Raw genomic sequence first — 56,153 nt, 5'->3', positions numbered from 1 at the left:
CAGGCGGGCCGCCCCTCCAGGCGCACCTCCTCCAGGTCCACCCCCTTGAACGCCTCGGCCGCCCACCTGGCCGGCCCGCCCGCCCACTGGGCGAACTGCGCGGGCGTGGCGGGGCCGTACGCGTGCAGATAGCTTCTGACCAGCCCGGCGAGCCCGTCGGTCACCGGCGGCGCGAGCGGCGCGGCCGTGTAGGTGACCTTGCGGCCGCGCCCGGCCCCGAAGACGAACGCGCCCCGGTGCGCGGCCGACGCCAGGGCCTGCCGCCAGCGCGGCCAGAAGCCCTGGAACGCGGGCATGACCAGGTCGCCCGCCCACGGCCCGGTGGCCGCCACGACCGCCTCACTCAGCTCGTCCATCGTCAGCTCGGCCCCTGCGAGCACCTCCCGCACGGCCGCCACCACCTGCTCGATCTGCTCGGCCGTCAGCCCCCTGTCCGGGGGCATGGCGGTGGGCGAGACGGGCACCGACGACATGGCGCTCACCCACATCGGCAGGTCGCGGGCGCACAACACGTGCACCGTGCCGCGCGGCCCGTGCGTCTTGACCAGGGTGCGCTCCTTCCACAGCGCCTCGCGCACATGGGCCCGCGTGATCCCGTCGAGCCGCAGCCCGATGGAGGCCTCGGCGGCCGACATCACCTGGGCGTGCACCCCGACCATGGCCGCCGCCATCTCCTCGGGGCCGCCGCCCTTCGGTTCGCCGGCCAGCCCCGCGCGTTCCAGCCGCCGCGCGCTGACCTGCGGCCATGACAGTTCGATCACCGAAATACCCTTCTTTCGCCCGTTCAGAGGCCCACCATAGGTGGTAATGCGGAAGATCAGGTGCCGCAATATCCGGGCAGAACCGGCGACACGCGCCGAGACCGTGAAAGCGGATGTAAAGCGAACTTTCATCTGCCCCGTCTAATCTCACCTTTCAAGATCCGCCTCGGTGCGGACCGGCCGGTGGCGGCCCGGCTCCCACTCGGTTGTTCCTGCGATGACAAGGAATTCGGTTGATACAGCTGCGGGCGCTGGAGCCCGACTTCTGGCGTGCGCCCAGTGCGCACAACACCCAGCCGTGGACGCTCACCTACACCGGCGGCGAGGCCGCCGTCGGCTGGGACCCGGCCAGGGCGCTGCCCATCAGCGACCCCACGGGCCGCGACCTGCGGCTCAGCATGGGGGCGTTCGTGGAGTGTTGCCTGATCGTGTGCGCCGACGCGGGCCTCGACGTCGGTTTCCGCCCCGACCCCGGGCCGCTGCGGGTGGGGTTCCTGCATCCGGCCGGGCACCGGTACGAGACCCCGTTCACGACGGCGGACATCCGGGCCCGGCGCGCCACCCACAGCGAGTTCCGCGCGGGGCGGCTGCCGGACGAGGTGGCCGGCGCGCTGGAGGGGACGCGCCGGCTGCCCTGCCGGGATCTGGCGGACCTGCTGCACACCGCCGACCTGCACGAGTTCGGGAACCGGGAGGTGTCCCGCCAGCTGCGTGCGTGGCTGCGGCTGACCCGGCGCCAGCGCCGCCGCTTCGTCGGCGGGCTCGGCGACCGGACGCTGACGCTGACCAAGCTGGAGGCCATCGGGCTGCGGGCCTCGCTCGCCCTCTTCCCCGCTCTGCGGCGGCTGGGGCTGCCACGGGTGCTGGCCGGAGCCTCGCGCGGGCTGCTGGACGACGACGGTGACGCGCTCGTGCTGGTCGGCCCGGCGGAGGAGGAGGTGGAGCAGGGACGGCTGGCGATGCGGCACGCCCTGACGCTGTCGGGCCTCGGGTACACGACGCATCCGCTGAGCCAGGTCATCGAGTGCGAGGCGACCCGGCGGAAGCTGGCGGACCGGCTCGATGTGGCGGATCCCCGTACGCTGCTGTACGTGGTCCGGGTGGGCCGCAGGGGCGCGCCGGCCCCCGCCAAGCTTGATCACCCTTAGTCAACATACGACCACATGGCGTGTAAAATGGAGTCGGCCGGCTGCCCAAGTCCCCCCGATCCTCCTCCGCGACCGGCCCGGCCCCGCCGTGGTCAGGAGGTGCGCATGGACGTCGTCCTGCTGCTCCTGTCGTTTATCGTGGCCCTCTTCACCGCCATCACCGTCGGCGACCTGAGACGCGCGCGGCGCGACCGCGACTCCGGCGAGGTGCTCCCGGCCCGCGACGGCCCGCCTCCGACCCATTACGAGCTGGCCTATCTGGCGGGCGGTCCCGACCGGGTGGCGGACCTGGCCCTGGCCCTGCTGGCCGGGGCCGGGGCGATCCGGCTCGCGCGCGACGGCCAGGCGCACAGGGTCGTCTCGCCGCCGACGGCCGCCCGCCATCCCATCGAGAGGGCGGTGCTGGCGTTCGTCGAGGCGCGGCGCGGGGCGCACCTGTTCGAGATCAGGCGGGAGGTACGGCGCAGCCCCGCGCTCGCCGAGCTAGCGGCCTCGCTGACCCGGCTCGGGCTGCTGGCCGCGCAGATCCCCCGCGCCGACGCCGACCTGCTCGCCTGGCTGCGCTGGTTGCGTACGGCGGCCCTGGCCGGGGTGGCGCTCGAAGTGCCGGCGATGCTCGTGCAGCGCACGGTCTGGCTGCCGCTGCTGGGAATGGTCATCCTGGTGGGCACGCGGATCGTGGCCCAGAGCGAGTTGCGGGAGTGGGGCGAGCCCGGCGCGACGCGCGTGGGCACCTGGCGGGCGCGGCAGGAGCTCGAACGGGCGCGCGGCCGGCATCCGCACCGGGCCACGTCCGCGACCATGGCCGTGCCCATCGCGCTGTACGGGCTCGGCGAGCTACCCACACCGGCCGATCCCCCGGAACCGGACGCGGGCCGGAGCGGCGAATCAGGCAGCGGCGGTCCCTGAGGACCTGTCAGGCAGCGGTGGTGGCGGCCTCTGAGGGGACCTGCGGTGGCTCCGCCGGCTCGTCCGGCATGGTGACCGGGACGGGCTCGGCTCGTGCGGACCAGCGGCCGTCGTCGCTGCGGACGAGGCGTACCGGGTGGTCGAAGCACGTGCTGACCAGGTCGCTGGTCAGCACCTCCGCGACCGGCCCCGAGGCCAGGCAGGCTCCGTCGCGCAGCAACATGGCGTGCGTGGTGGTGGCGGGGAGTTCCTCAAGGTGGTGGGTGACCAGCACGGTGGCCAGCGACGAGTGCCGGGCGCGCAGCGCGTCGATGCTGGCCAGCAACTGCTCACGGGCCGCCAGGTCGAGCCCGGTGGCCGGCTCGTCGAGCAGCAGGAGCCGGGGTTGCGGCATGAGGGCGCGGGCGATCAGGGCGCGGCCGCGTTCTCCCTGGGACAGGGTGGGCCAGGTCGCCTGCGCCCGGTGGCTCATGCCGAGCATGGCGATCAACCGGTCGGCGCGCTCGGCCTCCTGCCCGGTGGGCGTCCAGCGGGGCACGACCGCGGCGGTGTTGGTCAGGCCGGTCAGCACCACGTCACGCACGCGCAGCGGCCCGTCGGGGGTGTGGCGCGGGTTGATGTGCCCCAGGTAGGAGCGCAGCTCGCGTACGTCGACGCGGCCCAGCGTGCGGCCGAGCACCTCGACCACGCCACGGCTGGGATGCGTGACGGCGCCCAGCAGGCCGAGCAGGGTGCTCTTGCCCGCGCCGTTGGCCCCTAGCAGCGCCCAGTGCTCGCCGGGCCGTACGGTCAGGGAGATCTCCCGCAGCAGGTGGCGGCCGTCGCGGATGAGCTCCACGCGGTCGGCCCGCAGCACGTGCCCGGTGTCGGCGGGACGCGAGACGACGGTCATCGGGCCGCCTCCGCACCGCTCGCCGCGCCCTCCTCCAGTCGCGGCACCGGCTGCTCGTGCCACCGCCGGGACGATTCCGCCACCACGTGCTCTCCCCTCGTCAGATCATTGGGGTAAACTTATCAGCTCCTCAGACATCTGATGTTTCGGGTTCACGACCTCGGCTCGCAGGGGTCCGGGTCGGCGACGGGTTCAGGCGCCGCAGGCCGTGCGGACCTCCGCGACAAGTTCGGTCGCCGCGTCGATGGTGCGGCCGATCTCCTCAGGCGTGTCCCCGACCGCCGCCAGCAGCGCTCCGGCCCGCTCCCCGAAGTTCTTCGGAGCCGACGGCAGGCGTCCGGCCGAGGCGATCATGCCCTTCTCGTTGATCAGCCAGGCCCCGTCGGCCGCGTGCAGGGCGTGGCAGGCCACGCCGATCGCCCGGAACAACGCCCCGGCCGCGTACGCGGGATCGCGCCCGGCGGCGCCGTACCGGGCCGTGCTCAGGGCGAAGTCGCACTCCCACAACCTCGCGATCAGGGACTCGCGCAGCGCCGGCGGATAGTGCGCGGCCTCCTCGCGCAGGAGCGTCGCCTCGCCGGTCGGGTCGGCCAGCACCTGGCACAGGGCCGCCTCGCCGGCGTAGGCGTGCGACCAGAAGCCCAGCGGGTGCCCGACCTGGAAGCCGATCTCGTACTGGCCGGCCCGGCAGTCGCGCCAGATCCCGTGCACGCGGTCGAGGTCGCGGTAGATCCAGTCCACCCGCCACCCGTCCAGCGTGAGCCAGCCGCCCCCGTCCACCCACGGGCCCCATTCGCCGGGCTCGGTGACGTCGGTGTCCTGGCCGGTCATCTCCCGCGCGAGCACGCGCAGTTCCGCGACGGCGAGGCGGCCCCGGCAGTAGAGGCCGAGGTCGATGTCGGAGTCGGGCCGGTGGGTGCCGCGAGCGCGGCTGCCGCCCAGGACGACGGCCACCACGCCGGGCACCGCGACCAGCCGCTCGGCGATGCCGTGAAGGTCGGGCTGGAGATCGGGATTCTGCACGTGGCGAGCCTAGTACCGGCGGCGGCCGTCTTGACAACCGTTTTTTTCGGGGAGACCGTCCTGTCATGTACGAAGTGGCGGCGATCGAGGACGCGGCGGCAGCCGAGGCGTCGCTCGACCCGATGCGGTCGAAACTGCTGGCGGAGCTGGTGGAACCGGGCTCGGCGACGTCGCTGGCCGCCAAGGTGGGCCTGGCCAGGCAGAAGGTCAACTACCATCTGCGCACGCTGGAGCGGCACGGCCTGGTGGAGCTGGTCGAGGAGCGCAGGAAGGGCAACGTCACCGAGCGCGTGATGCAGGCCACGGCCGCTTCCTTCGTGATCTCCCCCACCGCGCTGGCCTCCGTGCAGCCCGACCCCGCCAGGTCGCCCGACCGGCTCTCGGCCCGCTGGCTGCTGGCGCTGGCGGCGCAGCTCGTACGGGATGCCGGCGCCCTGATCGCCGGGGCCGCGAAGGCACGGCAGGACGTGGCCACGTTCGCCATCGACGGCGAGGTCCGCTTCGCGTCGGCGGCCGACCGGTCGGCGTTCGAGGAGGAACTGGCACGGTGCGTGACCTCATTGATGAGCAAATATCACGACACGTCCGGCGGAGAGGACGGGCGTGACCACCGGCTGGTGCTGGCGGTTCATCCCACGATTCATCTCGCCTTGCGCGGCCAGAGGGGTGGGCCGGGCGGGGAAGGGCAGGACTGAGCGGGTGAAGGTCGTCGCGATCTCCGACACGCACGCGCCCAGGCGCTGGCGCACCTGCCCGCCGCTGGTCGCCGGGCACCTGCGCGGCGCGGACGCCATTCTGCACGCGGGCGACGTCTGCGTGCCCTCCGTGCTGGACGAGCTGGCCGCGTACGCGCCCGTCCACGCCGTCAAGGGCAACAACGACGGGCCCGACGTGGTGGCGCCGGAGACCCTGGAGCTGACCCTGGACGGGCTGCGCGTCGGCATGATCCACGACAGCGGCCCGGCCAAGGGCCGCCTGGCCCGCATGCGACGCCGTTTCCCGCACGCGGACCTGGTGGTCTTCGGTCATTCGCACATCCCGCTCGACGAGTCGGGCGACGGTCTGCGGATCTTCAACCCGGGCTCCCCCACCGACCGCCGCCGCCAGCCGCACGGCACGCTGGGGCTGCTCACCATCGAGCGCGGGGCGCTCACCCGGGCCGAGATCGTCGCCGTCACCTGAGGAGGCACCCACCCGGCGACGCCTCCTCCACGAGGCCGTCCTCCTGTCCACGAGGCCGTCCGCCTCCACGAGGCCGTCCTGCTTCACAAGGCAGTCCTACTCACGAGGTCGTCCTACTTCACGAGGTCGTCCTTCGACTTGTCCAGGTTGGTCTTCAGCTCCTCCATCACCTTGGCGTAGCCGAGGTAGCTGTAGCGCTCGGCCGCGTGCCACGGGTAGACCTGGCCGGCCTTGACGGCGGGCAGCTTGGCCCAGGTCGGCTTCTTGGCCATCTCCTCGGGCTTCATCGACTGGGCGCGGGCATCCGAGAGGATCACGTCGGCCTGGTACTTGTCGGCATTCTCCCAGCTCAGCACCTCCCAGAAGCCGCCTTCGCTCTCCGTCGGCCTCTCGGGGGAGACGATGTTCAGGCCGAGCTCGCCCCAGTACTGGATGTCGGCGTGGTCGGGCAGGTAGGCGACGTACAGGGACTCGGGCGTGCCCGTCACGATCATGACCTTGAGGTCGGGCTTCTCGGCGGCGAGGGTCTTCAGCGCCGCGCTGGCGGCGTCGAAGCGGTTCTTGGCCTCGACCACGGGCGCGGCCTTGGGGTCCGCGCCGAGCGCGGCGGCGAGCTGGCCGTACTTCTCGATGATCTCCAGCAGCGGCTTGCCGCTGAGCCGTACGCCGACGGACGGGACGATCTGCTCGACGGCCGCGGCCGACTGCTCGGGGACGTACCAGAGCGCGTCCTTCACGTACATGCCCGCCACCAGCAGGTCGGGCTGAAGCGTGGCGAGCTTCTCGACGTTGAACTCGCCGTACGCGTTCCCGATCGTCTCGACCGTGGAGATGTCGACCTCGCCCACCTCGGGGTCGGGCCCGCCGTCCTTGAGCTTGTGCGGGCCGAACACCCCGACCGGCCGCACGCCGAAGTCCCACAACGCGGCCGCCGCCGACGCCTGGGCCACGACGCGCTTGGGCCGCTGCGGCACGGAGATGTTCTTGCCGCGATCGTCGGTCCAGGTCCATTGTGCCTGCGAGGCGGAGGAGGCCGGGGCGGGCGGCGCGGCCGTACCGCCACAGGCACTGACACCGAGCAGAGCGGCGGCGCCGAGGGCGACAAGGGTGCGTCGCGGGACATTGGCCATGGGTTCTCCTCTTTAGGCGGGCTTTGCCCTTCTGGTCGGCATATTAGATTAGCCTTACCTAACCGAAAAGACCCCCTTAAGGGTCTTAAGGCCCGGCGGTAAGCCGGCGGGAACGAGGCCGTAAGCGCCCTCCAGCACAGTGATCTCAGATCACCGGAGCAGAGAAGGGCCGAAGAGATGAGCCAGCCGCACACCACCGCCGTCCTGGACGAGATCCGCCTCCCCGGGTTCACCGGGACCGTGCACCTGCCGGGCGAGGCGGGGTACGACGAGACGCGCCGTTCGCTGAACCCGGCCGTGGACTCCCGCCCGGCGCTCGTCGCCGAGGCGTACGGCCCCGGCGACGTACGCTCCGCGCTGCTGGCGGCGCGCGCCCACGGGGTACCGTTCGCGGTCCAGGCCACCGGGCACGGCACGCACACCGCGTGCGACGGCGGCATCCTGGTCAGGACCTCGCCGATGGCGTCGGTGCTGGTGGACCCGGCCCGCCGGGTCGCCAAGGTCGGCCCGGGGGCGCGCTGGGGCGAGGTCATCGCCGCCGCCGCGCCGTTCGGCCTGGCGCCGCTGTCGGGCTCCGCGCCGTCGGTCGGCGCCACCGGCTACACGCTGGGCGGCGGGCTGGGCTGGCTGGCCCGCAAGCACGGGTTCGCCGCCGACAGCGTGCTGCGCGCCGAGGTGTTGCTGGCCGACGGCCGCCACGTCACGGCGAGCCCGGAAAGCCACCCCGAGCTGTTCTGGGCGCTGCGCGGCGGCGGGGGCGGGTTCGGCGTGGTGACCTCGCTGGAGTTCCGGCTCCACCCGGTACGGGAGGTGTTCTCCGGGTTCGCCTACTTCCCGATCGAGGCGGCGGCGCGGACACTGACGGCCTACCGCGACTGGATCGAGGACGCCCCCGACGAGATCAGCACGGCGCTGGTGTTCAAGCGGATGGCCGACGACGAGCAGGTGCCGGCGCAGGTGCGCGGCAGGCACGTGGTGATGCTCAAGGTCCTGTACGCCGGGGCGGCCGGGCAGGCGCGGCGGCTGCTCGCGCCGCTGTACCGGGCGGCGGGTCCCGCGCTGCTGGACGAGACGCGGCCGACCACGTACGCGGCCTCCGCCATGGGCGGCACGCCGAACCGGCACATGGACATGTTCGACACCGTGCCCGACGCGGTGGTCTCCTCGCTGGTACGGGCGGCGGAGCGGGCGCAGACCGTGGAGATCCGCCACTGGGGCGGCGCGATGGGGCGGCCCGGGGCGGACGCCGGGCCCGTGAGCCACCGCTCCACCGCGCTGTCGGTGATCGTGGACACCGTGGTCCCCGGGCTGGCCGAGGAACTGCGGCCGTACGCCAACGGGGGGACGTTCCTGAACTTCCTGGCCGACCCGGCGCGGACGGCGGCGGCGTACACGGCGGCGAACTACGCGCGACTGCGGGACGTCAAGCGGGCCTACGACCCGGACGGCTTCTTCCGCATCGGCCACGTCGTCACCCCGTGACCCGCGCGCGCGACCGCGAAGGCCCCGAGCAGCTCGGCGGCCCACTCCCCGGCGGAACCGAGGGGTGGGCCGCCGGGCGGTTCAGTGCATGGCGGTTCAGTGCATGGCTACGGTGCCGGTGAGCTCGTTCGGCGGCTGGGGCAGGGTGGCGCTCTTGGTGACCTTGCCGGAGGCCAGGTCCACGGCGTGGAGTTGCTTGCCCTCCGGGTCGCTCACGTACACGGACTGGTCACGCACGAAGATGTTGGGCCGGGGACGCTGCCACTCCAGCGGCTCCTTCCACTCATCCAGCACCTTGACGGTCTTGGTGACCTTGGCGGTGGACGGGTCGATCACGTGGATGGCGCCGTCCGTGCCCAGGACGAGGGCCTCACCCTGGGGACCACGCGCCAGGGAGCGGAAGGTGTAGCTCGTCCCGATGTCCACCAGCTTCATGGAGCCGCTCGCCGTGTCGATGAGCGAGATCTGGGTCGGGCGCTCCAGCTCGGCGTCCGGATCCTTTTTGTAGTCGCCGAGGACGATCGGCGACAGGTCAGAGCCGGACTGGTTGCCGATCCGGCCATACTCGTCCGGACTGTCGATCTTGGTGATCTTCCCGTCCTTGTAGAGCAGCACGCCGTCCTCGCAGCCGACCACGACCGCCTCGTCCTGCGCGGTGGCCTCGCCGTGCACGCCGGGGCACTCCTCGTTGCGGACGATCTCCTTGAGGTCCTTGTCCAGGGCCATGATGCCGGTGCGCTTCTCCTCGGTGCCGAGGGTGGTGACGAGCTCGCCGTTCTGGAGCTTGATCGCGACTCCGTGGTGCGCCTCGGCCGACTTGTACGTCTCCCCCTTGGGCAGCCCGGCGGCCAGCTCGGCCGGGTCGAACATGGTCACCTCGCCGGTGCCGTCGGCGAACAGGACGGTGGTGCCGGCGTGCCTGACCACGTGGCCCGGCTTGACGCCCTTGAACTCGTCGGTCTTCAGCGTGCCGGAGGCGGCGTCGAGGACCCGGAAGCCGGTCGAGGTGGAAACCAGGACGTGCCGCTCGTCCCCCGCGGGGTTGACGCGGTTGTACCCGGGGAGCGGGATGTCCTTGACCACTTCCAGGCTCTGGCCGTCGAGGACGTACAGGCCGCCGTCGTAGGTCATGACGACGGGGTCCGCCGTCGTGGCCGCCGCCGTCGTCGCCGCCGGCGTGGTCGGCTGCGTGGTGGCGGGTACGGCGCTCGCGGCCTCCTGGCCGCCACCGCCGCACGCGGTGAGCAGGAGGGCCCCGGCGACCAGCGTCGCCGGAGCGGTGATCCGTGACCGGACGGTCATGTGGTGCACCTTTCTGAGGGTGGGGTGTCAGCGGCCGGTGAGGCCGCTGACCATGGCTGTGGTGTTGCTACGGACCATGTCGAGGTACGTGGCCGCGCCCGGCGACCTGCTGCTCAGCGACTCCGAGAACAGGGGGACGACCTTGACGTCCACCCCGGCCTCCGAGGCGAGTACTTGGGCCAGCCGGTCGGGCTGTGAGGAGTCGGCGAAGATCGCCTTGACCCCGGTGCGGTCGATGGCGTCCTTGAGCGACTTCAGGTCCGAGGCGCTCGGGGAGGCCAGCGTGGTGCCGCTGGGGATCACCGCGCCGACGACCTCGAACCCGTACCGCTGGGCGAAGTAGCCGAAGACGTGATGGTTGGTCACCAGGCGGCGGGATGCGGATGGGATGGTGGCGACCTGCTGCCCGACCCAGGCGTCCAGTTCCCCGACCTTGGCCCGGTAGGCGGCGGCCCCGGCCCGGACTGCGGCGGCGTCGATGCCCTCCGCGTGCGCGACGACCTGCTCGGCGATCAGGTCCACGGCCTTGGCCATGCGCCCGGGGTCGGTCCAGAAGTGCGGGTCTGGCTGTCCTGCCGTCTCGTCGCCGGTGGCGGCGAAGCGGATGGGGTTCACGCCCTCCCCCACGGCCAGCGCGGGCACGCCTGCCCGCTTGGCGGTCTCGACGTTGCGCAGTACGCCTTCCTCCAGGCCGAGCCCGTTGTAGACGATCAGGTCGGCCGTCTCGATGGCCGCCGCCTCCTTGGCGGAGACGCCGAAGGAGTGGGGGTCGGCGTCCGGCTTCATGAGCACGGTGACCTCGGCCGCGTCGCCGACGACGGCCTTGGTGACGTCGCCGAGGATGTTGGTGGTGACGACCACCCTGGGCGGCTCGTCGCCGCCGGTGCTCGCGCAACCGGCCGCCGCCACCACGAACGTGACCGCCGCGAGAAGGCGGATCAGCGCGCTCATCGGCCCGTCTCCATCAGGTACGCGGGGGTGAAGCCGGGCTTGAGTGTGCGGGCGCGCCGGAGGTCGTCGTTGTAGTCGATCTCGTGCACGGCCTGGCCCGCCGGGTCGTTGACGTAGGCGCGGCTGGTGTCAGCCTGGATGACGGGCGACGGAACGGCCTTCTGGCCGGAGCCGGGCTGCGGGTCGTCCTGGGTGGGTGAGGCGGTCGGGGGGTCGGTGAGGAGCTTGGTCGTGGCGGTTTCCTTGCCGGTGCGGGGGTCGTGGGCGTGCAGGACGCCGTCCTCGGTCAGGGACAGGACCGGCGTGTCCTCGCCCGTGGCGCACACCGCAACGACGGGCCCGGTCTTCAGCAGCCGCCACTTCCTGCCGGTGACGTCGAGCACCCAGATCCCGGTGTCCCCGGCCTTCGCGGCCAGCGTCGGGCTGCCGGGCCGCTGCACGAACTCCTTCGCCCGCTCCCCCGCCGCCGTCCCGTCCGGGTAACGGATCTTCACTCCCTCGAACTCGCCGTCCTTCCCGGTGACCAGCAGGGCACCGTCGGCACAGCCGAAGACGACACCACGCCGGGTCACCGCCGTTCCTTCCGCCTCCTCACAGGCCCCGGCCTCGCCGGCCGCCTCGCCGGTCCGCGCCTTGACCTGCACGGCGCCGGCGGTGGCCACGAGCAGCCGCTCCCCGTACGGCACGACGGCGTCGGCCCCGGTGAGGCGGCCCGTCTCGGCGAGTTCGCCCTTGTCCATGCGGGCGCGGTCGAACAGCGTGACCGTGCCGTCGCCCGACCACACGGCGGTAACCGCCGCGTCGCCCGTGACCTGGTACGGCGGCTTGCCGGCCACCGTGCCCAGGTCCCGGGTCGCGGCCTTGTAGTAGTGCACGTGGTCGCCGTGATCGACGGTCCAGCCGCCGCTGTCCACGACGCGCAACTCGCCCGTGCCCGTGGTCAGGTAGGCGTAGCGGCCGTCACCGGTGACGGCACGCACGTCGGCCGCGCCGGCGGCCGCCGTGGTCCGCTCGGTGAGCAGGTCGAGAATCCCCGCCTGCCCACCACCGGCCAGGACGAGGCGGTACTGCGGCTCCGACATCTCCTCCGCGCCTTCGACATAACCGTGAGGCACCTCCGTGGCGGAGGAGCCGGAACCGGCCGCAGGTCCGCCGCTGCTGGTGGAAGGGCTGGCACCGGCCGCCGTCCCACTGTTCCCGCCGGAGGCGCAGCCCGCGAGCAGGACGCCGGCGAGGACGAGCGCCGCCGTCCGAACCGTCGTCCGAGCCGCTGTCCGGGCCGCCGCCGTTCGGTACGCCGTCGTCAGGTGCGCCCTCATGCCGCCACCGCCGCTCCGGCCCTCGTGGGCCTGCGTCGCAGGTGGTCGGCCAGCGCCGAGAGGAAGAACAGGCCCACGGCCACGGCCGCGATCGTGGCGCCCGCCGCCGTGGCCGCGTGCCAGGAGACGATCAGCCCGATCACGGTCGAGGCGATGCCGAGCAGCGCCGCGCCCAGCATGATCGCCGGGATGCTGCGGGCCCACAGCGCGGCGGCCGCGGGCGGCCCGATGAGCAGGCCGAACACCAGCAGCGTGCCGACGATGTGGAACGAAGCCACGATCGCCAGCGTGACCAGGCCGAGCAGCAGCACGTGCGCCAGCCGGGGACGCAGGCCCAGCGTGTGGGCCTTGCGCGGGTCGAAGGCGAGCGCGACGAACAACCGGTGCCCGAGCAGCGCCACGGCGGCGGTGACCGCGAGCGCCAGGCCGAGCCCGGCCAGGTCCTGCGCGCCGACCGCCAGCACGTCGCCGAACAGGAACGCGGTCAGATCGACCGCGAAGGATTGGGAGTGCGAGACCACGATCACGCCCAGGGAGAGCATCCCGGCGAAGAGCAGGCCGATGCTCGTGTCCTGGGACAACCGGGCCGAGCGGCTGAGCAGGCTCACCCCGTACGCCATGCCGCCGGCGCTGAGCAGCGCGCCGATCAGGATGTTCACGCCGGCCGCGGAGGCGAGCGCCACGCCGAGGAGCATCCCGTGGGACATCGCGTCGCCGAGGAAGGCCATGCCGCGCAGCACCACCCACGTGCCGGCGAGCGCGCACAGCAGCGACACCAGGATGCCCGCCCATAGCGCTTGCCTGACGAAACTCACCTGAAAGGGGTCAAACAACCAATCCATGACGAGGACTCTATAATGAAAACCGTTGTCAGATTCAAATCGAGGTTTTCAGATGGAGGTTCCGTGGAGCGCGGCGACGCGGTCGTGATCAGTGACGTCACGGCGGGTTACGGTCGCAGGACGGTCTTGCGCGGGCTGTCGGCGCGGCTGCCCCTGTCGGGCGTGACCGCCGTGGTCGGCCCGAACGGGTCGGGCAAGTCCACGCTGCTGGGCGTGCTGGCCGGAACCGTACGGCCGCTGGGCGGCACGGTCGATCTCGGCGGCGCGGGACGTCCCGGCTATGTGGCGCAGCGCGACGCGGTCTCCAACGCGCTGCCGATCACCGTGCGTGAGACGGTGGCGATGGGCCGCTGGGCGCTGCGCGGGCCGTGGCGGCGGCTGACGGCGCACGACCGGGCGATCGTCGAGGAGTGCATGGCCGCGCTGGACGTCGCGCCGCTGGCCGCGCGGCGGCTGAGCACGCTGTCGGGCGGGCAGCGTCAGCGCGTCCTGCTCGCCCAGGGGCTCGCGCAGGAGCCGGGCCTGCTGCTGCTCGACGAGCCCACGACCGGGCTGGACCTGCGTGCCGAGCAGCACATCTCGGCCGTGCTCGACCTGCAGAAGACGCGTGGCGTGACGGTCGTGCACGCCACGCACGACCTGACCGCGGCCCGCCGCGCCGACCACTGCCTGCTCCTCGACGAGGGCCGGCTGATCGCGGAGGGCCCGCCCGCCTCCGTGCTGACGCCCCGGACGATGGACCAGGTGTTCACCAGACTGGAGCACGCCCGGCCATGACCCGGCGAACCATTCGCCCGGCCAGGGCACGGCGAGCCATGGTCCGGCCAGGGCATGGCGCGGTGGGGGTTATCGGCGGCGGCTCCGGGCCAGCAGCCACAGGAGCACGGGGGCGCCGAGCACGCCCGTCACCACGCCGACCGGCAGCTCCACGTCCGGGATCAGCAGCCGCGCGATGAGATCCGCCCCGAGCACGATGAACGCCCCGGTCAGCCCGGCGGCCAGCGGCGGCGGGGCGGGGGTGCGGGCCAGGCGCTGCGCGATCTGCGGCGCGGCCAGCGCCACGAACGCCACCGGCCCGGCCGCGGCGGTGCCGAAGGCCACCAGCGCCACGCCCGTCATCAGCAACGACAACCGGGCCACCTGCACGGGCGCGCCGAGCACGGTCGCCACGTCGTCCCCGAGTTGCAGCACCCGCGTCCAGGTGCCGAGCAGCAGCGTGAGCGGGATCAACACGGCCAGGGCGATGGCCAGCGGCGTCACGTGGTCCCAGGTGCGGCCGTTCAGGTTGCCGAACAACCAGCCCAGCGCCTGCTGGGCCTGGAAGTCCCCGCTGGTGACCATGAGGTACTCGGTGGCGCTGGTGCACATCCACGACAACCCGATGCCGACCAGCACGATCCGGCCGCCGCTGGTGCCGCGCCGCCAGGCCAGCAGGTACGTCACCAGCGCCGCCGTCACGGCCCCCGCGAAGCCCAGGAACTGCAGCCCGGCCCCGACCCCGAGGCTGATCCCCGCCACCACGGCCACCCCGGCGCCCTGGGTGACGCCGATCATGTCGGGGCTGGCCAGCGGGTTGCGGGTCATCGTCTGGAACAACGCGCCCGACAGGCCGAAGGCGACACCCGCCAGCAGCCCGGTCAGCGCCCTGGGCAGGCGCAGCTCGTGCACGACGAACGCGGTGCCCTGCTCGCCGGTGCCCAGCAGCGCGCCCACGACCTCGCCGAGGCCGAGCCGTACCTCGCCGAGCCCGATGCCCAGGCAGAACGCCAGGAACGCGGCCCCGGCGGTGGCCAGGCAGACCAGGATGACGCGGGGCCGCAGCACCCCGGAGACGGGCGGGGCGGCCAGCCGGAAGGGCAGGGCGCTGCTCGACCGGCCGAGCGGGCGCGGCCGGGTGATCGGTTCGTTCATGTGCGCTCAGAGCTCCGCGAGGCGTCGTCGGCGGGCCAGGAAGACGAAGAACGGGCCGCCGACGAAGGCCACCAGCAGCCCCGCCTGCACCTCGATCGGCGGCGCCACCATCCGCCCGAGCACGTCGGCCGCCAGCAGCAGGCACGGCCCGAGCAGCGCCGCGAGCGGCAGCAGCAGCCGGTGGTCGGCCTCGGATCGGCCGCCGGTCTTGGCCAGGGCGCGGGCCACGTAGGGGACCACGAGCCCGACGAAGACGACGGGCCCGATGGCGGCCACGGCGGAGCCGGTGAGCAACATCACGGCGACCGCGCCCTGCAGGCGTACCAGGCCGACCCTGCGGCCCAGGCCCTTGGCCACGTCGTCGCCGAGGGCGAGGCTGTTGAGCGCGGGACCGGAGGCGAGCGCGAGCGCGGCGCCGAGGAGGGCGAAGGGCAGCAGCTGCGGCAGCACCTGCCCGCCCGCGCCCGAGAGCGAGCCCGCCGACCAGAACCGGTACCTGCTCAGCGACTCGGGATCGACCAGCACGAACGCGCTGGTCACCGAGCTGAGCAGGAACGTGGTCGCGACGCCCGCGAGCGCCAGCTTGACCGGGGTCATGCCCTCGCGGCCGAGCCCGGCAAGTCCGTACACGACCACGCTGGCCACCAGCGCCCCCGCGAAGGCGAACCAGACGAATCCGGCGGGCGCCGCCACGCCGAACACGCCGATGGCCAGGACGACGGCGAACGCGGCCCCGGCGCTGACGCCCAGCACGCCGGGGTCGGCCAGCGGGTTGCGGGTCAGCGCCTGCATGAGGGCGCCGGACAGGCCGAGCGCCGCCCCGGCCAGGATGCCGATCAGCGTGCGCGGGACGCGTACGGACCAGACGATGTCGAGCACGTCCCGGTCGGTCACGGTGCCGGCCAGCGCGCCGATCACCTGGTCGGGCGGGATCGCGCGGGCGCCGAGCGAGAGTGACAGCAGGCAGGCGGCGATCAGCGCGACGGCGGCGACCGCGAGGGCCTTCACGACGTCTTGGTGCCGGGGTCGCCGTCCACCGCCGCCGCCAGGCGCGGGACGAGGGTGTCGAGCACGTACGGGACGCTGAGCACGGTGAGGAAGGCGACCGCGTCGCTCGGCGGCGTGCCCTCGGGCAGGTAGACCTCGCGGCCCTCCTTCACCACGTCGAGCGCCTTGTAGACGGTGTCGCCGTGCAGCGTGGCCTGGCCCTTGGCGGCGTCGGTGACGCTCCAGACGATCACGCCGGTGTCGACCAGGTCGAGCCGCTCCCTGCTGATGTTGGCGCCGAACTTGTCGCCGATGGCCTGGTCGAGGCCCTTGGGGAGCTCGAAGCCGAGCGCGCCGAGCAGGCGGTTGCGCGGGTCCTGGCTGCCGAAGATGAAGTAGCCCTCGTACAGGGTGGCCATCAGGCCGGTCTTGCCCTTGAACTCGGGGTGTTCCTTCTGCACCTGGGCGAAGCTGTCCTCGACCTGCTTGACGAGCTGGTCGGCCTCGGCGGGCTTGCCGACGGCGGCGCCGACCTTCTTGGTGACCTCCTGCCACGGGATGCCGTAGTCGATGTACTCCTTCGGCTGGGCCACGGTGGGCGCGATCTTCGCCAGGGTCTCGTACTGCTCCTTGGTCAGCCCCGAGTACAGGGCCAGGATCAGGTCGGGGTTGAGCGCGGCGATCTTCTCGAACTGGGGGCCGCTGCCGGTGTCCTTGAGCACCTGCGGGCGGGCGGCGCCGCCAAGTTTGCCTTCCGCCCAGGGGCCGATCGCGCCCGGGTACTCGCCGAACCACTCCGTGGTGCCGACCGGGACGATGCCGAGGGCGAGCAGCGAGTCCTGTTCGAGCAGGCCGACGGTGACGACGCGCTTGGGCGCGCCCTCGATGGTGGTGCTGCCGTATTTGTGCGGCAGCGTCACGGGGAAGGCGCCGTTCGCGGACGGCGCGGCGGCCGCGCCGGATTCGGTCGCCGGGGCGGGTGCGGTGGAGCCACAGCCCACGATGGTGAGAAGTACGAGCGCCACGAGGGCGAGCACGCGGGTCAAGGTACGGCTCCTCTTTCGGGAAAGGCACGCCAAATAAGGCGAGCCTAACCTTACAGTAGGAGCCGATCAACGCCCGTGGCACGGCTGAACCTGCCGGCAGCCGTGCCACTCGCTAGGACGTCACCCCGGCCGATGGCCGGGGCCGCGCCCTGTTAAGGGCGCGGGGTGGTGCGGTGCGGGACGTGTTCGGCGGTGCCGACGTGGTTGCGCTGCTTGCGCATGCCGGCGAAGCCGAGCAGGCCCAGCAGGCCCAGCAGGCCCCACAGGCCGGCGTTGCCGCCGCCTTCGTCGCTCCTGTTGTCGTTCGGTGCGGGTGTCACCTGGCTCTGCGCGACGGGCGCGACCGGTTGGTCGTTGGCCGTCGCCGCGGCGGCCGGCACCAGCGTCAAGAAGAACGCCAGGCCCAGCCCGGTGAGCGTCTTGCGCATCTTGGGTTCCCCCGATCCGGCGGTCTCGTTCAACCGCGGAGACCGCCTGTAACGCCTTCTCCTGACGGAAGGCTCTCAATAGCGGGGCGATCTCCATATCCCCTGCTAAACAGGCCCCTACCATCGTGATGGCGGCATCAAACGCCTTCTCTTCCCGGCGGAGTCCCGTGGGGGCCCGGCAGGCCGACGCGCACGCGGGTCTCGCAGATTCTGGCCAGTTCCGCCCGGGTGGCGGCGGCGTGCAGAACGAGGCCCGGCAGCCGTACCTCGGCCACCAGATGGCGGGTGGCGGTGATGCGCAGGAGGCTAGAGAGGAGGGAGTCGCTGCCGACGAACGCGGCACGGGTGGAGCTTTCCGCGCCCTCGCGGTAGCGCAGCGTGACCGGGCGGATCGGTGCGCCCGCGTCGATCGCCGCCTGGAACACCGCCGGGCGGAACCCGCCCATCCCCTGGCCGCACCACGTGGTGCTCTCCGGGAAGGCGACCACGGTGTCACCCGCCCTGAGCGCGTCGGCCACGGCCGCCACGGCGGACGGGAGCGCGGACAGGCGTTCCCGGTCGATGAACAGCGTCCCCGAGCCCGCCGCCAGGGTACGGACGACCGGCCAGGACGCGATCTCGCGCTTGGCCAGCGGGCGGGCCGGCAGGGCGGCGGCGATGACCAGGGGGTCCAGCCAGGAGACGTGGTTGGCCACCACCAGAGCGCCCGTCACCACCGCGCCACACGTCCCGATGACCTCCAGGCGCAGTCCCAGCGCGCGCAGGAACGCCCTGGCCCACCGGCCGGTGATCGCCGCCTGCCGAGGCGTGCCACCCGCGAAGGCACGGGCCAGCAGGGCCAGCGGCACCCCCGCGAGCGCCACGATCAGCGCGCCGAACAGCCGCAACCCGCGCCGGAGTTGACCGGCCGGGGTGATCGGCCCGCCCACGCAGGCGGCGGGCGTGCAGGGGCTGACCGGCCGCCAGGGGTTGTCCCGCGCGGCGGAAAGCGGCGGCAGGACCGTGCTCACAGGGGCTCGCCGAGGAAGAAGCGCAGGTAGCGGGGGTTGATGTTGTCCATGGACAACAACATGAAGAAGTCGGCCGTGCCAAAGTCGGGGTCGTGCGCCGGTGCCCCGCACACCCACGCGCCCAGGCGCAGGTAGCCGCGCAGCAGCGGGGGCGGCACGAACCGGTCGGGCAGCGCCTTCTTACGGGAGCGCCACGGGCTCAGCGGCATGACGCGGTGTTCCTCCGGCCCGAGCGGCACCTGCTCGACCACCGCGCGCGCCACCAGGCCGCCGTCGTCGAGCGGCACCGAGCAGCAGCCGGCCAGCCACTGGTGCCCCTCCGAAACCATGTAGCGGGCTATCCCCGCCCACAGCAGCGTGACCACCGTGCCGTCCCGGTGGTCGGGGTGCACGCAGGTGCGGCCGGCCTCCACCAGGCCCTTCCTGAGGGGCGCAAGATTGGTCAGGTCGAACTCGTGCTCGGAGTAGAGCTTGTCCACGCGGCCCGGAGGCAGCAGCCGGTAGGTGCCGACGACCTCGGCGCCGTCGCGTACGAGGAGGTGGTCGCAGTAGGTGTCGAACCGGTCGGCGTCGAGGCCGGAGACCGGGCTGTCGAGCCGCGCCCCCATCTCCTCGCCGAAGACCGCATACCGGAGCCGCTGGGCGTCCCGCAGGTCGGCGGGGCTGGTCGCCATGCCGACCGTGTATCGACGGGTGTCCAGGGAGCCGGTGTCGAGAGAGATCGTCATGGGCGGGGCGTCCTTCCCAGAAGGGGTCTCCCTGCCTATGTCGTCATGCCGACATGACCGACGAGTCTCGCGTCGGGGGCAGCCAGACGACGGCCTGGTGAAGCTCCCCTTTCGGGGAAAATCAGTTTCACTCCCGTCCCCCGCCTCACTACACTCACGACCCGACGCCGTTCGTACGTGACGAGGAAGGGAGCAGGTCGTGCGCCACAACACCGCCGCCGTCGTCTCCCCGTCGCGTTACGAGGTGATCCTGGTGTCTTCGTCGCCCCGGTGCCGGCTGCGCGGCCGTCACTGGATGCTGCCCTGACGAAGACCCTCTTTTCGGCTGGGGAATCGCGCCGTCCTGTCCAAGAACATCCCGAAAGGGCCATGGGCCGTGCGTGCTCAAGTTTTCAACCCCCTGACCGCTCTGACCGCCGTCCGTAATCTCGGCATCCTCGCCCACGTGGACGCCGGCAAGACCACCGTCACCGAGCGCATGTTGTACCTGACCGGCGCCACCCACAAGCGCGGCGAGGTGCACGACGGCACGACCGTCACCGACTTCGACTCCCAGGAGCGCGACCGCGGCATCACGATCTTCGCCGCCGCGGTGAGCTGCGTCTGGGACGGGCACCGGATCAACCTGATCGACACCCCCGGCCACGTGGACTTCTCCGATGAGGTGGAGCGCTCGCTGCGGGTGCTCGACGGCGCGATCGCGGTGTTCGACGGCGTCGCCGGGGTCGAGCCGCAGAGCGAGTCGGTGTGGCGGCGGGCCGACCGGCACGGGGTGCCGCGCGTCGCGTTCGTCAACAAGCTGGACCGGGCGGGCGCCGACCTCGACGCGGCGGTCGAGTCGATCCGCCGGCGGCTGCATCCCGCGCCGCTGGTCGTGCAGGTGCCGATCGGGCGCGAGGACGGCTTCGCCGGCGTGATCGACCTGCTCGGGCTGCGGGCGCTGGTGTGGGCCGACGGCGAGTACGCGGTCGGTCCCGTGCCGGACGACCTGCTGGCCGAGGCGCTGCGGCGGCGCCGGCTGCTGGAGGAGGCGGTGGCCGAACTGCATCCGGGCGCGCTGGAGGAGTTCTGCGCCGAACCGTCGATCTCCGAGGCGACGCTGGCCGCCGCGCTGCGCGACCTGACCGGCAGCGGTGCCGGGCTGGTGGTGCTGTGCGGCTCGGCCTACAAGAACCGGGGCATCGAGCCGCTGCTGGACGCCGTCGTACGGTATCTGCCCTCGCCGCTGGACGTGCCGGCGGTGCGGGGGCAGGACGGTGCCGAGCGGGCGGCCGATCCGGCGGCGCCGCTGGCCGCGCTGGCGTTCAAGGTGAGCGCGACGGCGACCGGGCGGCTGACGTACGTGCGGGTGTACTCGGGCACGATGCGGAAGGGGGACACGGTGCTGGACGCGGGCTCGGGCCGTACCGAGCGGATCAGCCGCATCCTGCGCGTGCAGGCCGACCGGCACGCCGAGACGGACCTGGCGGTGGCCGGCGACATCGTCGCGGTGGTCGGGCCGAAGGCGGCCCGCACCGGCACGACGTTGTGCGCGCCGGGCGCGCCGCTGCTGCTGGAGCCGCCGGGCGCGACCGAGCCGGTGGTGTCGGTGGCCGTCGAGCCGCGCAAGGGCACCGACGGCGACCGGCTGGCGGCGGCGCTGGCCCGGCTCACCGAGGAGGACCCCTCGCTGGCCGTGCGCACCGACGCCGAGACCGGGCAGACCGTGTTGTCCGGGATGGGTGAGCTGCACCTGGAGGTGGCGGCGGAGAAGTTGCGGCGCGAGCACCGGCTGGAGGTGGGCGTCGGACGGCCGCAGGTCTCCTTCAGGGAGAGCGTGTTGCGCGGGGTGTCGGGGCTGCTGTACCGGCACGTCAAGCAGGACGGCGGCGCGGGGCAGTACGCCCACGTGGTGATCGACGTCGAACCCCTTGAGGAGGGCTTCGTGTTCGCCTCGGCGGTGACCGGCGGGCGGGTGCCGCGCGAGTACGTGCGCGCGGTGGAGGCCGGCTGCCGGGACGCGCTGTCCGACGGCCCGCTCGGCGGCCATCCGGTGACCGGCCTGCGGGTGACGCTGACCGACGGCGCCACCCACGTGAAGGACTCCTCGGAGATGGCCTTCCGCACGGCGGGGCGGCTGGCGCTGCGTGAGGCGCTGCGCTCGTGCGCGATGGTGCTGCTGGAACCGGTCGTGGAGGTGACGGTGACCGTGCCGGACGACATGGCCGGCGGGGTGCTGGGCGACCTGTCGGCGCGGCGCGGGCGCATCTCGGACTCGCGGGCGCGGGCCGGCACGGTGGTGATCACCGCCGTCGTGCCGCTGGCCGAGGTGTTCGGGTACGCGACGCGGCTGCGCAGCCGTACCCAGGGCCGGGGCACGTTCACCACCCGGCCGGCCGGTTACGCGCCGGCCGGGTGAGGTGATCGTCAGGCGGTGGTGAAGGAGATCCACACGTCCGGGGGGACGTCGGGCCGGTGCGGCACGGGCCGGCGTTCCTCCGTCCACGCGTCACCGGCGATCTCCTTGGCGACCCGCCGCCAGAAGGACACGGCCTTGGCGTTGCCGTCCTGGAAGGCGACCTCCCAGGGGCCGGGGTGGCGGGCGATCACCTCACGGACGGCGCGCATGCCGATCCCGGAGCGGCGCGCGCCGCGTACCACGAAGAAGCTGTTCAGCACGCGCGCCGGGCCGGAGAGCGCACGCACGAACGCGAACCCGACCGGGCGGTCGCCGCTGGTGAACAGGTAGGCCGCCCAGTCGTCGTGCTCGAACGCCGAGGAGAGCCGATCATTGTGGTACGTGCCGTCAGGGTTGGGAAGTCCGGGCTGGAAGTCGGCCATGTCGTGCCGGAACATCAGCCAGAGGCGTTCGACGGTGGGACGGTCGGCGGCGCTCGCGGGCCGGACGGTCACATGAGAAGTGGTCATAAACAAACCTTCCGGCCGGGAGCGAATCCGGCCGGAAGGGAAAACCTAGCACCTTTCGATCATGGGGTGGTAACGGTCGCGCCTGTAACCGAGGCCGACCAGTACAGTGCCCTGCCCACCTGCGCGAACAGGCCCTTGGGATGGTTGCGGAACATCGGCTCGGTGCCGAACAGCACCACGGCCGCGCCCCGCTCGTCCCTGCCGCTGATCACCGCCGCCCGGCCCCTGGCCGCCTCGGGTCCGCCCGCGCCGTTCTCGTCGGCCCGCCAGTGGCCCGAGACCAGCGGCCCGTCGGCGGCGTAGGACTGCTCGACGGTGACCTCGGGGCCGAGGCCGGTGAACCAGAGCGGCGAGTACACGAACGAGTGGCCCGGCGCGCCACCGGTGGAGGTGGTGCGGACCACGCCGTTGGCGTCGCCGCGGCCGGCCACCGTGGTCGCCGTGAGCAGGCCGGCGGCGGTGTTGAAGGCGGCGCCCGTGGCCCCTCTGGTGATGACGCCGCCGGTGGCGAGGAACGCGTCGAGTGCCGTTCTGGCCGCCGGGTTCAGCGCGGCGAGGTTCAGGCCGCTGGAGACGTACAGGACGTCGGTGGCGCTCCAGTCGTGGCCGGCGTTCAGCACGGCGGTGGAGACGGGCGTGACGGAGAAGCCCAGCTCGCGCAGCGTGAACAACTCGTCGGCGGACGCGGCGGCGGCGACCCGGACCGGGGCGAGCGGAGTGCCGGTGGCCGTCGCGGCGCGGGTGAAGGCCACGCCGTGGCGGTCGGCGACCGTCCTGGCGTCGTGCCTCGCGGCGGCCGGGACGATCGCGGTGCCGTCACTCCCCCAGAGCACCGCGACGCCCTGGCCGAGCAGGTCGTTCAGCGCCCTGACCGCCTTGGCGTCGGTGACCTTGAGCGCGAGCGGGCCGGGGGTGCGCGGGACCGAGCCGGTCGGCGCGGCGGCCTTGACCGGGTCGGTGCGGGTGCGCAGTGCCTCGACCGGCTCGACCGTGGCGCCCCAGAGCAGGGCGTGGCTCCAGCCGGAGATGTCGTACATGGCGTTGACCCGGGGTGAGATGTCCTCCCCCGGTTCCAGCATGACGTTGGCCAGGCCGCGTTTGGGCTGGCGCATGTCCACGACGTACGAGCCCGCCGGGTACGTCGTGCCGCCCGAGCGGAACGCCGACCTGGCCCGCCCGACCCGCACGTCGTTCGCGATCAGGTGGTCCACCAGGCGCGCGGCGGCGGTGGAGCCCGCCGGGATGACGTACGCGCGGGGATAGGTGGTGGTGTAGACGTCCTCGGGGCCGAAGCCGGGCACGATGCCGAGCGGCACCTCCTTGGACGGCTCGCCCGCCGCGCCGCGCCGGAACACCTCGATCTGGTCGGCGATCAGCCGGTCGTGCCGCTCCCGTACGAAGCCGTAGGTCGCGCGGATCGCGGCGGCGGCCACGTCGGTGTTGATCGACGAGCGGCGGCGCAACTCCTCGACCGGCTGCTGGTTGTAGGCGGAGCCGTTGACCGGCAGCGGGATCTCCACGGTGTGCGCGGCGACCGTGCCGTGGAAGGGCGCGTACTGCGGGGTGAAGATCGGCGGCCAGTCGTCCCAGCCCTCCTCGGAGTCCCTGAACGGGATCTGCACCGGCTCCACGCCGTCCTGCCCCGGCGTGTAGCCGAGCCCGTTCACGGCGGCCTCCATGCGCAGGCCGTTGGCGTAGGTGTTGGTGATGAACAGGTCGTACTCGTAGTTCGCGCCGTGCGGCGGCGTGGTCGGCTCGATGAGCGTGCCGTTGACGTAGCCGTGCAGGTCGAGCATGGCGACCGGCTGGGTGTCGATCATCACCTGGCGCATCGCCCGCGCCTCGGGCTGGGCGGCGGTGATGAAGTCGCGGTTGAGGTCGAACCCGGCGCCGTTCTGGCGCACGCCGTTCACCCGGCCGTCGGGGTTGGCGGTCACGTTGAAGTACAGCCTCGTGCGCTTGAGCAGGCCGGCGACCGCCGGGTCCGCGCTGGTGGCGAGCTGCTCGATGGTGCGCAGGGCGGCGTCGGTGCCCTCCCACTCGTTGCCGTGGATGTTGGCGTTGTAGAAGATCGGCGTCTTGTACCTGGCGGCCAGCCCGCGGTCGCGGGCGGCCGCCGCCGGGTCGCTCTCGATGCGCTCGCGGATGCGGGCCTGCTCGCGCGCCTCGGCGGCGCTCTCCGGCGCGGTGACGGTGACGAGGTAGAGGTCACGGCCCTGGTACGAGCGGCCGACGATCTCCACGCTCACCCGGTCGCCGCGCCACTGCAGGTCGTTCAGCCTGGGCGCGATGCCGTGGTAGGGCACCAGCCCGAGCTTGATCGAGGCGTCCGCCGGGTTCTCCGGGGGCAGCGGGAGGCGGGTGCGCCTGGGGTAGCCGCGGTCGCGGGAGTGACCGTAGGGCTGCTCCCGGGCGGCGGCGAGCGCGGCGGCCTGCTCGGGCACGGCCGCCGCGACCTCGTTCCGTTCGGGACCGTTGCCGAAGTCACGCACGGCCGGCGCCGGCGGGTCGGCCAGGGCGAGCGGCGACGGGTCCGCCGGGGCGGCGGACGGTGGGTCCGCCAGGGCGGCGGACGGCGGGATGACAAGGAGTGCGGCCAGCGCCACCGTGGTCAGGCGGCGCATCAGCGCTCCCGGTAGTCGGCGGCGATGCCGATCAGCGAGATCAGGCCCGAGGCGAACTCCATCGCCTCGGCGTGACCCTCCTCGAACGGCGGCTGGAAGCCCACGCCCTCCCAGGTGCGCGTCGCGGGATTCCACAGGTCGGCGCCGACCTCGAAGTCCCAGCCGTAGACGTCGTAGTCGTACCAGAGCTCGTCGGCGGAGTTCCCGGCCGCCGAGTACAACACGTCCGTCACCGGCCCGGTCTGCTGCGGCCAGACGACCGTGCCCCGCTCGGCGGCGATGGCCTGCTCGATCGTGCGGGCCGAGCGCAGGAAGTACGCCTCCTCCTGCGGCGTGGGCCTGGGCAGCGTGACGCGGCCGTCGAGCTTGTACGCGCCGGGCGGCCACATGAAGTAACCGCCGTAGCTGTGCACGTTCATGGCGAACCGGATGTTGCGGTACTTCTGCGCCAGCCAGATCACGTTGCGGCTCTCGGGCTCGGAGTGCTCGCCGGGACCCGCGTACGTGCCGCTCTGGCAGTTGGCGGAGGCGCCGAAGTACCCGTCGCTCAGCGAGCCGACGGCGTAGTTGCGGTTGACGTCCACGCCCCACGTGTTACGCAGCGCCGGGTCGGCCTGCTGCGCCGGGCAGTGGTTGGTCATGTTCTTCCGCTGGGAGTTGAAGTCGTAGAAGCTGTAGTTCGCCCCGTCGGGGTTGACGGTCGGCACGATGAACACGTCCGTGCGCTCCAGCAGGCGGCGCGTGTCCTTGTCGCGCGAGTAGTTGCGCAGCAGCCGCTCGGCCGCCTCGATGGTGACCAGCGGCGTCACCCACTCCCTGGCGTGCTCCTGGGAGTAGGCCAGCACGCCGGTGCGCGAGCCGTCGCGGCGCGTGCCGATACGCAGGGCCAGCACCTGCGCGGGCGCGCGGGAGACGTCGGCGGGGGCGTTCAGGAAGTCGTCGAGCTGGGTGCGCGGCGCGGGCGCCATGACGCCCGCCCCCGGGTCGGTCCGGTACACCGAGGCCCTGACGGGCAGCCCTGCCGTGGCATTGACGGCCGCGACGACCTGGGCGGCGGTGCTGACCGGCGCGCCGGAGCCGTCGGTGGCCAGGCCGACGGTGATCAGCTTGCCGTCGAGGGCGACCCGCAGCGGGCTGTTCGGCGCGCCCGGATCGACCAGCTCGACGGCCAGGTCGTTGCCGCCCTCCGAGCCGTAGGCGGTGGAGGTGAACACGACGGCCGCGGCGGGCGGCGCGCCGATCAGCGCCTGGGCGTGGCGGCGGTAGCCGTTGGTCTTGTACGGCAGCGCGATGAGGTCGGTGAGCTTGGGGAAGCGCCGGTGCAGGGCCTTGATCCGCTCGTTGAGCTGCGCCGGCGTCATGTACTGCGTGACGAAGTCCTTCTGGTAGCCGGGCCCGGTGCGGTCGGGCCGCTCACCGTCGGGCCATTCCTTGACCCGCGCCTGCGCCGTGCCGCCGCCGGTCGAGGTGACGGTGATCGACTGTGGCCGGTCGGCCGCCGGGACGGGGGTGCTGAACTGGTGGCCCAGGTAGGCGCCCGCGTCCACGTACGCGATCATCTCCGCCTCCCCGCCCGTACCGCGCCTGCCCTGCCAGGTGACGGTGAGCGTGGCGGCCTGGGCGGCGCTGCTGGAGGCTTCGACGGACAGGAAGTACCCGTCGCGCGACTTGTACCAGACCGCGCGCTCCACGACGATCTGGTCCTGCGCCGTGGCGGTCTTCGCCCTGGCCCGGGGGGTTGACCCGGCGGCCTCGGTCACGCCGAGCGGGCGCAGGCCGGCGAGCTGGCTCGCGGTGAGCACCGCGTCGATCCGGACGCTGCCGTCCGGCTGGGGGCGTACCCGTTCCGTGAGGTCGGCGCCGGAGGCCACCAGTTTCTCCATGGCGGCGCGATCCGGCACGGACAGGGTGACCAGGGAGACCGGCTCGGGGTCGGCCGGACCGGCGACCGCGGGAACGGACGGCTGTATTGCGGTGAATGTCGTGGCGACGATCAGCAGAGCGACTGCGGACGCCCGTAAGCCATGCATGAGCCCCTCCAGGAAGATCCCGTATGGGGCTCATTGAAAGCCGACAATCAGCAACGGGCAAGACCCAGGAACGGCTCCCCGGCCGAATTCCGCAGGCCAGGAAATCGCCGGAAAACCCACTCTTGACAAAACACTCGGCCTCCCATAATCTCCAGCCAAAATTATATCGATTTAATCAGCGGAGCGCGTCACGATGAGACCCCCCAGCAGCATCCGCCGCGCGTTGGCCGCAGGGCTGACGGCCCTGCTCTGCATGCCGCTCACGGCGCTCCCGGCGCAGGCCGGCGGCCACGGCTCCGGCGTCCGGCTGGAGCACCTCGACCGCGGCCTGGTGGCCGCCTCGACCGGCGAAGGCGTCTTCCTGAGCTGGCGATTGCTCGGCGACGAGGTGACCGGCCACGGCACGAAGGGCATGACGGGCGCCGACTTCCGCGTCTACCGCGACGGCCGCCCCATCGCCACCGTCACCGACAGCACCAACTACAAGGACGCCGCGGGAACGGCGGAATCCGAGTATCGGGTGGCCCCTGTCATCAAGGGCCGCGAGGGCCGCCGCAGTGCAGCAGCCACGCCGTGGGTTAAATCGTTTTACGACCTGCCATTGCAAAAGCCGGCCGACGGCGTGACCCCGATGGGCGAGGCGTACACCTACTCCGCCAACGACCTGAGCGTGGGCGACGTGGACGGCGACGGCCAGTACGAGTACGTGGTCAAGTGGGATCCCTCCAACTCCAAGGACGTCTCGCAGCGCGGTTACACCGGCAACACCTACGTGGACACCTACGAGCTGGACGGCACCCTGCGCTGGCGGCTCGACCTGGGCGTGAACATCCGCTCCGGCGCCCACTACACGCAGTTCCTGGTCTACGACTTCGACGGCGACGGCCGCTCGGAGATGATGCTCAAGACCGCCCCGGGCACGAAGATCATCCGTTATGGCGCCCGAGGTCAGGTCGTCTCCGAGCGCTTTATCACGATGCCGCGCGAGGATCGCAGGGCCGGTTACGCCAATACCGACGACTATCGAAAGAGCGCCGCAGACTATTTCGACCATGTTGTTGAAATGTTCGCGAAATGGCACGAGCACCCGGAGGTCGTCGCCGGGCGCTGGCCGGCCACGCTGGAACAGGCTTTCGGCATCGAGAAGAAGTACGCCTACCCGCTCTCCCGCGCGGACGCCACCGAACTGGCCACGTACTTCATCGACGTCTACGCGCCCGCCCGCAGCGGCAACAACCGGCTGCGCGAGTTCAACGGCTTCATCCTGACCGGCCCCGAGTACCTGTCGGTCTTCGAGGGCGCCACCGGCCGGGAACTGGAGACCATCCATTACAAGCCGGGCCGCGGGGACGACGGCCTGCTGTGGGGCGACTACGCGATGGCCAGGGTCGAGCCGGGCAACCGGGTGGACCGCTTCCTGTCCTCGGTCGCCTACCTCGACGGCAGGCGCCCGTCGGCGATCTTCGCCCGCGGCTACTACACCCGCAGCACGCTGGTCGCCTACGACTGGAACGGCAGGCGGCTCAAGGAACGCTGGTACGTCGACAGCGGCCACGCCCCGATGTCCAACCCCTTCAACGACGGCCCGCACGGCGTGGACGGCAGCAACCCGGAGTACGCGACCCTCACGACCCAGGGCTTCCACTCGATGAGCGTGGCCGACGTGGACGCCGACGGCAGGCAGGAGGTCATCTACGGCTCCGCCACCATCGACGACGACGGCGACCTGCTGTACTCCTCCTTCGCCGAAGGCCCGCCGCAGAGCGCCTTCCCCGGCCGGAACATCCGTCTCGGCCACGGCGACGCCATGCACGTCGGCGACTTCGACCCCGACCGCGAGGGCCTGGAGATCTGGACGGTGCACGAGGGCGGCCGCTCGGCCCCGTACGGCTGGGCGCTGCGCGAGGCGGCCACCGGCGAGGTCATCCACGGCGGCTACAGCGGCGTCGACACCGGCCGCGGCATGGCCGGCGACATCGACCCGGCCGTGCGCGGCGTGGAGACGTGGTCGTCGATGCCGCCCGACCAGGCGGTGCAGGCCGGGTTGTGGTCGGCGCGCGGCGAGTACCTGGGCAGGAACGCGCCCGGCACGAACATGAGCATCCGCTGGGCGGCCGACATGACCACCCAGCTCGTCAACGGCACCGCCACGACCGTCCTGCAGACGCCGACCATCGACGACCACCGGCGCGGCACGCTGCTGACCGCCGAGGGCACGCTCACCAACAACTGGACCAAGGGCAACCCCGGCCTGGTCGCGGACGTCTTCGGCGACTGGCGCGAGGAACTGCTGACCCGCACCACGGACAGCACCGCGATCCGGATGTTCCTCAGCACCGAGGTGACCGACAGGAAGTTGTACACGCTGATGCACGACCCGCAGTACCGGGTCGAGGTGGCCAGGCAGCAGACGGCCTACAACCAGCCCGCCTACCCGAGCTTCTACTTCGGCTCGGACATGGACTGGTCGAAGGTGCCCGTACCGGACCTCAGATAGCCGGCCTTCGCCATCAGGGCCGCCGCGCAAATGAGCAGCAGCACGGGGGCGGCGGTCAGGCCGCCCGCGATGCTGCCGGCCCCCTGAACGCTCATCAGCACCCCGAAGAACGCGGCCTCCCTTTCCAGTCCCTTGTCCACCGGCGGCGGTGCTGCTGCCGGGCGCGAGTCCGGTTCCTGCCAGCGTCCGGTGTACGGGCCGATCAGCCGCTCGATGGCCCGGCACACGTTCGATGGCGGATGTTACGTGAGGGCGATGTCCACCGAGGGGCGGAGTTTGGCGGCCGTGGCCAGGGCCTGGTGGATCGGGTGGTCGGTGAAGGCGGTCACGTGTGCCTCGCCGGTGGGGTGCCGGGCCGCGGGGAAGGCGATCTGCTCGTAGGCGGCCTGGAAGCGGGGTCCCCAGCGGCGGGCGCCGAGGCGGGCCGTGCGGGAGCAGTTGTCCACCATGTACGCCACATCCCGGGCATGCATGTACGGCAGCAGCGAGTCCACCGCCTCGATGACCGACTCGTTGACGATCTCCGACCAGGGGTGACCGCGTTCGGCGAACTCGTCGACCTGGGCCATCATCGTGGCCGTGAACAGCCCCGCCGTGAACGGCTCGATGGCCGGCGCGCGTTCGCCGCGGCGGGCGCGCACGGCGTCCCCGGCCGCCCACATGGGTGAGCCGCTGATGGGGCTCATCGGCCGGTCGGCCAGGCGGCGCTCGGCGAGGATCACGCTGCGTAGTTCGGTGCCGTCGGCGACCTCGTCGTAGATCTCGGCGATCAGGTCCCTGGCCGGTCCGTAGGCGGCGGCGTAGGCGCGGTCGAAGGTGGCGCGCCCGCCGGCGTCGAGGTGCTCGCGCACCGCGGCCAGGCCGGAGCGGGAGATGGTGCGGGCGATGGGGCCGGTGATGTTCTCGCAGGAACGTTCGTAGGCGGTGACGGGGTCGTCGCCGGCCAGGCGGTGGTGACCGTACAGGGACTCGACGAGCCCGTGCACGGCGCCCAGCAGGATGGCGCGCTCGCCGACGATGTCGGACAGGTACTCACTGGCCAGGGTGGTGCGGAAGGTGTACGGCGAGCCGAGCGCGACCGACCAGCCCAGCGCGAGTTCGGTGGCGCGGCCGGAGGCGTCGGCGTGGACGGCGAAGCTGGCGTTGATGCCGGCGCCGTTGACCTGCGCGCCCTGCAGATACAGGCGGCGCACGGAGTCGCCCATGCCTTTGGGGCACACGGCGATGACGTCGTGCCCGTCGGGGAAGGCGCCGCCGGTGGCGCGCAGGTGGCCGAGGAGGAAGCCGTGCGACAGGCCGATGGCCGCGCCGGGGCGCAGCGCGGCGAAGATCTCCTGGTGGCAGGCGGCCAGCGCGGCGTCGGCGATGAGCAGGATGACCAGGTCGGCGGAGGCGGCGACGGCGAGCCAGTCGCCGAGGGTGCCGTCCTGCTCGGTGAAGCCGCACTCGCGGGCGCTCGCGAGCGAGGCGGAGCCGGGACGCAGGCCGACGGCGACCTCGACGCCGGTGCCGGCCAGGGAGTCGCGCAGATTGCAGGCCTGGGCGCGGCCCTGCGGCCCCCAGCCGATCACCGCGACGCGCCGCACGCCCGCGAAGGCGGCGGGCAACAGCGGGAACAGGTGCCGGCCGCCGCGCAGGACCGTTTCCATGCCGCCGGGCACGTCCATGGTCTCCAGGGGGAAGACGGCGGAGGTGAAGGAGTTCATGGGAGCAGTTGTAGGATCCGTGCCGATCCCGCGGCAAGCGCAACATGTGCAGCGGGCCGTTGCATCAGGTGAAAGGCCGAGGTGGCAGCCATGGAAGACCATCGTGAGCTGCACGTATTCCTGCACCTGGCGCGGACGCTGAGCTTCGGCAGGACGAGCCAGGAGTGTCATGTCAGCCCGGCGACGCTGACCAGGATGGTGCAGCGGCTGGAGGCGAGGCTCGGGCGCAGGCTGTTCGATCGGGGGCCGCGCGGGGTGGCGCTGACCGCCGAGGGGCGGCGCTTCCGCCAGTACGCGGTGTCGGCGCTGGATCTGTGGCACGCCTACCGGCAGGGGGAGGTCGATCCCGGCGAGTTGTCGGGGCGGCTGGGGATGTTCGCGACGGTGACGGCGTGCCAGGCGGTGCTGCCCGCGCTGCTGGCGCCGTTGCGCGCGGCGCATCCGCGGATCGGGCTCGATCTGCGGACGGGTGAGGCGGCCGTGGCGCTGGCGCGGCTGGATGAGGGCGAGGTGGACGCGGCCGTGGCGGCGATCCCGGCGCGGCTGCCCGCGTCCCTGATCGGCCGCACGGTGGCCACCACCGACCTGCTCTTCGTCACCGCGCTCGACGACAGCGGGCTCGGGGACGGCGGGCTGGACGGTCCTTTCGTGCTGCCGCGCCGCGGCCTGGTACGGGAGGCCGCCGACCGCTGGTTGCGGGCCAGGCGGCCGTGGCGGCCGGAGGTGGTGGCGGAGCCGGAGGGGCACGAGGCGCTGCTGGCCCTGGTCGCGCTGGGGTACGGCACCGGGATCGTGCCCCGGATGGTGCTGGAGATGAGCGCCGTACGCGATCAGGTGCGCGTCGTGCCCGCCGATCCGGCGCCGGCGCCGCTGGAGGTGGGGTTGTGCGTGCGCCGCGCGGATCTGCGGCGCCCGCTGGTGTCGGCGCTGTGGAGCCTGACGGACACATCGCCCGCCCCTTGAGAGCCCGGTCCCCGGTCAGGCGGTCACGAAGGTCGTCACGCTCCGGGCGGGCAGCGTGGCGGTGAAGGAGCCGTTCGACACGCCGGTCGTGCCCTGGGGCGCGACGTTCCTGCCCGCGTCGGTCAGCCAGGACGAGACCCTGGACGCGGCGCCGTTCACCAGGGTGAACTGCTGGCTCACCGAGGAGGCGCCCTTGTTGATGGCGACGACGACCGTGGAGTTGCCGCCCCGGTAGGCCGAGACGTGCACGTTCGACGCCGGGTTCGCCGTCGCCTCGATCCGCGCGTAACCGGGGCGGACGAACCTGGCGAAGTGCGCCATGTTGGCGCCGCGCTTGCTGATCTGGCCGTCCTCCCGCATGGGGCCGTAACCGCGCCGGATGTACCACCAGACGTAGGCCTGGAACTCGGCGTTCACCATGGCGCGGTGAATGTGCTCCCCCACGTCGAGCGCCTGCGGCCACAGGTCGGCCGAATCGCTGCTGTTGGGGTGGTAGACCTCGGTCATCCAGAGTTCCTTGCCCGCGCCCTTCTGCTTGAACAGGGGGTAGGGGAAGTTCGCGAGCGGCGTGCCGTAGAGGTGGGCCCCGATGATGTCCACGTTGGCGAGCGCCACGGGGTCGTTCAGTATCGGGTCCGAGATGTTCTTCAGGTACTGGAAGGACTCGGGCGCGATGACCCTGGTGCCGATCGAGCCGGCGTTCTCCCGCAGGAAGCGGACCAGCTCGGCGGGGGTCCACCAGGTCCAGTCGTGCGCGTAGTCGGGCTCGTTCTGCACGGAGATGCCGTACAGGTTCACGCCGTTGTTCCGCAGGTGGGTGGCGAAGTCGTTCAGGTGCTGCGCGTAGGCGCCGTACATGTCGTACCGCAGGCGTCTGGCGTTGGTCTGGCTGCCGCGCACGAAGGTCTCGACCATGCGGGCGGGCGGGTTCCACGGCGACGCGATGACGGTCACGCCGAGTTCGGACGCGCGCCGCGCCGTCGCCACGTCGCGGCTCCAGGCCGCCTGGTCTTCCGGGACGGGGATCCTCAGCACGGAGAACCCCAGCCTGCCCTCACCGGTGCCGAACGCCGTCTCCCGCTGGGCGGCCGTCAGGTCGCCGATCCAGGCCGTGTGGGTCATGCCGCCGAAGCCGCGGATCGTCTGCCGCCGCGCCGACTGATCGATGACCACCGCGGCGGCGGCCGTCGCCGCCGCGGGCGTCGTGGCCGCGAGGACCGGCACGGCCCCCATCGCCGCCAGTACGGTTCTCCGGCTCGGCGAACTCCGCTCACCCATATCTCCTCCTCAGATATTTGGGAGCGCTCCCATAATTGGCGAAGGTAAGCCGCCCGCCGCGACTCGTCAACCGTTCTTGCGGCGCCGCGTGGCTAGACTGCCGCCATGACCGTTGAGTCGTCCCCGTTAACCCTTGCTCAGCTCGCCGAGCTGGCCGGGGTTTCCACCGCGACGGTCTCCAAGGTCGTGAACGGCCGTTCCGAAGTCTCCTCCGCGACCCGCGCCGCCGTGGAGGAGCTCATCCGCCGCCACGGCTACCGGCGCCAGCGCCGCCGCTCCACCCCGACGGCCCTGGTGGAGCTGGTCTTCCACGCGCTGGAGGGCGACTATCCCGTCGAGATCACCAAAGGGGTGGCGGAGGTCGCGCGTGAGCACCACCTCACGGTCGGGATCTCCGACCTGCGCCGCGACCAAGCCGCCGGAGACGCCTGGCTGGAGGGGGTGCTGCGGCGCCGCCCGAGCGGCGTGATCGCGGTGTTCTCCGGCCTGACCGAGGCCCAGCACGAACAACTCGCCCGCCGGGAGATCCCGCTGGTCCTGCTGGATCCGGCCGACGTCCCCGGCAAGAACGTCCCCTCGGTCGGCGTCGGCAACTGGAACGGCGGGCTCACCGCCACCCGCCACCTCCTCGAACTCGGCCACCGCCGCATCGCCATCATCACCGGCCCCGACGCCGCGCTGTCCAGCCGGGCCCGCCTCGACGGTTACCGCACGGCCCTCGACATGGCCGGCCTGCCCGTCGATCCGGAGCTGATCGGCCGGGGCGACTTCCTCATCGAAGGCGGCCTGGCGCAGGCGCACCGCCTGCTGCGCCTGCCCGACCCGCCGACCGCGATCTTCGCCACGAACGATGGCCAGGCCATCGGCGTCTACCACGCCGCCCACCGGCTCGGGCTGCGCATCCCGGACGATCTCAGCGTGATCGGCTTCGACGACATGCCGTCGATCCGGTGGACCATCCCGCCGCTGACCACCATCCGCCAGCCGTTGACCAAGATGGCCGCCGCGGCGACCACGATGTTGCTCGCCCTGGCCCAGGGCGAGCCGCTGCCGCACAACCGCGTCGAACTGGCCACCGAACTCGTCGTACGCGAGAGCACCGCGCCTCCCCGACCCGCCTGAGGGCACGGCACACCCCCGCCCGTCCCGGCCGTCACGAGCGGGGCGTCACCGGCGCCTGCAGCAGCCCGACGATCGCATCGATCAGGCTGGTGGCCAGGTCCTCCCAGCTCGGCTGGGAGGTGGGGTCGCCCTCGGCGAGCGCGCGTTCCCGCTCGACGCACATCTGCACGATCACCTGGCGGGCCATGGCCCAGCGCGCCTCGCGCACGTCGGCCGGCAAGTCGGACAGGCACCGGTTCAGCCCGTCCACGAGCAGTCGCAACGAGGGCGAGGGCAGCGACTCCTCCACCGTGATCTGGTAGAGCGCCGGATCGGCCATCACCTGGGCGCGGAACCGGGCGTACCAGCTGGGCACGCCCTGGTCCTCCAAGTGCCGGGTGAACGGGCGTACCAGGCAGGCCACCCAGCCGCGAACGTCCGCGGAGCCGGCGACGTCGGCGACCATCCACACCCGCAGCCGTTCCATCTCCTCGGCGTGCTTGCGCGCGATGGCGCGCACCAGGTCGGCCTTCGTGCCGAAGTGGTAGCCCACCGCGGCGCTGTTGCCCTGCCCCGCCGCCTCGCTGATCTGGCGGTTCGACACCGCATGCACACCGTGCTCGGCGAACAACCGCTCCGCCGTAGCCAGGATCACCTCTCGCGTCGCGCTCCCCCGCTCGGGCCGCGCAGTCCTGCCCGCCATCACGCCTCCTCCATGTCAGCCATCACCGCATCGTAGGGAAACCTCCGCGAACTGGCCGTCACCTGGTGCGGGGACAGCGTGAAGGTCATCCAGCGGGCCCGGATCCGGGCGGTCGCAGGCCGTGAGCCACTAAACTCGAAGGGTGACCGAAACGTTGCCCGTGGCCGAGGTGTTCGAGGTGCGCCGGATCCGGCTCCAGGAGACCGGGGCGCCGCCGCTGTCGCGTGCGGACGCGGCGGCCCGGGACCGTGTGTGGCAGGAGAAGGTGACCGCCAACCCCAGCCTGTTCGACGGTCCCGTGGCGGCGTGCGCGGGCGTGCGGTGGGAGGGCGAGGGCAGCCTGGTCCTGGACTGGGCGCGGGTGACGTACCGGCACTACGCGTTGCGGCGGGCCGGCGTGACCGCGTGGTTGCCCTCCCTGTACGTCAGCGTGGTGCAGCCGGTGGAGGGCGGCCTGCTGGTGGCGCGGATGTCGGCCTCGACGGCGGCGCCGGGCCGCTGGCAGTTGCCTGGCGGGTCGGTCGAGCCCCCCGGCGGCGACCAGGTCCTCGACGAGGCCGCCCTCCGGCGTGAGGCCGTATGCGAACTGGCCGAGGAGATCGGGCTCCACGTGCCGCCCGCGCGACTGACGTTGTGGGCGATGGCCCGCGGCAAGCATGGCAACACCGGCGTGATGTTCCGCGCGCCCGAACAGTCATGGCGGACGCTGCAGACGTGCTATGCCGCGCTGGTGGCGGCCGACCGTGCCCGGGGGTGTGAGCCGGAACTGGATCGCATCGCCCGGGTGCGGTCGGCCGGCGATCTCGCCGGGCTTGACGGGCCGCACGTGGATTACCTGGAGCCGATCGTCCGCCGATACGCGGCAGAGGCTTCCCCGCCCCCGTGAAGGCCCCCTCGCGGAATGTCTTTGACGCGAGGAAGGTTGACAGGCGCATGAAAAAGATCGGTTTCTTGAGCTTCGGGCATTGGTCGTCATCGCCGCATTCCAAGGCGCGCAGCGCGTCCGACACCCTGCTGCAGTCGATCGACCTGGCGGTGGCCGCCGAGGAGCTCGGTGCCGACGGCGCCTACTTCCGCGTCCACCACTTCGCCCGGCAGCTCGCCAGCCCGTTCCCGCTGCTGGCGGCCGTCGGCGCGCGGACCAGCCGGATCGAGATCGGCACGGGCGTCATCGACATGCGCTATGAGAACCCCCTCTACATGGCCGAGGACGCCGGCGCGGCCGACCTCATCGCGGGCGGGCGGCTTCAGCTCGGCATCAGCCGGGGATCACCCGAGCAGGTGATCGACGGCTGGCGCCACTTCGGTTACCAGCCGGCGGAGGGCGAGACCGAGGCGGACATGGCGCGCAGGCACGCGGAGGTCTTCCTCAACGTGCTGGAGGGTGAGGGGTTCGCCCGGCCGAACCCGCGTCCGATGTTCCCCAACCCGCCGGGCCTGCTGCGCCTCGAACCGCACTCGGAGACGTTGCGGCAGCGGATCTGGTGGGGTTCCAGCTCGAACGCCACCGCGAAGTGGGCCGCCGGGCTGGGCATGCACCTGATGAGCTCCACGCTCAAGGACGACGAGAACGGCAAGCCGTTCCACGTGCAGCAGGCCGAGCAGATCGCGGCCTACCGGGAGGCGTGGCGGGAGGCCGGTCACGAGGGCGAGCCGCGGGTGTCGGTGAGCCGTTCGATCATGCCGATCGTCAACGAGACGGACCGCGCGTACTTCGGTCACGAGCGCGAAGATTCCGACCAGGTCGGCTTCATCGACGCCACCACCAGGGCCATCTTCGGGCGCACGTACGCCGCCGAGCCCGACGTTCTCGTCAAGGAGCTGGCCGCCGACGAGGCGATCGCCGCGGCCGACACGCTCCTGCTGACGGTGCCCAACCAGCTCGGCGTAGACTACAACGCCCACCTGCTGTCCTCGGTGCTGACCCACGTCGCCCCCGAGCTCGGCTGGCGCTGACGGCAGCGCACCGGTCCGCCCGGCGCGCTGCGGGAACGGCACCGTACCGGTCCGCCCGGCGTGCTGCGGGAACGGCACCGTACCGGTCCGCCCGGCGCGCTGCGGGAGGCGTCGCCGGGCCGGCGGCGGGATAGTACTGGCTGTGCGTTCCTCTTCATTGATCTCTTTGACCCCTCTCCTGCCCGTGGTCCTGGTGGTTCTCGTCGGGCTGGGCGCCCTGGTGGCGTGGCTGGGCCGCCTGGGCCACGGCAGGGCCGTACTGACCGCCTGCCTGCGGGCGGCCGTGCAACTCGGCGCGGTCTCCGCCCTGATCACGTGGGTCGTCGCCTACTTCGCGGCCGCGACGGCTTTCATCCTGCTCATGTACGGCGTCGCGGCCCTCACCGCGGGCCGGCGCGTCACCGACGGCCGGGCGGCCTGGTGGGCGGCGGTGCCGATCGCCGCGGGCACCGCGCCGGTGCTCGCCCTGCTGGCCGGCACCGGGGTGATCTCCATGGACGCGATCGTGGTGATCCCCATCGCGGGCATCCTGCTGGGCGGCTGCATGACCGCCACCTCGCTGGCCGGACGGCGGGCCGTGGACGAACTGCGCCAGCGCAGGGGAGAGGTGGAGGCGGCGCTGGCGCTCGGCCTCCCGCCGAGGGACGCGGCGCTGGAGATCTGCCGCCCCGCGGCGAACCACGCCCTGGTGCCCGCGCTGGACCAGACCAGAACCGTGGGACTGGTCACGCTGCCCGGCGCCTTCGTGGGCATGCTGCTCGGCGGGGCGAGCCCGATCGAGGCCGGGATCGTGCAGCTCGTGGTCCTGGTGGCGCTGCTGGCGGCCGAGGCCATGGCCATCCTGGTTACGACCGACATGGTCGCGCGCGGCTACTTCACGTGAGCCTCTGCTGCTCCTCATACAACCGGCCGAGCCGGTCGATCCGCCAGAGCTGGCCCAGGACGATGAGGCTCGCCCCGAAGACGGTCGGCCAGATCTCCAGCGCGATCAGGCCGAAGCCGAGCGCGATGAAGCCGATCAGGCCCACCGCGACCAGCAGGCGCTGGACGTTGCGGTGGTCGGCGGAGATCATCGACCGGTTGCGCAGCCACAACTTCTCGCCGTAGATGCCCTTGGCGGCCCAGCTGCGCGGCGCGTGAACCGGCGGGAAGACGTGCGGGTTCAGCCACAACCACACGATGACGGCGGCGATCGGGGCCAGGCACCACCAGCCGAGCCACGCCCTGCTCCAGATCGCGAGGATCATGAGCGGGATCGCGGCGAACCGGGTCCATACGCTCCAGGGGTTGGCGTGGCGCTCCCACGCCTCGTCCGTCATGCGGAAGAGGCTCGCCACTCTCGACGTAGCGCCCATGTCAGTCTCCGTTCGAGATGATCAGCCCGCGTGCGAGGGCCTGTGTGGTGGCTTCCAGCACCTGGTCGTAGCCGTCACCGAACAGGTCGCGGTTCATCACGATCAGCCCGGCGGTACGCAGCACGCCGACGAGCACGATCGGTTCCACATCGCCGACGATCAGGCCGTCACGCTGGCCCCGGGCGAGGTAGTCCAGCAGCGGCGTGAGTATCTGCGGCGTCACCCGGGCGATCTCCTCCGGGCCGACCCGCCGGGCCACCGCCTTCAGCTCGTCGGGGTGGGTGAGCAGCCGCCGGTAGAACGGGTCGGTGGTCAGGATCGTGGTCACCTGCCGCATCAGCTCGGCCAGCGCCTCCGTGCTCGGCGGGCGGCCGAGCGCGTCCTTCAGCCGCTGCCCGACCTGCGGTGCGCGGCGGATCATGACCTCCTTGTAGAGCGTCTCCTTGGAGTCGAAGAAGGCGTAGAAGCTGCCCTTGGCGATGCCCGCCGGCGCGACGAGCTCCTCCAGCGAGGTCTTCGCCAGGCCCTGGGCGGCGAAGAGCCCTTCGGCGGTGTCGAGCAGGCGGGCGGTGATGCGCTCCCGCTCCTGCTGCGTGAAGGCGACTGCCACGAATCCTACCTATGACCGATCCGGATATACAGTCATAGCTTAGGCCAAAGAGTGGATATGTCCAAGCTCGCTGGAGTTGGGGATGTTTTGCCGCGCTGAAGCCGTTGGCGCGTAAGCTCCTTTCGTTGGGGCATTGAGAGCGCCCGTGACGTCGCGACCGACTACGTCGGGGATTTATGACACGAGGATTCATGACACATGGCCGAGGAACGGAACCCGCTCGTCCTGCACTCTCCCATCACCGGCGACCTGGCGCTGCTACGCCGCCAGTTGCGTGACTTCGCCGCCGTCGCGGGGCTGTCGGGCACCCGGCTGTATGACCTGGTCATCGCCGTCAACGAGGCCGCGGGCAACGTTCTGGACCATGGTGGCGCCGGCACGTTGACGGCCCGCGCCGATGAAGCCGGGGTGCAGGTCGACATCGTGGACGACGCCGGCACGCTGACCGCCGACCACCTCCGCCTGTCCCCCGACCCCGACAGCCACCACGGGTACGGCCTGAACGTGATCCGCCGGCTGTGCGACGAGGTGACGCTCGACCATCCCGGCGGCCACTCCCGGCTGCGGCTGCGCATCGACTACGCGACGACCCGCAACACCCCCTGACGGTGTCCCGGCCTGGCCCGCGATCACCGGGAGCGTCATCCGGCGGTTGAGGCCGCAAGCAGGCTGCGGCGCGTGGCACGCAGGGCGATCAGGCTGTCCCTGCAGCGCAGGCGGGCCTCCACCAGGCTCTGCCTGGCCTCCCGCGTCACGCCGAGCCGGTCGGCTCCGACCCGACGGCGGTCAACGGCCTGCTCGTGCAGCGCCCGGGACCGCACAATGATCGGCGCGACCGGCACCTGCATGATCGGCACCTGCCCCACAGGCATCTGCTCGACCGGCGTCCGTTCGACCGGCGTCCGTTCGACCGGCGTCCGTTCGACCGGCGTCCGTTCGACCGGTTCAGGGTGTGGTGGGGCCGCCGACCGACGCTGGGAACGGCTCGGGGCGCCGGGCAGCCGGCGCATTCGGGGCAGATGCCGGGACATCGGCGGCGCGTCCGAGGGGTGAGCCTCGACGCCGGTGGCCCACAGCGCCGTGCCCAGGCTCGGGTACAGCGCGATGGGAGGCCAGGCGTCGCGCTCGGCCATCAGCTCGATCAACCGGCACAGGAGCGGCTGAGGCTCCGCGATGGCCAGGAAACCGCCCCTGCCCTGCAACAACCGGTGTGTGACGGCGAGCCCGTCGAGCCCGCCCGGGTCGCAGAACTCCAGATCGCCGGCCGCCACGATGACGTGCGTGAGCGGGGACGGTGGAATCGAATCGAGCACGACCATCAGGTCCGGCCTGGTGCCGCGGTCGAGCTCTCCGCTCAGGGCGATCACCAAGGTGGTCTCTTCGACGGGCAGGAGCCGGATCGAGAGCCGCATCACGCTGAGTTACCTGCCTTTCCGCACCGCCCCGGGCAGTGTCGTCATCCCCATCCTCGCCCGTTCTTCAACCGGGAGCCAACGGGAAAGCGGCCAGATCCGGGTTGCGCGCTCGTACCGTATGCCGTACGGTACGACGTACGACAACCTGAGGAGAACCTTGACCCCGCATGACATCCGGCCCTTCCGTCTCGACATCGCCCAGGCCGACCTCGACGACCTGCGCGCGCGGCTCGACCGGGTGCGCTGGCCGGACGAGGTTCCCGGCCACGGGTGGCGGTACGGCGTCCCGCTCGCCCATCTCAAGGACCTGGTCGAGCACTGGCGCACCGGCTACGACTGGCCCCGCGCGCAGGCCGGGCTGAACCGGCACGACCAGTTCGTCACCGACCTCGACGGGCATCCCGTGCACTTCCTGCACGTCCGCTCCGCCGCCCCCGACGCCCTGCCCCTGCTCATCACCCACGGCTGGCCCAGCTCCCCGCTGGAATACCTCGACGTGATCGAACCGCTCAGCCGCGACTTCCACCTGGTCATCCCCTCCCTGCCGGGCTACGGCCTGTCCGGTCCCACCAAGGAGATGGGCTGGGGCTCCACCCGCATCGCCCGCGCCTGGCTGGAACTCATGGACCGGCTCGGCTACCGGCGCTTCGGCGTACAGGGCGGCGACTGGGGCACCTGGATCTCGCGCGAGGTCGGCGTCCTCGCGCCCGAGCGGGTCGTCGGCATGCACGGCAACGGCATCATCTGCTTCCCGATCGGCGCCCCGGGCGAGTTCGACGACCTGAGCGAGGTCGAGCAGGAACGGCTGGCCTTCCGCGAGCGGTACATGGGCGAGCAGTACGGCTACAAGCTCATCCAGTCGGCCAGGCCGCAGACCTTCGCGTACGGCATGGCCGACTCCCCCGTCGCGCTGCTGGCCTGGTTCGCCGGCGTCTACCGCGAGTGGAGCGACGGCGACATCGATCCCGATCGGCTGCTCACCACGGTCATGCTCTACTGGCTGACCAACACCGCGGGCTCGGCCGCGCGCTCGTTCGTCGAGACGCCCGACACCGACCAGGACACCAGCGTGGAGTGGGAGCTCAAGCCGGCCACCGTGCCCACGTCGATCTCGGTGTTCCCCAAGGACATCCTGCGGCCCATCCGCCGCTTCGCCGAGCGTGACAACAACATCGTCGGCTGGGTGGAACACGAACGCGGCGGCACCTTCGCCGCGCTGGAGCAGCCGGAGATCTTCGTCGAGGACGTGCGCGCCTTCTTCGCCGGAGGTTGTCACGATAAGTGATCAAGAGCAGGCGACGGTACATCGGCCTGAGGGCCGTTCGTCGGGTATGTGCTGGCGGCTTCGACCCCGGTGACCGCTGCCGAGGTCACGCCCGCACCGGCGGCGGGCATCGGCCTGCCGCCGCCTGAGCTCACCGAACTGCTCGACCTCAACGAGCTGATGACCGCGGCGGCGCTGCCGACCTCCGGGCTCATCTCGGTCGAGGTGCACGCGGACGGCGCGGATCGAACACCACCTTCGCGACCTACACCCCGATCCGCGTCGCCGCCCCCATCGCCCGCCGGCGCCCGGCAACTGGCTGCCCCTGGCGCACATGTACGAGCACAGGTTCGACACACCTACACAGGGACGATCGTGTCGGGGGCGTTCGCCGGCAGCCTGCTCGTCCAGGTGATCGAGTACCCCAACATCGTCACCATCACCTGCGTGCTCACCCCGCTGACCAGCAGGACCGGGGTCAGCGCCGCGGAGATCACCTTCGTGTAGCCCCGCGGGCGGTTCGTGTAGCCCCGCGGGCGGGAGGTGGCCGCCGGTCAGGGGTTCGGCAGGATCTCCACGAACCCCTCGCTGCCGTTCACGCGGATGCGCTGCCCGTCCTTGATGCGCTCGGTGGCCGCCTCCACCCCGACGACGGCGGGCAGGCCGTACTCGCGGGCCACCACGGCGCCGTGCGTCATCACGCCGCCGACCTCCATGACGACCCCCTTCACGGAGACGAACAGCGGAGACCAGCTCGGGTCGGTGAAGACCGTCACCAGGATGTCCCCTTCTTCCACGTCGGCCTCGGCCATGCTGCGGATGATCCGGGCGCGGCCCTCCACGACGCCCGCCGAGACGGCGACGCCGGCCATCGCCCCCTCCGGCAGGGTCGCGGCGTCGTACTCGCCGGAGATGACCTCGCCCTCGGAGGTGATCACGCGGGGCGGGGTGAGTCTCTGGTACGTCTCGTGCGCCTCCCTGCGCTGGACGATGATCGAGTAGTCGAGGTCGCCGGTGTTGACCGCCTGCCGGAACTCCTCGATGGACAGGAAGTACACGTCCTCGGCCTCCTTGACGACGCCCCGGTCGGCGAGCTTGGCCGCCTCGGTCATGAGGGCCCGCTTGTACAGCTCGTAGCGCAGGAGCAGGGAGTGCTTGGAGTACTCGCGGTAGCCGATGAAGTGGCGGATCAGGCTCATCTTCCTGGCCGCCTTCCTGGCCTTGGCGGCGCCGCCGGGGAGCCGCCTGACCCTGGACAGGAGGTCGTCGATGGTGCGTTCGGCCTCGACGCGGCCCCGTTCCGCCCTGCGGTCGCGCTCGCCGGGCGGGAAGTTCCTGATGTTGCCGAGGATGAGGGGGACGAGGAGCGTGGGATCCTCACTCCACCTCGTGCGGGTGATGTCGATGTCGCCCGCGCAGTGCATGCCGTACTTGCGCAGGTAGTCCTGTACGGCGGCCCGTACGTCGTCGCCGCCGTCGAGGTGCGCCATGGCGGTGAAGAAGGTGTCGGGGCGGGCGGTCTCCAGGTAGCGCATGACGTCCGGGTGCTCGCGTACGACGTCGGCGACCTCCAGCAGGTCGAGGCCCATGGCGGCCACCACGTTGTGATCGGCGGACTGGGCGATGGCGTCGGCGGCGTTCTTCTCGCCCAGCCAGTCCGCCATGTGCTTGTTGACCCAGTTCACCGACTGGATGCCGACGAAGGCCGCCGCGATGCTGAGGGGGTCGAAGGTGAGCCGGGCCAGCACGGCATGGTCGTCGATGATGTACTGGAACAGTTCGTCGCCGGACTTGCCCGCGAGATCCCGCTCGCACCGCCGCACCGTCTCCTCGGTGTGGGTGATGAGTTCCGGCACGACGCGGGGATCGTCCTCGCGGGCGAGTCTCAGATACTGGCGGCCGATCGCCAGCGGGCCGCTGTCGCCGAAGTCCAGCATCGAGGTCTTGCCGTGCGCCATCGAGGCCACGAAGTCCTTGCGCTTCAGCACGGTCCGCAGGGCGTTGGCCATGAGCACATCGACCTGGCCGAGGCTCTTGAGGGTGGCGGGCCTGGCCCAGGCGGAGGTGAGCTCGGCCGAGACGTCCTTGTAGAAGCGGTTGCCCGCCACGACGCCGGCCGTGCGGCCGAGCTTGTCGTGCAGCAGGGCGAAGAACGACAGGCCGAGAGGGGCGAAGGCGTCGGTCATCATCTGCCGGTGCCCGTAGGAGATGTAGACGTGGTTCTTGCCGTCGTGCGCGGGCGGCACGGGGTAGAGCGTGGTGATGGGACGGCTCTGCAGCACGTGGAGCCGGCCGTCGTACAGGGCCCACTCGATGTCCTGGGGCCGGCCGAAGTGCGCCTCGATCGTCCGGCCGAGGCGTTCGAGGCGCAGGATCTGCTCGTCGGTGAGCTTCTGGGCGTTCTGCCGCGCGGGCTCGACCGGCTGCTCCCGGGTGCCGCCCGACGGGTCGGCGCGCAGCTCCCTCGTCTGCGCGGCGATCTTCCTGTCGATGATCTGACCCGCTCTGACCTGGTAGTTGTCGGCATTGACGAGCCCGGAGACGAACGCCTCCCCCAAGCCGAACCCGGCGTCGATCGAGACCACCGCGCGGTTGGCGGAGACCGGGTCGGCCGTGAACAGGATGCCCGCCGCGTCCGGGAAGACCATCTGCTGGACGACCACCGACAGCCGGACGGCGCGGTGGTCGTAGCCGTTGCGGATGCGGTAGGCCACCGCGCGGTCGGTGAACAACGACGCCCAGCACCGCCGTACCCCGTCGATCACCTCCTCGGCGCCCCTGATGTTGAGGTAGGTGTCCTGCTGGCCCGCGAAGGAACTGGACGGCAGGTCCTCGGCGGTGGCGCTGGAGCGCACCGCGCAGGGCACGTCCTCCTCCCCCATCTCCTGAAGGTGCCGGGTGATGTCACGCCGGACCTCCTCGGGCACGGCCAGGCCCTCGATGGTGGCGCGCAGGCGTGCGCACGCCTCGGCGATCTCTGCCCGGTCATCGGCCCGCAGCCCGGCCAGCCCGTCGATCAGCGCGCCGACCTCCGCGTCCAGTTCCACGATCATCCGGTACGCCTCCGTGGTGACACAGAATCCGTACGGCACGCGAACCCCATTGATCGCGGACAGCTCACCAAGATTGGCACCCTTGCCTCCAACCAGGGCAAGCTGCGTCTTGTCGATGTCATGAAACCCGAGTACGTAGGCGGTCATGGACATTTACAATACAGGCATGCACTGTATTGTAAATATCAGCGGGTCCCGCGTAGTACCCGCGGCATGGCCGGGAGGTCATCGCCACCGGGTCACGACCCGCGCCGGTTCGAGGGCCAGCGAGCGCACCACCTCCTCATCCACGCCGATCCCCAGGCCGGGGCCGGTGGGCACGTGGGCGATGCCGTCGGAGACGGTGATGGCCGGTTCCGTGGCGTAGGGGCTGGCGATGAACTGCCGGCCGTTGAGGTCGACCGGCGTGTCCACGCCGAACGCGGCGAACAGGTGGAGCGAGGCGGCCAGCCCGATGTCGGACTCGGTGAGGCCGGAGCCCATCACCACCAGGCCGCAGTCCTCGGCCAACTGGCACTGGCGCAGCGCCAGCGTCAGGCCGCCGCAGCGCTGCACCTTGGCGACGGCGATGTCGATGGCGTCGAGCCGGACGAACGTCGCCAGGTCGCTCGGGTGACGCAGGCTCTCGTCCACGGCCACCGGGACGGGACTGGCCTCACGCAGGCGGCGCAGGCCGGCGATGTCGTTGGACGGCAGCGGCTGCTCGAACACCGCGATGTCCAGGTCGGCCAGGCGTCTGGCCACGCGGAGCGCGGTGGCGGCCGTGTAACCCTGGTTGGCGTCCACCCAGAGCACGGCGTCGGGGGCGGCGGCGCGCACGGCGGCCACGATGGCCACGTCCTCCTCCTCGGTGTGCAGGCCGACCTTGACCTTGAGGTGGCGGTAGCCGTGCGCGCGGCCCTCGGCCACCGAGGCGGCGGCGTCGGCCGCCGACCCGGGGGCCACGATCCAGGCCAGTTCGATGGTGTCGCGCCTGCGCCGGCCCCAGAGCTCGCCGAGCGGCAGGCCCAGGCTGCGGGCGAAAGCGTCGTGGCAGGCCACGTCCACCGCCGCGCGCGCCAGCGGCATGCCGATCGAGAACCCCTTGCTGATGGTGCGGTCGAAGGCGCGGCTGAGCCCGTCCAGGTCCCACAGCGGCCGGCCGACGGCCGCCGGGGCCAGGTAGCCCTCGATGGTGGAGACGATGGACTCGGTGGTCTCGTACGTCCAGGACGGGATCGGCGTGGCCTCGCCCCACCCGGCGGCGCCGTCGTCGGCCGTGACCTTGACCAGGACTCTCACGGCCGGGCGGCCACTCCGGACGACCGATCCGCCCGCGACGGCGAAGTCGCGCAACGAGGGCAGGCCCACGGTGAAGATCTCGATGCGTGCTATCCGGTTCATCTCAGTACCATTCAGCCTTGTTCACCACATTGATCAGCTCCTGCCCGGCCACGAAACGCCGGGCGTTCTCCAGCAGCACGGCGAAGCGCCGCTGCGCGGCATGCGGTCCCACCCCGGCCACGTGCGGGGTGATGAGCACGTCGGGACGCCGCCAGAGCGGATGATCGGCGGGCAGCGGTTCGGTCTCGAAGACGTCCAGGGCCGCGCCGGCCAGCCGCCCTGAGGACAGGGCGGCCAGGAGGTCGTCGAGCCGGACGGTGGGGCCGCGGCCGATGCTGACGACGTAGGCCCCCTGTTTGGCCAGGGCCAGCCGCCGCGCGTCCAGCAGCCCCTCGGTGGCGGGGGTGTGCGGGACCGCGACGATGATCAGGTCCGCCGTTGGAAGCAGCCGGTCCAGGTCGCGGGCGGGCGAGACCTCGGCGAAGCCCGGCACGGGGCCGGCGCGCCGGGCGTCCACCCCCACGACCGTGGTGCCGAACGCCGCCAGCAGCCTGCCGGCCTCGGCTCCGATCGCGCCGACCCCGATCACCAGGGCGGTGGCCTCGTTCAGGGGGAGCACGGCTGCCGGGTCCCAGTCGGGTGCCCAGTGTGCGCGGGCCTGTTCGCGTACGTACCTGGGCAGGCCCCTGGCCAGCGCGAGCGCCAGCGCCAGGGTGTGCGCGGCGACGTGGTCGGTGTAGGTGTCACGCATGTTGGTGACCTGCACGGGGTGCTCGATCAGGGCCGGGTGGTAGAACCCGGGAGGCGGGCCGGCCTGCGGGGCCTGCAGCCAGCGCAGCCGTCCCGCGCGGGCCAGCAGCTCCTCGGGCAGCGAGCCGTAGGCGGCGTCGGCCCGCTCCAGCGCGTGCGCCGCCTCCTCGTCGGTCTGTGGTTCGAGGACGACGAGCCCCGGCACCTCCCGTTCCAGCCGGGCGGCCCAGCCCACGGTGTCCGGGTCACGCTGCGGCCGGGCCGCCGTTTCCTGATCGGGCGGTGGCAGCAGCACCAGGGTGGTGGTGCTCATGCCCTCCTCGCCAGGGCGGATTCGGTGATCTCGTACAGCAGCGGCTCCCCCGCGACGTAACGGGCGATCTCCTCGGCCATCGCCTGCCCGTGACGCCGCCGCTCGTGGCCCAGGCTGCCCGCCACGTGCGGCGTGACGACGATGTTGGGCATCGTGAACAGCGGTGATCCGGCGACGGGCGGTTCGGGATCGGTGACGTCGAGGACGGCGAACAGGTCGCTGCGCCGGCTCAGCACGTCCACCAGCGCGGCCTCATCGACGAGGCTGCCGCGCGCCGAGTTGATCAGGGTGGCGTCGTGCTTCATGGACTCCAGCAGCGTGGCGCCGACGATGCCGCGCGTCTCCGGGGTGAGCGGCGCGTGCAGGCTGACCACGTCGGAGGTGGCGAACAACTCCTCCAGGCCGACCAGGCGCACCCCGAGCTGTTCGGCCTGCGCCGGGTCGGCGTACGGGTCGTGGGCCTGCACGACGAGCTCGTGGTTGGCGAGCAGCCGCGCCGTGGCCCGGCCGGTCGCGCCGAGCGAGAGCAGCCCGACCGTCGCGCCGTAGGCCCCGATCTCGTGGGCGCGCGGAACGGAGGCGGCGGCGGCGCGCGCGCCCAGCACGTACCGCCAGCCGTGCTTGAGCGCGTACAGGATCTGCGAGAGCACGAACTCGGCGACCGGGGCGGCGTTCGGGGTGGCCGCCGAGGTGACCCGGACTCCCCTGGCCCACATCTCCGGGGTGACCAGCGGGCGGATGGATCCCGCGCCGTACAGCACCAGCGAGAGCTTGGGCGCGGCGGCGAGCAGTTCGGCGTCCAGCCTGGGCGCGCCCCACCCGGTGACCAGCACCTCCAGGTCGTTGAGCACGCCGGCGGTGAGCCGGTCGGCGGTGAGCGGGGGCGAGGCGATGGTGAGATGCCGCTCGATGGCGGCCCTGGCCTGCGGGCCGTAGACGTCGTCGAAACGGTTGGGGTCCATCACGTACAGGCCGTTCAGCATTCATTCTCCCTCGAGATCCGGGCCGCGGCCCGCAAACTGGCCAGGCGGGCGGGTGAGCCGAGCCCGGCATGGTAGTAACGCAGTTGGCGCGCGCCCGCGGCGATCAGGTCGGCGGCCAGGTCAGGGACGCGCGCGTGGCCGTCCTCCAGCACGGTGACGTTGGCGACGAGCGGCACCCCGGTACGGCCCGCCGCGGCCTTCACCCGGGCCAGCGCCTCCTCCTCCCGGCCCCAGCACTTGAGCACGTACCCGTCGACCGGAGCGTCGAACGAGGCCAGGTCGATGCCCACGTCGGGCCCGGTGACCTGCGGGTCGTCGGTGGCCATGAGCAGCAGCTCGCGGCCGCCGGCCGGCTCCGCCACGGCGCGGACCAGGTCCGCGATGACGCGGGCGCGATGGTCGTACAGGGCCCGCGCACGTTCGGGGCCGAGCGCGTCGTCCAGGCTCGTCCCGGCCGGGACGCCCCGCTGGAGCTCCGCGTCCACGGCGGCGCGCACGTCGCGCGCCAGTTCCTCGACGTCCAGGCCGCGCCCGGCCAGCCCGCGCCGGCAGGCCGGGCAGAGGCAGATGGACAGCAGCGCCCTGCCGCAGTCGGACAGGTGGGCGCCGGAGGTCTTCTCGTGCTGGCCGGCGTGCTCCATACCCAGCCAGCCGCACGCCTCCAGCATCAGCGCGGGCACGTCGTACTGCTCGCAGACCTCGCCCACGAGCGTGATCGCGTAGTCGTGGACGGCGGGCTGGGCGGGGCAGAGCGCGTGCGGGTAGGACTCGCCGTAGGCGTTGGTGACCGTCAGGTCGCGCGCCCGGCGCCCCAGCACCGAGGAGTGTGTGAGCACCAGCCATGCCTCGGCCCGCAGCCCGGCCGCCGCCAGCGCGGCCAGTGCCGTGCCGAACCTGTCCTCGTCGGGCACCCCCCAGTCCGGCGGGTACGGCCGCAGCCGCCCGCGCCAGCGTTCGGGGCGCAGCCGGAAGTAGGCCGCCGCGTGGTCGGCCCGCACGACGCGGTGGCGCGGATGCCACGGCGTGATGGCCCGGACCGAATGGTAGGCGGCCTGCAGCGTCACCGTGATCACGCCGAGCCCGGCGATGCGCTCGGCCCCCTCGGGGTCGCCCACGATGTCCCAGGTGTAGGCGAACGCGCCGTGCCGCACCGCCGGGGTGTTGATCTCCAAGCGGGCTGTCACCCCTTAGTGGCGCCGGCCAGGCCGCGCGTGAAGTAGTTCTGGAAGAACAGGAAGATCATCAGCATCGGCAGGAACGAGATCGTCATGCCGGCGGCGAACCCGGTCCAGTCGGTGGCGTGCTCGCCCTGGAACGACAACATGCCGACGGCGAGGTTCTGCAGGTCGGGCTGGCCGAGGGTGAACACCAGCGGGATGTTGAACTCGTTCCAGCCGCTGATGAACTGGAAGATGACCACCACCGCGATGACCGGCTTGGCCAGCGGGAGGATGAGGCGGAAGGTCTTCAGGAAGCCGGCCCCGTCGAGCTTGGCCGCCTCGAACAGGTCGTTGGGGACGCTGGCGAAGAAGCCGACGAACAGCAGGACGTAGAGCGCGCCCGCGCCGCCGGACATGGCCAGGATGACCCCGGCGCGCGTGTTCAGCAGGCCGAGGTTCTCGATCAGCACGAACTGCGGCACGATGATCGAGGCGACGGGGATGAACAGGGTCCCCACGATCATCCGGTAGAGCAGCGTACGGCCGGGGAACTCGTACCTGGCCAGCACGTAGCCGCACAGGGCCGCCTTGACCAGCTCGATGAGGGTCGAGGCGGCCGAGTAGAGCACGGTGTTGAAGAAGTATCCGGAGAACCCGGCGTTGACCCAGGCCCGGACGAAGTTGTCGAAGTTCAGCTGGTCGGGCGCGAGACTCGCGCCGCTGGTGAACATGCCGGCCTGGGTCTTGAACGCGGCCGAGATCGTCCACAGGAAGGGGTAGACCCACACGAGCCCGATCACCAGCAGGATGGGCAGGGCGATGAGGTTGGCCCGCACGGCGTGACTGCGCCGGCCGGCCTGAGTGGTCGTCGCCATCAGACGCCGTACTCCTTCCTGAGCCGCTGGGCCCGGCGCACCGCGACGCCCTGGGCGGAGACCAGCACGAAGGCGATGACGGAGAACAGCAGCGCCGCGGCCGAGGCGTAACCGTAGGCGAACGGCACCGCGCCGAAGGCGTTCTGGTAGATGAAGTACGACACCACGTAGGTGCTGGTGCCGGGCCCGCCCGCGGTGAGCGTGACGACCAGCCCGAAGACGTGCATGGCGTTGACCAGGCCGAGCAGGGTGATGATCAGGGCGACCGGCTTGATCATCGGCAGCGTGATGCGGGTGAGCTTCTTCCACTCCCCCGCGCCGTCGATGGCGGCCGCCTCGTAGACCTCTTCCGGCACGTTCTGCAGGGCCGCGATCCAGTAGATCATGTACTGGCCGAAGATCTGCCAGATGGAGACGAGCACCAGCACCAGCAGCGCGCTCCACCGGTTGGCGAACACGTCGAAGCCCCGGTCGACCAGGCCGAGGTCGCGCAGGATCGCGTTCAGCGCGCCGTTGGACGGGTTGAGCAGGTAGGTGAAGACCAGGCCCGCCATGGCGACGGGGATGATGAGCGGCGCGAAGAACACGGTCCTGAAGAACCGCTTGCCGCGCAGCCACTTGCGGGTGAGCACGATCGCCGCCAGCAGCGAGATCGGCAACTTGATGACGGTCGTCAGCAGGGCGAAGAGCAGCGTGTTGACCACCGAGACCCAGAACAGCGGGTCGGCCAGGATCGTGCCGTAGTTGCCTGTCCCGACGAAGTTCTCGATCGGGCCGATGCCCGACCAGTCGAAGAAGGAGTAGTAGATCGTCGCGATCAGCGGCCAGATGGTGAAGCCGAGGTAGAGCAGCAGGAAGGGCGTCAGGAAGACGATCAGCCAGACCCTGTCGAGGCCGCGCACGCGCTCGCGGGAGTGATCGGCGCGCTCCGGCCCGCGCTCGGCGGGTGACCGGTTCCTGTGCGCCGCCCGCTCCCTCGCGGGAGCGGGGGCGGGGGCGGTGCCGGTGGTCGTCATGGTTGTCCTCGCCGTCGGGGGTCAGCTTCGGTACTTGTCCGAGGTGTAGTCCTCGGTGGGGTCCCAGTCGGGGAAGGTGTAACAGTCCATCGACACCTTCAGGCCGGCCGCCGCCTCCTGCTTCAGTCCCTCCTCAAGGGCGGCCTGCCGCTGCTTGACGATGGCGGCGCCCACGGAGGCCAGCGGCTTGCCGCCGACCAGCGCCTCGCCCATGGCTTCCCACTCCCCGTCGGGGCTCTTGGCCAGCGCGTTGACGTACGCCTTGGACTTGGCGATGTCCGGGCACTTGAGCAGCGGCACGGGAAGCTGGACGCGGTAACCCGGCTGCGCGCCGATCCGCATGATCTGCTTGAGCGCCGGGTCGGTGACCATCTTCTGGTTGTCGACGTAGGCCAGCGTGCCGAAGGCGTTCTTGTAGTACTGCTTGACGAAGTAGCCGTCGGGGTCGGTCATCCACTGGATGAACGTCCACATGGCCTCGGGATGCTCGGTCTGCGAGCTGACCCAGTACTTGTTGCCGTCGTAGTTGCGGCCGGCGGCGCCGGTCTGGCCGTCGTCGGGGTTCACGCGCGGCGCCACGACGTACTTGTCGCTGCCGAAGCCCTGGCCGGCCCACACGCTCGGCGTCCAGGTGCCGTCGAAGAAGATGCCGGCCTGCCCGGCGGCGAACTGCTGACGGGAGAAGTTCTTGTCGTTGGTGCCCGGCGCCAGGTAGCCGGCCTTGTTGAGCTCCTGGATGAAGGCGAAGGTCTTGAGCGCTCCCGGGTCGGTCAGGTTGAACCTGCCCGTCTTGTAGTCGAAGAACTCATCCGTCGAGACGCTGCTGACCAGCCCGTACCAGATGCGTTGCATGTCCTCCCCCTTGGTGGGGGCGGCGATGCACTCCGCCTCGGTCTTGGAGGTGATCTGCGCGCAGGCGTTCCTGAGGTCGGTCCACGTCTTGGGCGGCTTGCCGACGTCCAGCCCGGCCTGCTGGAAGACCTGTTTGTTGAGGAACATGTAGCCGGAGCCCCAGTACACGTTCTCCGAGAACGGGAAGCCGTAGGTCTTCCCGTCCTGCATGTTGATGCCTTCCAGGAAGGACCCGTCCGGCCAGCGTTTGGTGAAATCGGCGGGGACGGTCCCGTCCGGGCTGAGCGGCTTGATCCACTTCTGGTCCATCAGCTGGGACAGCCCGGTGGCGTTCCAGTAGAACATGTCCGGCGCCTGGTTGCTCTGGAAGGCCAGCGGCAGCGTCTTCATGTAGTCGGCCTGGGTGATCGAGCGCCACTCGACCTTGATGCCGGGATGTTCCTTGGTGAACTGCGCGGCGACGTCCTTGTGGAAGTTCACCTGTTCGGCGGAGAAGTCCCAGATCTGCAGCGTGGTCTGCGAGTTGTCACCGCGGCCGCCGGTGCCGGACGTGCCGCAGGCCGCCACGAGCAGTGACGTCAGGACTGCCGTGATCATCGCTGTGGTGCCGGGCCGATGAGGTTTCATGGAGCCCTCCCAAAGGGGGCAGAGGCCAGAGGGGCGACGGGTAAGCGCTTGCCCGAGAGTGGGTCGAGAGTAACCTGCGTCACAACGCGGTTCAAGGCTTGTGAGAAAGCGATTTCAAAGCGATGCTCGCTTGCAGACCCTGATTTCAACAAGCGCTTTCAGCCAGAGGAGTCCGCGTGCGCCTGCTCGCCTTCACCAAGCCCTTCGGCCGTATCGACGCTCCCCTGCTGGCCGAGACCGTGGCCTCGGTGGGCGCGGACGGGGCGGACCTTCTCGTGCGCGAGGGGCAGACGGTCGGCCCCGCCGACCCCGCCGGCATCGCCGCCGTCGCCGCGGAACTCGGTCGCCGCGGGCTCACTCTCGACGTGGTCACCACGGACCTGCTCGACGCGGGTGCGGACGCCGATCGCCTCATCGCGGCCTGCGGCGAGAGCGGCGTCCCCCTCGTGCGGGTGGGTTTCTACCGGTACGACCCCGCCGCCGGATACCGCCGCCTGCTGGAGGAGTCCAGGGCCGCGCTGGCCCGCCTGCACGGCCTCGCCGCCCGGCACGGCGTAAATCTGGCGCTCCAGCTGCATCACGGTACGATCCATCCGTCCGCCTCGCTCGCCCTCGCACTCGCAGGCGACCTGAACGACGTGCGCTTCTACGCCGACCCCGGCAACCAGGCCAAGGAGGGCAGCGAGGCATGGGCGCTCAACGTCGACCTGCTGGGTGATCGGATGGCCTGCATGGGAGTGAAGAACGCCGTCTGGCGATCCGCCGCGGACGGCTGGGTGTGCGAGTGGCAGCCGTTCGCGGACGGGGGCGTGGTGCCCTGGCCCGAGATCCTTCCCGGGCTGCGCGCCCGCGGCTACACCGGGGCGCTGTCCCTGCACGTCCACTACCCGGCGGCCGACCCGGTGGCGGCCGTGCGCAGGGACCTGGGCCACCTGCGCAGACTGCTCCCGGGAGCGGCGGGTGCGTAACTCCCGGGAGGGCCGCCAGGTCCGGGTGACGATCAGCGACGTCGGGGAGGCCGCGGGGGTGTCGGCCTCGACGGTCTCCCGCGTGCTCAACGGCACCGCCAAGGTCGACGCCGCGCTGGCGGCGCGGGTCCACGACGCGGTCAGGCAGCTGGGCTACCGGCCCAACGCCGCGGCGCAGGGGCTGGCCCGCGGGGAGTGGGGCACCATCGGCGTGCTGGTCCCCGACCTGGCCAATCCCTACTTTCCCGAGGTGCTCAAGGCCGTCTCCGGCGTCGCCCGCGCCCATGGGCGGCGCGTCATGGTCATGGAGTCCGACGAGGATCCCTCGGTCGAGCACGACCTGGTCGAGGATCTGATGCGCAGCTGCGACGGGGTGCTGCTCTGCTCCTCCCGGATGAACCGCGCCGACCTGGCCGCCCTGACCGCCCGGCACCATCCGCTCGTGCTGCTCGACCGGATCGTGCCCGGCATCGCCGCGCCGGCGGTCTCGGCCGACTTCTTCGGCGGGATGATGCTGATCTGCGGCCACCTGGCGCAGCTGGGGCACCGCCGGGTCGCCTACCTGAGCGGGCCCGAGGCGTCCTGGGCCAACTCCGAGCGGATCAGGGCGCTGGAGGCGGCCAAGGCGTTCGGCCTGTCCGTCACGATCCTGCCCTGCGGGTCCACCAGCCGCTGCGGGTACGAGGCCGCCGCCGACGTGGCCGGCACCGGCGCCACCGCGCTCACCACCTACAACGACCTGGTGGCCCTGGGGGCGCTGACCCGGATGCGCGAGCTCGGGGTGCGGGTCCCCGAGGAGTTGTCGGTGGTCGGGTTCGACGACATCGAGCTCGATCACGTGGCGCACACCAGCCTCACCACGGTCTCGGTGCCCCGGGGACGGCTGGGCGAACAGGCCGCCGAGATGCTGGAGAGCCTCATGACCGTGGGGCACGACGGGGAGCCGGTGTACCTGCCGATGGAGCTGCACGTACGTGACAGCACCGCGCCTCCGGGTGTTGACAAGAGAGGGTGATCGCGGGAACCCTGCCGTGTGAAAGCGCTTTCGCACGGATGAGAGGAAGCCTGTGGACACGCCTTTGAACGACCGGGAAGACCTGGAGCGTCAGGTACGGGACCTCGTCGCGCCGCTGATCTCCCGGTTCGGCCAGGACGAGAGGCCGCTGCGGCTGGGATTCAGCACGGCGCACTACGACCGGGCGGCGTCCGAGCTGGAAGCGTTCGCACGCCCGCTGTGGGGGCTGGCGCCGCTGGCGGCCGGCGGCGGGAGGTTCGATCACTGGGAGTTGTGGCGGGCCGGGCTCGCCGCCGGAACCGACCCCGGCCACCCCGGCCACTGGGGCGAGGTCTTCGACAAGAACCAGCGGCTGGTCGAGACCGCCGCCATCGGCCTCGCGCTCGCCCTGGCCCCCGAGCAGGTCTGGGACCCGCTGACCGGCCGGCAGCGCGACACGGTGGCCGCCTGGCTGCGGCACGCGGTCACCGTTGAGCCGAACAACAACAACTGGCTGTTCTTCCCGGTCATGGTGGGGCTGGGGCTGCGCCGCGTCGGGGTCGCCCACGACGAGGACGCCAACACGGCCAGGCTCGACCGGCTGGAGCGGTTCGACCTCGGGCGCGGGTGGTACTCCGACGGGCCGACCTGGCAGCGCGACTACTACATCCCGTTCGCCATGCACTACTACGGGCTCATCTACGCGGCGCTCGGCGACGACCCCGCCAGGGCCGGGCGATTCCGCGAGCGGGCCGCGGCGTTCGCCCAGGACTTCCAGCACTGGTTCACCAGCGAGGGGGTCGCCGTCCCGTTCGGCAGGAGCCTGACCTACCGCTTCGCGCAGTCGGCGTTCTGGGGGGCGCTGGCCTTCGCCGGGGTCGAGGCGCTGCCGTGGGAGGTGACCAAGGGGCACCTGCTGCGGAACCTGCGCTGGTGGGCCGACCGGCCGATCCGCGACGGCGCCGGGCTGCTCACCATCGGTTACGGCTACCCCCAGCCGCACCTGGCCGAGCAGTACAACGCGCCCGGCTCGCCGTACTGGGCCATGAAGGCGTTCCTGCCGCTCGCGCTGCCCGCCGGGCACCCGTTCTGGACCGCCAAGGAGGCGCAGGCGCCCGCGCTGCCCGAGGTGAGCACGCAGCCGGAGGCCGGCGTGGCGCTGATGCGCTGCGAGGAGGGACGGCACGTGGTGCTGCTGAGCGCGGGGCAGCGCAACCGGGGGGCGCGGCACGGCGCGGCCAAGTACGCCAAGTTCGCCTACTCCACGCGGTTCGGCTTCAGCGTGCCCGCCGGGACGCTGGGGCTGGAGCAGGGCGCCTTCGACAACACGCTCGCGCTCAGCGAGGACGGCGAGCACTGGCGGCCCTGCGAGATGCCGCACGACCCCTCCTCCACTGACGGCGTGCTGTACGTGCGCTGGACGCCCTGGGACGATGTGGAGATCGAGACCTGGCTGGTGGCGCGGCCCCCGTGGCACGTGCGGGTGCACCGGATCAGGACCGGGCGGGCGCTGCGGACGGCCGAGGGCGCCTTCGCGGTGGACCGGGACCGGCCGCCCACCCGGGTCGGCACCGGTCCCGGTCACGCCAGGCTCGACTCGCCGCTCGGCCTCTGCGTGATCGAGGACCTGATCGGGCAGCGGGAGGGAACGCTGGTCAAGGCCCTGCCCGGCACCAACGTGTTCGCCCCGCGCACCACGATCCCCACGCTGGAGGGGGACCTGCCGCCCGGTGAGCATCTGCTGGCCTGCGCGGTGCTCGGGCTGGAGGGCACGGGCTC

51 protein-coding genes (2 of these 51 only partly in view) are annotated in these 56,153 nt (G+C 71.7%); 19 read left to right on the top strand and 32 right to left on the bottom strand.

Going from position 1 to position 56,153, the window contains the following annotated elements; genetic code table 11:
• Positions 1–761, bottom strand: the 5' portion of a protein-coding gene (locus AB0I81_RS37030; RefSeq protein WP_360666752.1) for a winged helix DNA-binding domain-containing protein. 367 nt of this gene lie to the left of the window's left edge; only the first 761 of its 1,128 coding nucleotides appear in the window; the start codon lies at positions 759–761; its stop codon lies beyond the left edge, outside the window.
• Positions 762–994: 233 nt separating this feature from the next.
• Between AB0I81_RS37030 and AB0I81_RS37025 the strand changes: the two genes are divergently transcribed.
• Both AB0I81_RS37025 and AB0I81_RS37020 read left to right on the top strand, forming a co-directional pair.
• Positions 995–1,909 (top strand): hypothetical protein, encoded by a 915-nt coding sequence (locus AB0I81_RS37025; protein ID WP_360666749.1) that lies wholly within the window; start codon positions 995–997, stop codon positions 1,907–1,909.
• A 105-nt stretch (positions 1,910–2,014) separates the two neighbouring features.
• Positions 2,015–2,818, top strand: a complete 804-nt coding sequence (locus tag AB0I81_RS37020) for a TIGR04222 domain-containing membrane protein (protein ID WP_360666746.1) — start codon at positions 2,015–2,017, stop codon at positions 2,816–2,818.
• Positions 2,819–2,825: 7 nt separating this feature from the next.
• Here AB0I81_RS37020 and AB0I81_RS37015 read toward each other — a convergent pair whose 3' ends face one another.
• Both AB0I81_RS37015 and AB0I81_RS37010 read right to left on the bottom strand, forming a co-directional pair.
• Entirely contained in the window at positions 2,826–3,710 is an 885-nt protein-coding gene (locus AB0I81_RS37015; protein WP_360666743.1) for an ATP-binding cassette domain-containing protein, read from the bottom strand.
• A 192-nt stretch (positions 3,711–3,902) separates the two neighbouring features.
• Positions 3,903–4,733 carry a nucleotidyltransferase domain-containing protein gene (locus AB0I81_RS37010; RefSeq protein ID WP_360666740.1) on the bottom strand — a complete coding sequence of 277 codons (831 nt, stop codon included), beginning with the start codon at positions 4,731–4,733 and terminating at the stop codon, positions 3,903–3,905.
• A 65-nt stretch (positions 4,734–4,798) separates the two neighbouring features.
• Here AB0I81_RS37010 and AB0I81_RS37005 point away from each other — a divergent pair, with 65 nt between their 5' ends.
• A complete protein-coding gene (locus AB0I81_RS37005; RefSeq protein WP_360666737.1) occupies positions 4,799–5,428 on the top strand; it encodes a helix-turn-helix domain-containing protein in 630 nt (209 codons plus the stop codon).
• A gap of 4 nt (positions 5,429–5,432) precedes the next feature.
• Entirely contained in the window at positions 5,433–5,915 is a 483-nt protein-coding gene (locus AB0I81_RS37000) for a metallophosphoesterase family protein (protein ID WP_360666734.1), read from the top strand.
• Between the two features lie 113 nt (positions 5,916–6,028).
• Here AB0I81_RS37000 and AB0I81_RS36995 read toward each other — a convergent pair whose 3' ends face one another.
• On the bottom strand, positions 6,029–7,045 hold the full coding sequence (locus tag AB0I81_RS36995) for an ABC transporter substrate-binding protein (RefSeq protein ID WP_360666731.1): 1,017 nt from the start codon (positions 7,043–7,045) through the stop codon (positions 6,029–6,031).
• 177 nt (positions 7,046–7,222) lie between these two features.
• Between AB0I81_RS36995 and AB0I81_RS36990 the strand changes: the two genes are divergently transcribed.
• A complete protein-coding gene (locus tag AB0I81_RS36990) occupies positions 7,223–8,527 on the top strand; it encodes an FAD-dependent oxidoreductase (protein WP_360666728.1) in 1,305 nt (434 codons plus the stop codon).
• A gap of 96 nt (positions 8,528–8,623) precedes the next feature.
• On the opposite strand, the gene aztD is transcribed toward AB0I81_RS36990, so the two are convergent.
• From aztD to aztB, 4 genes are read right to left on the bottom strand one after another with little or no spacing between them, the layout of a single operon-like run.
• On the bottom strand, positions 8,624–9,829 hold the full coding sequence (gene aztD, locus AB0I81_RS36985) for a zinc metallochaperone AztD (RefSeq protein WP_360666725.1): 1,206 nt from the start codon (positions 9,827–9,829) through the stop codon (positions 8,624–8,626).
• Positions 9,830–9,856: 27 nt separating this feature from the next.
• Positions 9,857–10,780 carry a zinc ABC transporter substrate-binding protein AztC gene (aztC, locus tag AB0I81_RS36980; RefSeq protein ID WP_360666723.1) on the bottom strand — a complete coding sequence of 308 codons (924 nt, stop codon included), beginning with the start codon at positions 10,778–10,780 and terminating at the stop codon, positions 9,857–9,859.
• A complete protein-coding gene (locus AB0I81_RS36975) occupies positions 10,777–12,099 on the bottom strand; it encodes a hypothetical protein (RefSeq protein WP_360666720.1) in 1,323 nt (440 codons plus the stop codon). The genes aztC and AB0I81_RS36975 overlap by 4 nt, the downstream gene beginning before the upstream one ends.
• Positions 12,096–12,941, bottom strand: coding sequence for a zinc ABC transporter permease AztB (gene aztB / locus AB0I81_RS36970; protein ID WP_360666717.1), 846 nt, complete (start codon positions 12,939–12,941; stop codon positions 12,096–12,098). Before aztB ends, AB0I81_RS36975 begins: the two co-directional genes overlap by 4 nt.
• A 63-nt stretch (positions 12,942–13,004) precedes the next feature.
• Between aztB and aztA the strand changes: the two genes are divergently transcribed.
• Entirely contained in the window at positions 13,005–13,718 is a 714-nt protein-coding gene (gene aztA / locus AB0I81_RS36965) for a zinc ABC transporter ATP-binding protein AztA (protein WP_360666715.1), read from the top strand.
• A 69-nt stretch (positions 13,719–13,787) separates the two neighbouring features.
• On the opposite strand, the gene AB0I81_RS36960 is transcribed toward aztA, so the two are convergent.
• The 6 genes from AB0I81_RS36960 to AB0I81_RS36935 all read right to left on the bottom strand — a co-directional run bounded on the left by AB0I81_RS36960 (position 13,788) and on the right by AB0I81_RS36935 (position 19,051).
• Positions 13,788–14,852 carry an iron chelate uptake ABC transporter family permease subunit gene (locus tag AB0I81_RS36960; protein WP_360666713.1) on the bottom strand — a complete coding sequence of 355 codons (1,065 nt, stop codon included), beginning with the start codon at positions 14,850–14,852 and terminating at the stop codon, positions 13,788–13,790.
• A gap of 6 nt (positions 14,853–14,858) precedes the next feature.
• The gene (locus AB0I81_RS36955) at positions 14,859–15,860 is read right to left on the bottom strand and encodes an iron ABC transporter permease (protein ID WP_360666710.1); all 1,002 of its coding nucleotides are present in this window, start codon (positions 15,858–15,860) and stop codon (positions 14,859–14,861) included.
• Positions 15,857–16,876 (bottom strand): iron-siderophore ABC transporter substrate-binding protein, encoded by a 1,020-nt coding sequence (locus AB0I81_RS36950; protein WP_360666867.1) that lies wholly within the window; start codon positions 16,874–16,876, stop codon positions 15,857–15,859. The genes AB0I81_RS36955 and AB0I81_RS36950 overlap by 4 nt, the downstream gene beginning before the upstream one ends.
• Positions 16,877–17,037: 161 nt before the next feature.
• On the bottom strand, positions 17,038–17,313 hold the full coding sequence (locus tag AB0I81_RS36945; RefSeq protein WP_360666707.1) for a WGxxGxxG family protein: 276 nt from the start codon (positions 17,311–17,313) through the stop codon (positions 17,038–17,040).
• Positions 17,314–17,450: 137 nt separating this feature from the next.
• Entirely contained in the window at positions 17,451–18,323 is an 873-nt protein-coding gene (locus AB0I81_RS36940) for a lysophospholipid acyltransferase family protein (protein WP_360666704.1), read from the bottom strand.
• Positions 18,320–19,051 carry a GNAT family N-acyltransferase gene (locus tag AB0I81_RS36935; protein WP_360666701.1) on the bottom strand — a complete coding sequence of 244 codons (732 nt, stop codon included), beginning with the start codon at positions 19,049–19,051 and terminating at the stop codon, positions 18,320–18,322. Before AB0I81_RS36935 ends, AB0I81_RS36940 begins: the two co-directional genes overlap by 4 nt.
• 376 nt (positions 19,052–19,427) lie before the next feature.
• Here AB0I81_RS36935 and fusA point away from each other — a divergent pair, with 376 nt between their 5' ends.
• Positions 19,428–21,449, top strand: coding sequence for an elongation factor G (gene fusA / locus AB0I81_RS36930; protein ID WP_360666698.1), 2,022 nt, complete (start codon positions 19,428–19,430; stop codon positions 21,447–21,449).
• A gap of 8 nt (positions 21,450–21,457) precedes the next feature.
• Here fusA and AB0I81_RS36925 read toward each other — a convergent pair whose 3' ends face one another.
• From AB0I81_RS36925 to AB0I81_RS36915, 3 genes are read right to left on the bottom strand one after another with little or no spacing between them, the layout of a single operon-like run.
• On the bottom strand, positions 21,458–21,958 hold the full coding sequence (locus AB0I81_RS36925) for a GNAT family N-acetyltransferase (RefSeq protein ID WP_360666696.1): 501 nt from the start codon (positions 21,956–21,958) through the stop codon (positions 21,458–21,460).
• 59 nt (positions 21,959–22,017) lie between these two features.
• Positions 22,018–24,582 (bottom strand): M14 family zinc carboxypeptidase, encoded by a 2,565-nt coding sequence (locus AB0I81_RS36920; protein WP_360666693.1) that lies wholly within the window; start codon positions 24,580–24,582, stop codon positions 22,018–22,020.
• Positions 24,582–26,612 carry a M14 family metallopeptidase gene (locus AB0I81_RS36915; RefSeq protein ID WP_360666691.1) on the bottom strand — a complete coding sequence of 677 codons (2,031 nt, stop codon included), beginning with the start codon at positions 26,610–26,612 and terminating at the stop codon, positions 24,582–24,584. Before AB0I81_RS36915 ends, AB0I81_RS36920 begins: the two co-directional genes overlap by 1 nt.
• A gap of 253 nt (positions 26,613–26,865) precedes the next feature.
• On the opposite strand from AB0I81_RS36915, the gene AB0I81_RS36910 reads away from it, so the two are divergent.
• Positions 26,866–29,109, top strand: a complete 2,244-nt coding sequence (locus AB0I81_RS36910) for a rhamnogalacturonan lyase (RefSeq protein ID WP_360666865.1) — start codon at positions 26,866–26,868, stop codon at positions 29,107–29,109.
• On the opposite strand, the gene AB0I81_RS36905 is transcribed toward AB0I81_RS36910, so the two are convergent.
• Positions 29,055–29,336 (bottom strand): hypothetical protein, encoded by a 282-nt coding sequence (locus AB0I81_RS36905; RefSeq protein WP_360666688.1) that lies wholly within the window; start codon positions 29,334–29,336, stop codon positions 29,055–29,057. The genes AB0I81_RS36910 and AB0I81_RS36905 overlap by 55 nt on opposite strands.
• A gap of 15 nt (positions 29,337–29,351) precedes the next feature.
• On the bottom strand, positions 29,352–30,815 hold the full coding sequence (locus AB0I81_RS36900) for a hypothetical protein (RefSeq protein WP_360666686.1): 1,464 nt from the start codon (positions 30,813–30,815) through the stop codon (positions 29,352–29,354).
• Positions 30,816–30,905: 90 nt separating this feature from the next.
• Here AB0I81_RS36900 and ilvY point away from each other — a divergent pair, with 90 nt between their 5' ends.
• Entirely contained in the window at positions 30,906–31,778 is an 873-nt protein-coding gene (ilvY, locus tag AB0I81_RS36895) for an HTH-type transcriptional activator IlvY (RefSeq protein ID WP_360666683.1), read from the top strand.
• Between the two features lie 15 nt (positions 31,779–31,793).
• On the opposite strand, the gene AB0I81_RS36890 is transcribed toward ilvY, so the two are convergent.
• The gene (locus AB0I81_RS36890) at positions 31,794–33,056 is read right to left on the bottom strand and encodes a glycoside hydrolase family 30 beta sandwich domain-containing protein (protein ID WP_360666680.1); all 1,263 of its coding nucleotides are present in this window, start codon (positions 33,054–33,056) and stop codon (positions 31,794–31,796) included.
• A gap of 105 nt (positions 33,057–33,161) precedes the next feature.
• Between AB0I81_RS36890 and AB0I81_RS36885 the strand changes: the two genes are divergently transcribed.
• Positions 33,162–34,178, top strand: a complete 1,017-nt coding sequence (locus AB0I81_RS36885; protein ID WP_360666677.1) for a substrate-binding domain-containing protein — start codon at positions 33,162–33,164, stop codon at positions 34,176–34,178.
• Positions 34,179–34,209: 31 nt separating this feature from the next.
• On the opposite strand, the gene AB0I81_RS36880 is transcribed toward AB0I81_RS36885, so the two are convergent.
• Complete coding sequence (locus AB0I81_RS36880; protein WP_360666674.1) at positions 34,210–34,860, bottom strand: TetR family transcriptional regulator; 651 nt, start codon at positions 34,858–34,860, stop codon at positions 34,210–34,212.
• Positions 34,861–35,002: 142 nt separating this feature from the next.
• Here AB0I81_RS36880 and AB0I81_RS36875 point away from each other — a divergent pair, with 142 nt between their 5' ends.
• From AB0I81_RS36875 to AB0I81_RS36865, 3 genes are all read left to right on the top strand, one after another.
• On the top strand, positions 35,003–35,746 hold the full coding sequence (locus tag AB0I81_RS36875) for an NUDIX domain-containing protein (protein ID WP_360666671.1): 744 nt from the start codon (positions 35,003–35,005) through the stop codon (positions 35,744–35,746).
• Positions 35,747–35,793: 47 nt separating this feature from the next.
• On the top strand, positions 35,794–36,816 hold the full coding sequence (locus AB0I81_RS36870; protein ID WP_360666668.1) for an LLM class flavin-dependent oxidoreductase: 1,023 nt from the start codon (positions 35,794–35,796) through the stop codon (positions 36,814–36,816).
• Positions 36,817–36,982: 166 nt separating this feature from the next.
• Positions 36,983–37,699, top strand: a complete 717-nt coding sequence (locus tag AB0I81_RS36865) for an ABC transporter permease (RefSeq protein ID WP_360666665.1) — start codon at positions 36,983–36,985, stop codon at positions 37,697–37,699.
• Here AB0I81_RS36865 and AB0I81_RS36860 read toward each other — a convergent pair.
• Entirely contained in the window at positions 37,692–38,171 is a 480-nt protein-coding gene (locus AB0I81_RS36860) for a DUF6653 family protein (RefSeq protein ID WP_360666662.1), read from the bottom strand. The two genes, AB0I81_RS36865 and AB0I81_RS36860, sit on opposite strands and share 8 nt — an antisense overlap.
• A 1-nt stretch (position 38,172) precedes the next feature.
• Positions 38,173–38,781, bottom strand: coding sequence for a TetR/AcrR family transcriptional regulator (locus AB0I81_RS36855; RefSeq protein ID WP_360666659.1), 609 nt, complete (start codon positions 38,779–38,781; stop codon positions 38,173–38,175).
• A gap of 198 nt (positions 38,782–38,979) precedes the next feature.
• Here AB0I81_RS36855 and AB0I81_RS36850 point away from each other — a divergent pair, with 198 nt between their 5' ends.
• A complete protein-coding gene (locus AB0I81_RS36850; protein ID WP_360666656.1) occupies positions 38,980–39,387 on the top strand; it encodes an ATP-binding protein in 408 nt (135 codons plus the stop codon).
• A gap of 35 nt (positions 39,388–39,422) precedes the next feature.
• Here AB0I81_RS36850 and AB0I81_RS36845 read toward each other — a convergent pair whose 3' ends face one another.
• Positions 39,423–40,193, bottom strand: a complete 771-nt coding sequence (locus tag AB0I81_RS36845) for a hypothetical protein (protein ID WP_360666653.1) — start codon at positions 40,191–40,193, stop codon at positions 39,423–39,425.
• A gap of 160 nt (positions 40,194–40,353) precedes the next feature.
• On the opposite strand from AB0I81_RS36845, the gene AB0I81_RS36840 reads away from it, so the two are divergent.
• Entirely contained in the window at positions 40,354–41,481 is a 1,128-nt protein-coding gene (locus AB0I81_RS36840; RefSeq protein WP_360666650.1) for an epoxide hydrolase family protein, read from the top strand.
• Between the two features lie 69 nt (positions 41,482–41,550).
• Positions 41,551–41,967, top strand: coding sequence for a hypothetical protein (locus tag AB0I81_RS36835; protein ID WP_360666647.1), 417 nt, complete (start codon positions 41,551–41,553; stop codon positions 41,965–41,967).
• 47 nt (positions 41,968–42,014) lie between these two features.
• On the opposite strand, the gene rph is transcribed toward AB0I81_RS36835, so the two are convergent.
• The 8 genes from rph to AB0I81_RS36795 form a co-directional block, all read right to left on the bottom strand.
• The gene (gene rph / locus AB0I81_RS36830) at positions 42,015–44,660 is read right to left on the bottom strand and encodes a rifamycin-inactivating phosphotransferase (RefSeq protein WP_360666645.1); all 2,646 of its coding nucleotides are present in this window, start codon (positions 44,658–44,660) and stop codon (positions 42,015–42,017) included.
• 78 nt (positions 44,661–44,738) lie between these two features.
• Positions 44,739–45,896, bottom strand: a complete 1,158-nt coding sequence (locus tag AB0I81_RS36825) for an enolase C-terminal domain-like protein (RefSeq protein ID WP_360666642.1) — start codon at positions 45,894–45,896, stop codon at positions 44,739–44,741.
• A 1-nt stretch (position 45,897) separates the two neighbouring features.
• Complete coding sequence (locus AB0I81_RS36820) at positions 45,898–46,899, bottom strand: D-2-hydroxyacid dehydrogenase (RefSeq protein ID WP_360666639.1); 1,002 nt, start codon at positions 46,897–46,899, stop codon at positions 45,898–45,900.
• A complete protein-coding gene (locus AB0I81_RS36815) occupies positions 46,896–47,882 on the bottom strand; it encodes a hydroxyacid dehydrogenase (RefSeq protein WP_360666636.1) in 987 nt (328 codons plus the stop codon). The genes AB0I81_RS36820 and AB0I81_RS36815 overlap by 4 nt, the downstream gene beginning before the upstream one ends.
• The gene (locus AB0I81_RS36810; protein WP_360666633.1) at positions 47,876–49,054 is read right to left on the bottom strand and encodes a hypothetical protein; all 1,179 of its coding nucleotides are present in this window, start codon (positions 49,052–49,054) and stop codon (positions 47,876–47,878) included. Before AB0I81_RS36810 ends, AB0I81_RS36815 begins: the two co-directional genes overlap by 7 nt.
• Positions 49,055–49,062: 8 nt before the next feature.
• On the bottom strand, positions 49,063–49,917 hold the full coding sequence (locus AB0I81_RS36805; RefSeq protein WP_360666630.1) for a carbohydrate ABC transporter permease: 855 nt from the start codon (positions 49,915–49,917) through the stop codon (positions 49,063–49,065).
• Positions 49,917–50,933, bottom strand: coding sequence for a sugar ABC transporter permease (locus AB0I81_RS36800; RefSeq protein WP_360666627.1), 1,017 nt, complete (start codon positions 50,931–50,933; stop codon positions 49,917–49,919). The genes AB0I81_RS36805 and AB0I81_RS36800 overlap by 1 nt, the downstream gene beginning before the upstream one ends.
• A gap of 21 nt (positions 50,934–50,954) precedes the next feature.
• Entirely contained in the window at positions 50,955–52,412 is a 1,458-nt protein-coding gene (locus AB0I81_RS36795; protein WP_360666624.1) for an extracellular solute-binding protein, read from the bottom strand.
• 176 nt (positions 52,413–52,588) lie between these two features.
• Between AB0I81_RS36795 and AB0I81_RS36790 the strand changes: the two genes are divergently transcribed.
• The 3 genes in view from AB0I81_RS36790 to AB0I81_RS36780 are tightly spaced (at most 52 nt apart) and all read left to right on the top strand, a layout consistent with a single transcriptional unit that may run on beyond the window.
• Positions 52,589–53,380 (top strand): sugar phosphate isomerase/epimerase, encoded by a 792-nt coding sequence (locus AB0I81_RS36790; RefSeq protein WP_360666621.1) that lies wholly within the window; start codon positions 52,589–52,591, stop codon positions 53,378–53,380.
• A complete protein-coding gene (locus tag AB0I81_RS36785; RefSeq protein ID WP_360666618.1) occupies positions 53,373–54,395 on the top strand; it encodes a LacI family DNA-binding transcriptional regulator in 1,023 nt (340 codons plus the stop codon). The genes AB0I81_RS36790 and AB0I81_RS36785 overlap by 8 nt, the downstream gene beginning before the upstream one ends.
• 52 nt (positions 54,396–54,447) lie before the next feature.
• Positions 54,448–56,153 carry the 5' portion of a DUF2264 domain-containing protein gene (locus AB0I81_RS36780; protein WP_360666615.1) on the top strand. It continues 73 nt past the right edge of the window, so only the first 1,706 of its 1,779 coding nucleotides appear in the window; the start codon lies at positions 54,448–54,450; the stop codon falls past the right edge of the window.

The sequence above is a fragment of the Nonomuraea sp. NPDC050404 genome (assembly GCF_040655495.1).
GTDB lineage: Bacteria > Actinomycetota > Actinomycetes > Streptosporangiales > Streptosporangiaceae > Nonomuraea.
The sequence above is the reverse complement of the archived record's forward strand: the minus strand, read 5'-3'. Positions and strand labels throughout refer to the sequence as shown.

What these genes read in the sequence shown, in the direction of transcription:
- AB0I81_RS37020 (WP_360666746.1), top strand. Translation starts at nt 2,015, where the DNA reads ATGGACGTCGTCCTGCTGCTCCTGTCGTTTATCGTGGCCCTCTTCACC.
- AB0I81_RS37015 (WP_360666743.1), bottom strand. Translation starts at nt 3,710, where the DNA reads ATGACCGTCGTCTCGCGTCCCGCCGACACCGGGCACGTGCTGCGGGCC.
- AB0I81_RS37005 (WP_360666737.1), top strand. Translation starts at nt 4,799, where the DNA reads ATGTACGAAGTGGCGGCGATCGAGGACGCGGCGGCAGCCGAGGCGTCG.
- AB0I81_RS36995 (WP_360666731.1), bottom strand. Translation starts at nt 7,045, where the DNA reads ATGGCCAATGTCCCGCGACGCACCCTTGTCGCCCTCGGCGCCGCCGCT.
- AB0I81_RS36990 (WP_360666728.1), top strand. Translation starts at nt 7,223, where the DNA reads ATGAGCCAGCCGCACACCACCGCCGTCCTGGACGAGATCCGCCTCCCC.
- aztD (WP_360666725.1), bottom strand. Translation starts at nt 9,829, where the DNA reads ATGACCGTCCGGTCACGGATCACCGCTCCGGCGACGCTGGTCGCCGGG.
- aztC (WP_360666723.1), bottom strand. Translation starts at nt 10,780, where the DNA reads ATGAGCGCGCTGATCCGCCTTCTCGCGGCGGTCACGTTCGTGGTGGCG.
- AB0I81_RS36975 (WP_360666720.1), bottom strand. Translation starts at nt 12,099, where the DNA reads ATGAGGGCGCACCTGACGACGGCGTACCGAACGGCGGCGGCCCGGACA.
- aztB (WP_360666717.1), bottom strand. Translation starts at nt 12,941, where the DNA reads ATGGATTGGTTGTTTGACCCCTTTCAGGTGAGTTTCGTCAGGCAAGCG.
- AB0I81_RS36960 (WP_360666713.1), bottom strand. Translation starts at nt 14,852, where the DNA reads ATGAACGAACCGATCACCCGGCCGCGCCCGCTCGGCCGGTCGAGCAGC.
- AB0I81_RS36945 (WP_360666707.1), bottom strand. Translation starts at nt 17,313, where the DNA reads ATGCGCAAGACGCTCACCGGGCTGGGCCTGGCGTTCTTCTTGACGCTG.
- AB0I81_RS36935 (WP_360666701.1), bottom strand. Translation starts at nt 19,051, where the DNA reads ATGACGATCTCTCTCGACACCGGCTCCCTGGACACCCGTCGATACACG.
- AB0I81_RS36925 (WP_360666696.1), bottom strand. Translation starts at nt 21,958, where the DNA reads ATGACCACTTCTCATGTGACCGTCCGGCCCGCGAGCGCCGCCGACCGT.
- AB0I81_RS36920 (WP_360666693.1), bottom strand. Translation starts at nt 24,582, where the DNA reads ATGCGCCGCCTGACCACGGTGGCGCTGGCCGCACTCCTTGTCATCCCG.
- AB0I81_RS36915 (WP_360666691.1), bottom strand. Translation starts at nt 26,612, where the DNA reads ATGCATGGCTTACGGGCGTCCGCAGTCGCTCTGCTGATCGTCGCCACG.
- AB0I81_RS36910 (WP_360666865.1), top strand. Translation starts at nt 26,866, where the DNA reads ATGCCGCTCACGGCGCTCCCGGCGCAGGCCGGCGGCCACGGCTCCGGC.
- AB0I81_RS36900 (WP_360666686.1), bottom strand. Translation starts at nt 30,815, where the DNA reads ATGAACTCCTTCACCTCCGCCGTCTTCCCCCTGGAGACCATGGACGTG.
- ilvY (WP_360666683.1), top strand. Translation starts at nt 30,906, where the DNA reads ATGGAAGACCATCGTGAGCTGCACGTATTCCTGCACCTGGCGCGGACG.
- AB0I81_RS36890 (WP_360666680.1), bottom strand. Translation starts at nt 33,056, where the DNA reads ATGGGTGAGCGGAGTTCGCCGAGCCGGAGAACCGTACTGGCGGCGATG.
- AB0I81_RS36885 (WP_360666677.1), top strand. Translation starts at nt 33,162, where the DNA reads ATGACCGTTGAGTCGTCCCCGTTAACCCTTGCTCAGCTCGCCGAGCTG.
- AB0I81_RS36880 (WP_360666674.1), bottom strand. Translation starts at nt 34,860, where the DNA reads ATGGCGGGCAGGACTGCGCGGCCCGAGCGGGGGAGCGCGACGCGAGAG.
- AB0I81_RS36870 (WP_360666668.1), top strand. Translation starts at nt 35,794, where the DNA reads ATGAAAAAGATCGGTTTCTTGAGCTTCGGGCATTGGTCGTCATCGCCG.
- AB0I81_RS36860 (WP_360666662.1), bottom strand. Translation starts at nt 38,171, where the DNA reads ATGGGCGCTACGTCGAGAGTGGCGAGCCTCTTCCGCATGACGGACGAG.
- AB0I81_RS36850 (WP_360666656.1), top strand. Translation starts at nt 38,980, where the DNA reads ATGGCCGAGGAACGGAACCCGCTCGTCCTGCACTCTCCCATCACCGGC.
- AB0I81_RS36845 (WP_360666653.1), bottom strand. Translation starts at nt 40,193, where the DNA reads ATGCGGCTCTCGATCCGGCTCCTGCCCGTCGAAGAGACCACCTTGGTG.
- rph (WP_360666645.1), bottom strand. Translation starts at nt 44,660, where the DNA reads ATGACCGCCTACGTACTCGGGTTTCATGACATCGACAAGACGCAGCTT.
- AB0I81_RS36825 (WP_360666642.1), bottom strand. Translation starts at nt 45,896, where the DNA reads ATGAACCGGATAGCACGCATCGAGATCTTCACCGTGGGCCTGCCCTCG.
- AB0I81_RS36820 (WP_360666639.1), bottom strand. Translation starts at nt 46,899, where the DNA reads ATGAGCACCACCACCCTGGTGCTGCTGCCACCGCCCGATCAGGAAACG.
- AB0I81_RS36815 (WP_360666636.1), bottom strand. Translation starts at nt 47,882, where the DNA reads ATGCTGAACGGCCTGTACGTGATGGACCCCAACCGTTTCGACGACGTC.
- AB0I81_RS36805 (WP_360666630.1), bottom strand. Translation starts at nt 49,917, where the DNA reads ATGGCGACGACCACTCAGGCCGGCCGGCGCAGTCACGCCGTGCGGGCC.
- AB0I81_RS36800 (WP_360666627.1), bottom strand. Translation starts at nt 50,933, where the DNA reads ATGACGACCACCGGCACCGCCCCCGCCCCCGCTCCCGCGAGGGAGCGG.
- AB0I81_RS36795 (WP_360666624.1), bottom strand. Translation starts at nt 52,412, where the DNA reads ATGAAACCTCATCGGCCCGGCACCACAGCGATGATCACGGCAGTCCTG.